Genomic DNA, 46,322 nt, shown 5'->3' on the forward strand with positions numbered 1-46,322 from the left:
AACGTGGTAGATCAGCACACCCAGGAGTGCGCCGACGAAGTGGGCACTGAGGCTGAGTCCGGCGACCGCGGGGCTGATCCCGTACTCCTCCCGAAGTGCCGGGATCGCCGGTCCGTACAGCGCCTGCAGGGCGCCGATCACCACGAACGCCACGCAGGAGGCGGTGATGGCGACGGTGGTGAGAAGAGGCCTTCCCGCTTCGGGCAGGCCGGCCTCACTGGTGGCGGACATCGCTCTCCTCATCACTCGTAGCAGAATGAACATAAATCACGTTCACAACAGGCTTAAGTTCACATCGAAGCGTGAACATTACGCACAATGGATGTTCATTTCAACAGATCATGTGTGCACATCGCCATCCAGGACCGCCTTCTGTGCTAAAAGCAGACACATGAACGTGATGGAGAGGCACAAGTTCGTCGTGAGCCTGCTCATGCAGCAGAACCGCGCGACCGTGGCCGAGCTGGCCCAGGCCACCGGTGCGTCCGAGATGACCATCCGCCGGGACCTGGAAGTACTGGAGTCGCGGGGAGCGCTGCGCAGGGTGCGCGGCGGCGCCGTGAGCAACCTGCCCGGCGGCGTCGAACCGCCCTACGCCATTCGGGCCATGTCCGGAGCACAGGCCAAGGAGCGGCTCGCGCGTACCGTGGTCGAACTGCTCACCGACGGCGAGACGGTCGCCCTGGACACCGGGACCACCGCCGTGGCCATCGCCAAGGCCATGGCAGACCGCCAGTTCACGGTGACCCCGCTCTCGCTGCACGCCGCGTTCGCCCTCTCCGCACACCCCGGCATCCACTTGCTGATGCCCGGTGGGCAGGTGCGCCCCGAGGAGCTCTCCTTCTACGGCCAGACTCCCGTCCAGACCTTCAAGGACCTGTGCTTCGACACGTTCATCCTGGGCTGCTGCGGTGTCGACCCGGTCCAGGGGGCAACGGCCTACAACCTCGAAGACGTGCAGGTGAAACGGGCGGCCGTGGCCGCGGCGCAGCGGGTGATCCTGGTCGCGACCGCCGACAAGCTCGGCCGTGCGGCGCTGGGCCGCATCTGCTCGATGGAGCAGATCGCCCTCATCGTCACGGACGCACCCGACGACTCCCCGGTGGTCAGGGAGCTGCGCGACCACGGGGTGGAGGTGGTGCACCCGGCGGGCGACTGACGGGGACGTTTTCGACTGCCCGGAACACGATCCGGACGGTTCGCGGCCGTCAACCCGGTTGACGTGTCGGGGCAGTTACTCAAACGCTGGGAGGACCGCGTCCAGGACGCCCAGCTCGACCTGCTGCAGGTACGCGGACAGCTGACGGAGCTCGCCCTCGTCCACGCCGCCCGGCAACGCACCCTCCAGGGGCCGCTGCTGGAACGGATCGAGTCGGCCGCCGAAGTTCACCAGATGCTCGCCCAGCAGGCCATCGCATGCAGCAAGGAAGTGCTCAGCGCCGAGCCGGCGGCCCCCAGCCAGCCGTCGAACTCGGCACGCTTCGACCCGGCGACGGTCCGGTACGCCGCGGAGCTGACGAACGGCCAGACCCCCGGAGCGCGGGCGCGGGCCCGGCGCTCCCGGCCTCCGCGCAGCACCCGCCCAGGCGTACCGCGCGGCCCGGGTGATGGAGTGGAGCGGCCGAGAGCGGCGCTCCTCCGTCGGCACCACCGGCCGCGCTGCCCGCACCGACCCCGTCGGCCTCTCGCGTCCCCCGCCTGCACTAATCTCCGACAATGCCAAGCACCGATCGATCCTTCATCCCACACCGGCGGGGCGCATCAATTGCAGGGGTTGTCCTCAGCATCGTCGCACTGGCCGGCTGCAGTCCGAGCGGTGCATCCACGCCTCCGGCCGGAGCGGCGTCGTCGACTTCCGCACCGGTCACGGCAAGCTCTGCAGCGAGCCCGGCGGTCACGCACCTGACCTTCGGCTACCACGCACACGGCAAGCAGGAGTTCATCGACCAGACGCTCTCCATCAACAACGACGGACAGGCCAGTGTGGTGCCGACGCTGGCGATCACAGCGGTGGACAACACGGGCAAGGATCTGCCTGACGTACGGGTCAGGACCGCCTACGGAAGCGACCGGGGCAGCCTCGTCGTGCAACACGGCGGCGGCTACGACATCCTGGCCTTCAGCGGAGCCGACGCGAGCCGGGTCGCCGATGTCCGGGTGACCGTCAAGGAGGTCGTCCCGGCAGAGCTTCCGGCCGGTTCTTCCGCCGTCGAGGCCAAGCCGGCAGACGCAGCCGGTCAGCCCCTGAGCAAGTTCGATGCCTTCGACCAGGTCGTCCTGAGGAACCCGAACAACACAGCGGTATCGGTCCGCGTCGTCTATCTCGTCTATGACCAGCCGAAATCCGGATCGTCTCAGCAGGCGGTCGAGGTGGTCCCGATAGGCGGGCTGACCACGATTCCGGCCGGGGGCACGTCGTCTGTCCCTGTGTCGGGAGACGCCAAGGCGGCCGTGCAGAAGTTCTCAGGTGGTCCGGCCGTCAGCGTCAAGACCTACTTCTCCCGATGACGGGTGCGGCGCGCGCCGCGGTCAGCAGGGTGGCGTAGTCCAGCGACGAGGAGCGCGACCAGTCGGCGGGCGTCGTAGCGGGGGTCGTTTTCGGCGCCGATGCAGAGGTTGCCGATGCCGCGCATGAGGGGGTAAGCGGTGAGGTCGGAGTGGATCTCGCCCGCGGCGGCGGCAGCGTCGAGGAGCTGCGTGCACACCGGCACGAGGCGGTCCAGGAAGTAGGCGTGCAGCGTCTCGAAGCCGGAATTGTCGGCGTGCATCGCGGCCGCGAGGCCGTGTTTGGTGACGAGGAAGTCGACGAACAGGCCGGCCCACCGTTCGAGGGCGGCGTACGGTGTCGGGCCGGCCGCCAGCAGGACCGGGCCGGCCTCGGCGCAGGCGTCGACCTGGTGGCGGTAGACGGCGATGACCAGGTCCGCCCGGGTGGGGAAGTGCCGGTAGATCGTCCCCATCCCGACCCCGGCCGCAGCCGCGATGTCACGTACCGGCGCCTCCACCCCCGAGGCGACGAACACCGCGGCTGCCGCCTCCAGCAGGGTCTGCTGATTACGCCGGGCATCCTTGCGCTTCGACCCGGCCGCGCTTCCCGCACCCTGTCCGCCGCCGTTCAACGCGACGCCCCTTCCATGACCGTCCTTGCAAAACGGAACAGCGCTCCGTATCTTTAGCGGAGCAAGGTTCCGGTTCGGCCAGGATGGCAGACCGGAGGACCGTCGACCGCGCCGTCTGCTGCCATCACCCCCGCCGGGCCCACCGAGCCAACGGTGCGAAGAACCCAGAACGGAAGGCATCTTCATGTCCGACTCGAACACCACGAACGCGCACGAGCCCGCGCATGCGCCCACCACGGTGATTTCCGCGAAGCCGGTCGTCCTGCCCGCCCCGGACCGCGGCGAGGACATCCAGGTCCGCGTGTCCGCCCCCGCGACCGGCGGCGATCTGCCCGTCGTCGTCTTCTCGCACGGCTTCGGCTGGTCGATGAACGGCTACGCGCCGCTCGCTGACTTCTGGGCCGCCCACGGCTTCGTGGTCATCCAGCCCACCCACCTCGACTCCCGGACGCTCGGCATCCCGCACGAGGACCCCCGTACACCGCGGATGTGGCGCATCCGTATCGAGGACCTCACCCGCGTACTGGACGAACTCGACGTACTGGAAGCCTCCGTGCCGGGCCTCGGCGGGCGGATCGACCGCAGCCGCATCGCGGTCGCCGGCCACTCCTGGGGAGCCCAGACTGCGAGCACGCTGCTGGGGGCACGCGTCCTCGACTCCGACGGCGTTCCCGGCGAGGACATGTCCGACCCCCGGGTCAGGGCCGGTGTACTGCTCGCCCTGACCGGCCTGGGCGACGAACTGACCCCGTTCGCCGCCGAGAACCTCCCCTTCTTGAAGCCTTCCTTCGACACCATGACCACGCCGGCCCTCGTCGTCGCCGGGGACAACGACCAGTCCATGCTGTCCACCCGCGGCCCGGACTGGTTCACCGACCCCTACACCTACAGCCCGGGCAACAAGAGCCTGCTCACGCTCTTCGGGGCAGAGCACTCGCTCGGCGGCATCCCCGGCTACGAGGTCGCCGAGACGACGGACGAGAGTCCCGCCCGCGTCGCACTGATCCAGCAGCTCACGACGGCCTTCCTCCGCAGCGCTCTCCACCCCGAGGACACCGGCTGGAAGACGGCGGTCACCGCACTGGAGAACGCCCCCGCCCCCCTGGGAAAGCTGCAGAGCAAGTAACGCGGAGGACAGGCCCTGATCCTCGTCGCCGGAGGTCCCGGCTTCATCGCGTCATGCACCGTGCGCGCGCTACGCCTGACCTCGGCGCTCCTCGGTCCCCACCCGCAGCCGGCCGAAGGACCACGCACCCAGACCCACCAGCAAGGCCACTCCGGCCGCGTAGGCCGGCAACCACAGGGTCGTGGTGGAGGACAGGCAGTCGGCGAAGGCGACATGGCCTTGGACGTCCTGTGCGTGAGCCAAGGCGGCAGGGTCGCGACCGGCCAGGTCCGCCAGCGCCGCCTCCGTCCGGATTCTCTCGTAAGCACGCAGTTCGGGACACCTGTCACGAGTGCCCGGCATTGGAAACAGCCACGGCCAGCGCTGCAGCATGGGGGCCAATGTGATCGCTGCACACAGGCCGACGACCAGCGAATACGCCGCCAGGTTCCCCATGTAGGCAGTTCGGAGGCCGGGCGTCCACGTCGGCAGCCGGTACAGGCAGAAGAGCACCGCGAGAAGCGTCACCCCGATGTACGTGGCGAACCACTGCCACGAACCCTGCGCGAGCACAGCCGTCAGCACGGCGCCGAGCGCGATGCCGATGACTCCCGGCTGGCCGGCAACACTGCGGCCCGCGCTGGTGGATGCCGAGCTCCGGGCTTCCTGGGGGCTGGGATCGTCCACGGTCTCTCCTGCTCGGGTCGGCCATCAGCATCCCGGAGCGTCGCGCCGTCGGCCTGTCGCCATGCCGGACCGGCCCGAAAGCCTGGCCCGATTGGCGGGTCTTCCCCGCTTCGGGGCCGGGCTGAGCGGGGCCCTGGTGCGACGGGGGCGGCGGTGTACGCGGAGGCGGGTACGAGAGGGCAAGGGCGGAGAGCCGCTCTCAATCGATCGTCGTTGGGAGGCCTCCTGCCCGCTTCACGCTGCTGTTGTGCTTGTTCAGTGACGAGAGCGCGTTCGCAGCCTCCGTCAACTCGTCGAGGGCCCGCTCGCAATCGCGTCCGGATCCGAGGCGCGGCTGATGGCGGGCGGCACCAGGTCCGTCACCGTGACCAGCGCCACCGCGACAGCCAGCACTCCTATCGTCAGCCGCCGTTGGACAAGCCCGTGCCGACGGGCATTCGACCGTGGGCGAGGTGCGGCCGCCTCCCCCGTGGGCCGCCGTCCGCGGACCACGGAGACGACGGCGGCTGCGGCGGCGAGGGCGGCAACGAGCACGGCAAGCACGAGTACGGGCCCGGCCATGAGGCGGAAGCCGAGCCACGCCGACGCGATGGGATGCGGCTGGCAGGACGCCCGCAGCGTGCTCAGCGGCGTGACACAACCCACACCGCAGGGCCGGCGCCTGCACGGTGCCCGGAGAGCTTCGAACACGCCGCGTATCACGCAAAAGCAGGCCGACACCCTGGAGGCGCCCTGCGGAAGGCTGCGTCGTGGGCGAACATGGTCCTAGGAAGCGCCGGCCGGCACATCCGGACGATCTTGAGCTCCGGGCCGTGCAGCGCTTGGTGATCCGGCACGCACCTGGCTGGAACGCGGGCGAAGGGGGGAGCCCCGGCGATTACCCGTGGTGAAGAGGAGCAGAAGATGTCCTTGCTCGTTTCAGCGCTCACAGCCTCCCTGGCTGTCGTCCTGCCCTTGGGCGTGGTCGCCGGCCAGGACGTGACGGTGGAGGACTCGTTCCGGGCAGCCGACGGCCGGCCCACACACCAGGCGGTCACCTTCGACACGAACGCGGTACCGGCCGGCAGCAAGGTGACCGTCACGGAGCGGGTCGAGGGCGACGGCACGCACGTGGAGCTGCGGCTCCACGGCGTGGCGGCGATGCGGACGTTCGGCGCCCACGTACACCAGAAGCCCTGCGGCAGCAAGCCAGGCGACTCCGGGCCGCATTACCAGAACGCCGTGGACCCCAAGCAGCCCTCGACGAACCCCGCGTACGCCAATCCCCGCAACGAGACGTGGCTCGACATCACCACCGACCGCCACGGCGATGGCGCCTCGGCGTCCACCCTGGCCTGGCAATACCGTGCCGGCGGAGCCCGCTCCGTAGTGATCCACGAGCACGCCACCCACACGGAGCCCGGCACGGCGGGCACGGCCGGGGCCCGGCTCGCCTGCATCAATGTGCCGTTCGAGTAGGAAACGAGGGACCGGGGTCGGGCAGGGCGCGGGCCGCGCCGGCCCCGGCGACCCCGTAGGCCGTCAGCCCGCGAGGTACCGCAGTGCCACGGCTGCATGGAGTGCCATACCGGTGGCCATGGCGTTCTCGTCGAACACGACGCGGTGGGAGTGGCAGTCCGGGGCACCGTCGGCCGGCATGGCGGCTGGGCGGGCTCCGAGCAGGGCCATGGCCCCCGGGACGCGTTCGAGGACGTAGGAGAAGTCTTCGGATGCCATGACCGGGTCGGCCAAGTCCTGTACCGGATCGGCGCCGAGGAGTTCGGTTGCGGCGTGGTGGACCGTGGTGGTGAAGGCCGGATCGTTGTGCACGGGAGGGTAGCCCCGGGCAGGGCAGATGTCGGCTTCGGCGCCGTACGCGGCGGCCACGTTGCCGGCAACCCGTTCGATCACGGTGCGCATCCGCTGACGGGATCCGGACGTCAACGTGCGGCAGGTGCCCTGCAGTTCCACGGTCTCGGGGATGATGTTGGCGGTCGTGCCGGCCTGGATCCGGGTGATGGTGACCACCACCGGCTCGAAGACGCTGACCGTGCGTGTCACGGCTGTCTGCAGGGCTTGGACGATTTCGCACGCGACGGGAACCGGGTCGAGGGCCAGGTGCGGTGCGGATGCGTGTCCGCCACGGCCCCGTACGGTGATGCGGATCAGGTCGGATGCGGCGAACATCGGGCCCGGCCGCACGTGCACGGTGCCGGTCTCGAAGCGGGTCATGACATGCAGCGCGAACGCCGCGTCCACGCCGCGGCCGTCCGGGGTGTCCAGGACGCCTTCCTCGATCATGTACCGGGCGCCGCCTCCGCGTTCCTCGGCGGGCTGGAACATGAACACCACGCGCCCGCGGATCTGCCCGCGGCGGGTGCAGAGCAGGCGGGCGGCGCCGATGAGCATGGCGGTGTGCAGGTCGTGGCCGCACGCGTGCATGGCATCTGGGATCTGGGAGGCGTAATCCAGGCCGGTGTCCTCCTGTTGGGGCAGGGCGTCCATGTCGCCACGGAGCAGAATGGTCCGGCCGGGTTGCGCGCCGTCCAGGGTGGCGACCACCGAACTGAGCCGCTCCCCCGCGGTGATGTGCAGGGGCAGGCCGGTCAGGGCCTCGATCACGGTCTGTTGGGTGAGCGGCAGGTGCAGACCGAGTTCCGGTGCCCGGTGGAGGGTACGGCGCACTTCGACGATGCCGGGCAGCAGGCGTTGCGCCTCGGGGAGGAGGGTGTGCAGGCCGGCCGGCGGTCCTGCGGAAGCTGTCATCCTTGCTCCTTCGTGCACGGGCACCGGCCGCGTTGACTCGCACTTCTGCGTGCAGGCCGCTACTCGGCGATTTCCGTGCGCTCCCACCACTCGTAGACGGGGAGCCGGCCTCCTGCGCCGTTCTGGAACCGCGACGTGGCTTTGAAGTGTTCGTATCCGCCACGATGCGCAATCTTCAGGTCCTCGCCCGGCGCGGTGACCGGTACGACCCGCTCCGGCAGATCTTCCGGCCCGCCCTCAAGTACCGCCATTGTCGTCATGGGTCCAGTCTCGTCAGCGGCCAAACCCCGCGCACCTCGACGCGCCGCCCCGCGCACCCGCCGCGTTGCCGTCCGGAGCCTGGCCTCCGCGCTTGCGAGGAGCATGTCCAGGGCGACCGGGTAGGCGCTGTGGTTCATCCGCGCGGCGAGCAGCCGGGTCGTGGCCGCGATGTGCGGATACTGCTCGGCCGGCAGCTGGGCGTACGTGGACTCCCACTGCTGCTCGTCGGACGTACGGGAGCTCTCGGCCAGGGCGAGGGCTCCGGCGTCGAGGGCCGCGAAGGCCAGGCTCTGGTCGATGAAGGCGTGGTAGATCAGGACGGCCTCCGGGTCGGGGAATCCGGCAGTGCGCAGGATGCCGAGGACGGCCTCGTCGGCGGCGATCTCGCGGGGCCGGCCGGTCACCCGGCTGGCGGTCAGTACGGCGGCCTGCGGGTGCGCGAGGTAAGCGCCATGGATGCGCAGGCCGAGTTCCCGCAGGTCACGGCGCCAGTCCCCGGTGGCCGCCCAGCCGTCGAGGGCCCGGCCGATCAGTTCCTCACCGATGGCGAGGGTGAGACCGTCCATGCCGTCGAAGTACCGGTAGAGCGTGCTGGGGTCCGCACCGAGGGCGGCGCCGAGCCGCCGGGCGGACAGCCCGGCGCTGCCGTGTTCGCGCAGCATGCGCAGGGCGGTGTCGACGATCAGCCGTTCGGACAGGACGGTGCCCTGCCGGGTGGGGCGCCGCCGCCTGCGGGCTTCCTCCGGGACCACCTGCTTCGCCATCGGGTGCCTTCCTCCGCCTCGGACGTACGGTCGCCGCTGGACCGGCAGCCGTACGAGGGGCCTTATGCCAACACCATTGACCTTATCTCGCCGGCCCGGCTTTCATCCCTCCCATGAGGCGCGGACCTGCGCGGACCTCACCGAGAGAGGGTTTCGTCATGCGTGTTCTGCTTGTGGGCGCCGGTGGCGTGGGTACCGCGATCACCCGGATCGCGGCCCGCCGGGACTTCTTCGACCACTTCGTGGTCGCCGACTACGACCTCGCGCGCGCCGAGGCGGCCGTTGCCGCGGTCGACGCCGGTGCAGGCACCGGCACCGGCCGGTTCGTGGCGCGCCGCATCGACGCCTCCGACGAGGCGGCGGTGGCCGCGCTCCTCGCCGAGGAGCGGTGCGACGTACTGCTGAACGCCACCGACCCGCGGTTCGTGATGCCGCTGTTCGAGGCGGCCCTCGCGGCGGACAGTCACTACGTGGACATGGCGATGTCGCTGTCCCGGCCGCACCCCGGCCGGCCGTACGCGGAGTGCGGGGTCAAGCTCGGCGACGAGCAATTCGCGCGGGCCGACGCGTGGGAGAAGTCGGGCCGGCTGGCGCTGGTCGGCATGGGTGTGGAACCCGGCCTGTCGGACGTCTTCGCCCGGTACGCGGCCGACGAGCTGTTCGACGAGATCGAGGAAATCGGCATCCGCGACGGGGCGAACCTGACCGTCGAGGGCTACGACTTCGCCCCGTCGTTCAACATCTGGACGACGATCGAGGAGTGCCTGAACCCGCCGGTGGTCTACGAGCGGGACCGCGGCTGGTACACCACCGAACCGTTCAGTGAGCCGGAGGTGTTCGACTTCCCGGAGGGCATCGGCGCGGTCGAGTGCGTCAACGTCGAACACGAGGAGGTGCTGCTGGTCCCGCGCTGGGTGGACGCCCGTCGTGTCACCTTCAAGTACGGACTGGGCGAGGACTTCATCGCCAAGCTGAAGACCCTGCACGCGCTGGGCCTGGACTCGACCGAGCCGGTCACGGTGCGCAGCGCGGACGGCGCCCCGGTGCGGGTCTCCCCGCGCGACGTGGTCGCCGCGTGCCTGCCCGACCCGGCGACGCTGGGCGAGCGGATGGCCGGCAAGACCTGCGCGGGCACCTGGGTGAAGGGCACCAAGGACGGCAGGCCACGTGAGGTGTACCTGTACCACGTGGTGGACAACCAGTGGTCGATGCGCGAGTACGGTTCCCAGGCCGTGGTGTGGCAGACCGCGGTCAACCCGGTCGTGGCGCTCGAGCTCCTGGCCGGCGGGGTGTGGGCACAGACCGGCGTGCTCGGCCCCGAGGCCCTTCCGCCGCGCCCGTTCCTGGACCTGCTGACCGCGTACGGCTCCCCGTGGGGCGTCCGGGAGCAGGGCTGAGCCGGACCCCTCCCTCCCTCCCTCCCGTTCCGCGAGGCGGGGCCCGGCCCCGAGGCAGGCGGGACCACCCGGCAGGATGGTCCCGTGCCCTCCACCCCCGAAATCCGTGACCGCGCTGCCACCGGCCCGTTGCGGACCCGCCTCGCGGCGGCCGCAGCCGCAGTGGTGACCGTAGGAACGGGGCTGGGGCTCAGGGCCGTGACGGCGGGGGACGTCGCCAAGTACGGCGGAGACGCGCTGTACACCGTCCTGCTCCTCACCCTCGTCGTGGTCCTGGCGCCGAGGGTGACGCCCTTGCGGGCTGCCACCGGCGCGCTGGCCGCGAGTTGGGCGATCGAGTTCCTGCAGCTCAGCGAGATCCCCGGGGAACTCTCCCGACGCAGCACCGTCGCCCGTCTCGTACTCGGCTCCACCTTCAATCCGCCCGACCTGTTCTGGTACGCGGTCGGCGCGGCGGCGGGCTACACCCTCCACACCGCGCTGGGCCCTGTGGTGCGACGCCGGGGGCGCCGAGCCGTACCGGACAACACCCCGGGCGGTCCTGGGCAAGTGCCCTGAAACCTACGCGTGGCGGGGATCTAGGCTCTGGGTCCACGGTCGAAGCTTCTCCGGGTTGCGGACCGCCCAGATACGAGTGACGCGGCGCCCGGTGAGGTCGAACGCCGCCACGGTCACGGTGACGCCCGAGTGTTGGGCGACGAGACCGGGCCGGCCGTTGACCGTCCGCTCCAGGAGCGTCAGCCCGGGGGCCTTGGCGGCGATGTGGATCAGGTACTCGGCGATGCGCTCGCTGCCCTCGACCGGGCGCAGGACGGTGCCGACCAGCCCGCCGCCATCGGCGACCATCGTGGCATCGGGGTCGAGGAGGTCGACGAGGGCCTCGATGTCCTTCGCCTCCCACGCCTCTTTGAAATTCCTTACCAGTGCGGCCTGTTCACCCGTCGCGGCCGCCGGAGCCCGCTCGGCGCGAATACGACGTCGGGCCGAGGACGCCAGCTGCCGGCAGGCCGCCGGCGTCCGGCCGACGATCTCGGCGACCTCCGCGAAGGGGTACCGGAAGACGTCGTGCAGGATGAACGCCACGCGTTCGGCCGGCGTCATCGCCTCCAGTACGACGAGGAAGGCCATGCTCACCGACTCGTCCAGGGTGACCCGGTCGGCCGGGTCGGCCGGCTCGGTGCTGCTGCCGCCGGCCGGCCCGCCGTGCCACTCCGTACGGTCGGGCAGCGGCTCGGGTATCCACGCACCGACGTAGCTCTCGCGCCTCGCCCGCGCCGAGCCGAGCTGGTCCAGGCAGATGCGGGTGGCCACCGTCGTCAGCCAGGCGCCGGGGGACTCGATGGCCTCCTGCCGTTCGCGTGACATCGCGTACCAGCGGGTGTAGGTCTCCTGCACGGCGTCCTCGGCCTCGCTCAGCGAACCGAGCAGCCGGTAGCCGAGGTTGATCAGATGCCGCCGCTCGCCGACGAGCGCGCTCAGGCTCGGCTCGGACCGGTCGTGCCCTGGCTCGGATGGGTTGTTCATGGCCTCGACCACTCCCTGGTTCTTCGGTTCTTCCCGTCCGCTTCCGCTCCCGCCACTTCGACGAAACACCGCGCCGGATGGTGAGGTCGGGGCTCCGCCTCACATTTCGCGGGCCCATTTCGTCGGACCGGCGAGACACTACCGATCCATCGCCGCAAGGCAGAAGAGGGGACCGACTCATGGCCGCAACGACGACGGTGCAACACCGCGGGCTCACGTTCGTGCAGGTGGCGATCGCCTTGCAGACCTTGGCCATCTTCTTCCAAGCCGCAACCGCCGGACTGCTGCTGTCCTCGTCCCACGGCGAGGTACTGCACGGCGTCGGTGCGCGTGTGATGTACGGCGCGTCGATGGTGTACGTGCTCGCCGCGGTCCTGGCGTGGCGGCCGGGCGGAGGCTCGCCCCGCCCCATCCTGTACGCGTCGGGCTTCCTCGTACTCGCCTCGGTGCAGGTGGTGTTGGGCATCGCGCACATAGCGTCGCTCCATGTGCCCCTGGGGGTCCTGATGTTCGGGCTGAGCGTGCTGGCGCTGGGCCGGGTGTTGTCCCTGCGCTGGTCGGGGCGCTCCGGCGCCGGCTCGTAACCGCCGCGGCGACTGCCCTCGCCGCTGCCGGCTCACATCGCGGGCGGGACGGCGCTGCATTGCAGCGGCGATGCTGGGGGGCGAGGGCGCGACGACGTGTCGTATTCATGTCGTGCATGACTGTCCGTCGCCTGGCGACGACGAGTCCTTAACGCAGGGGCTCGAGTCTTCAGCCGCCATGACCGCACACGTGTCTGACCAACCGTTGGAGACCCTGGTGGACCCTCATCGTCCCGCTCGCCCCGCCCGCCCCGCCGCTGCCGCCCTCGCCCTGACCGCGGCGCTCGCCGTCCTCGCCGGCCTCGCCGCGGCCGCCCCCGCCACGGCGCAGGCCCGCAAGAGCGGTCAGCTGCCCGCCGTCACCCCGGTGGCGGAGACCGCCACGCTGTTCGACGACGAGGAGGGCGGCAACGCCAACGCCGACGACCCCGCCATCTGGCGCAACAGCGCCGACCCCGACCGTAGTCTGGTCGTCGCCACGGCCAAGGAGGGCGGGCTGCGGGTCTACGACCTCGGCGCACGTCAGGTGCAGGCGCTGCCCGCGCCGAGCGGGCCGGGGCCCGACGACTCACCGGGGCGGTTCAACAACGTCGACCTGGTCCACCGGATGCGCCTGTCGGCCGGGCGGGCGGACCTCGCCGTCGTCACCGACCGCGGCAACGACCGGCTCCGCTTCTACCGCATCGACCGCGACCGCCCCGGCGGCCCGCTGACCGACGTCACCGCGCCGACCGTTCCTCCGGTCTTCTCCGCCTCGCAGGAGGAGATCAACGACCAGCGCACCGCGTACGGTCTGGCGACCTGGACGGACCAGGCCACCGGCCGCTCCTACGCGCTGGTCAGCCGCCGCCACGAGACGAGGCTCGCCCTGCTCGAACTGACCGCCGCCCCCGGCGGCACGGTCGGCTACCGCCTCGTGCGGACCCTGGACCTGCCCTCCACCTTCCGCCTGCCGAACGGCGCCTCCTGGAGCCCCTGCGGTGAACCGGGCGAGCGGCCCCAGGTCGAGGGCATGGTCGTCGACCCCGCCGACGGCACCCTCTACGCCGGTCAGGAGGACGTCGGCATCTGGCGGATGCGGGCCGATCTGACCTCGGCGCCGGTGCTGGTGGACCGGGTCCGCGAGTACGGTGTCCCGGCCACGTACGACGAGGGGACCGAGGAGTGCACGCCCGGCGCCGATCCGGGCTTCGGCGGCCACCACCTGACCGCGGACGTGGAGGGGCTGACCATCGTCGACGAAGGGGACGGTGACGGCTACCTCATGGCGTCGAGCCAGGGCGACAACACGTTCGCCTTCTACGACCGCGAGCGCAAGGACCACCACGAGTACGAGGGCGGCGTGCGGATCACCGCGCGCTCGCGGGACCTCGACGGCTCGGAGGAGTGCGACGGGGCCGCGGCCCTGAACCAGCCCCTCGGCCGTGCGTTCCCCCGCGGCCTCCTCGTGGTCCAGGACGGCCACGACGCCCCCGAGGACGGCCCGCGGACCGCCACGGGCTTCAAGTTCGTGGACCTGGGCAAGGTGCTGGACGCCGTGGACGACTGACCACGGGGCGGGGCCGGACCCGGCGGATCCGTTGGCACGGCCGGCGCGAAACTCCCGTATCCGAACCGGCCCGCATTCCTGCGGGCACCTCACCCGGAAAGTATGCTCAAACAATGTCTGACACGACCGAAACCACGCCCGGCTGGCTGACCACGGACGAGCTGGAAACGGCCCGGGCCCGGATGCCGATCCTGTACGTGGAGGCCGTGCCCGTACGCGTGGACGACAGCGGCGAAGTCACCAGCATCGGACTGCTGCTGCGCATCGGTCCGGACGGAACGGTAAGCCGGACCCTGGTGTCCGGCCGGGTCCTCCACCACGAGCGGGTCCGTGACGCGCTGCTGCGCCACCTGGAGAAGGACCTCGGGCCCGTGGCCCTGCCCCGTGTTCCCGCCTCCCTCCAGCCGTTCACGGTCGCGGAGTACTTCCCCACGGCGGGCGTCACCTCTTACCACGACCCCCGCCAGCATGCGGTGTCCCTCGCCTACATCGTGCCGGTGAGCGGCGACTGCCGCCCCCGCCAGGACGCACTCGACCTGGTCTGGTTCAGTCCGCAGGAGGCGGCATCCCAAGCCGTGCAGGGCGAAATGCCCGGCGGGCAGGGGGTACTGCTGAAGCAGGCACTTGCGCACGTGGGACATACGTACTGAGGGAACGACCACGACTGGGCACTGCGCGCTGCCGCGGTGCCCAGCCGGGGCGGGGGCCGGCGCCGGTCTCCGCCGGGCAGAACCTAGTGCGGGGTCCAGGTGAACTTGCCGCCTCCGACCCACCGCACGACTTCCATGTCGTCGAGGTCGTGGATCACGATCCCCATCTCCGCGGCGAGCAACAGCACGTCCGTCATCGACATCGCCCTGCCGATGAACTCTCCGTCGACCTCCACGATGCGAAAGGGTGGGTTGCCGGGTTGAACGCCCAGTACGGTGATCCGCGCCGGGGAGATGTGAGGTGTCGAGCCTTCGGTCATGCGGAGACGGTTCCATGCCGGGACCGGTGACGGGCGCGGCGACACGTTCCGAGGGGCCGATCGGTTTCCCTGAGGGCCTCGAGGTCCCTCAGGCGGTGACACGTGATCGGGAGATTCCCGTGGGGCTGCGGCGGCGCGACGTACATGCGTTCCGATCTCGATCTCCGGCTCGACGGATACGGCACACCAGTATCACCAGCCGATGAACGGCACCTCGGCAATTGGTCCACTCGTGGGCGCCGATGTGCAGCAGGCCGACCGGACCCGGTCGAGCTCAGGTCGTGTCAGCCGGTGAACCCCGGCACCACCAGCCCCGACTCGTACGCGATCACCACGGCGTGGGTCCGGTTCTGCGCACCCAGCTTGGTCAGTACGTTCCCGACGTGCGTCTTCACCGTCTCCAGGCTCACCGTCAGCGACTGCGCGATCTCCGGGTTGGACAGGCCGGTGGCCATCAACCGCAGCACCCCCTCCTCCCGCCCCGTCAGCGCCGCCTTCGGCAATGCCTTCGTGGAGTGCAGCGGGCGGGCAGCGACCATGCGGCGCAGTGCCGTCGGGAAGAGGATCGCCTCCCCCGCCGCCACCACCCGTACCGCTTCCGTGATCTGACGGACCGGAAGTCTCTTGAGTACGAACCCGCTGGCCCCCGCGCTGAGCGCGGCGGTGACGTAGTCGTCGTTCTCGAAGGTGGTGATCACCACGACCTTCGGCGGTTCATCCGACTCGGCAAGCAGCCGCCGGGTGGCCTCGATCCCGTTGCAGCGCGGCATCCGCACATCCATCAGGACCACGTCCGGCCGTAGCCGCCGCACCTGTTCGACCGCCTCGACGCCGTCGGCGGCCTCCCCGACCACCGTGATCCCCGGCTGCACCGCGAGCAACGTGCGCAGACCGCTGCGGGTCACCTCGTCGTCGTCCGCGATCAGGAGTGTGACGGGCGGGCTGGTGTGGCCGGCGGTGGAGGGGCCGGAGCCGGCGGCAGAGCCGGTCACGTCGGCGGTGCTCGCTTCAGGGCCGGGCGTGGCGGCCGCGCTCGTATCAGAGCCGATCATGCCGACCACCGTACCGGCAGCCGGACCGCCAACCGCCAGTGCTGCGGACCGTGCGGGCCGGCGTCGATCTCACCGTGCAGCAACCGCACGCGCTCGGCCAGCCCGGGCAGGCCGTGCCCGGATGTCGGGAAGGCATCCGGGCCCGGGCCCGCATCCCCGCTCGTGCCGGCACCGGTCCGGTTGACCACACTGAGCTCCAGTCCGTCCTCCGCGGCCGCCACCCGGACCACGATCGGTCCGCCCGCCCCGTGCCGCAACGCGTTCGTCAACCCCTCCTGCAGTATCCGGTACGCCGCCCGCGAGAGCGTCCCCTGCACCTGCGCCAACTCGCCCGACAGTTCCGGCTCCACCACCGCGCCCACGTGCCGCAACCGGTCGAGCAGCTCGGGCAGGTCGGCCAAGGTGCGGGTCGGCGCTGTCTCCGCCTTTTCCTCGCGCAGCACGCCGAGTACGTAGTCGAGGTCCTCCAGCGCTGCCCGGGCCGACTCCTCGATGCTGCGCAGGGCGGCCCGCGCCGCCATCGGGTCGGCTGAGAGCACCTCGCCCGCCACGGCGGCCTGGATCGTGGTCGCCGTCAGCGTGTGTCCTATGGAGTCGTGCAACTCGTGGGCGATCCGGTTGCGTTCGGCCAGGTGCAGTTCCCGCTCCGCCGCCAGGGCGAGCCGCTCGGCCGATGACGGCCCCAGCAGTCTGGGCGCCAACCACCGCAGGGCGTTCGTCACCACCGCGCACACGGCCGCTGCCAGCAGCAGGCACCCGAGCGCCACCACCCAGCTCTGCCAGCCGCCCTCCACGCGCACCGACCAGCCGAACAGACTCAGCCCCGCCTCTGCGCCGAGCCAACCCCCCGGGAGGACCAGGCCCGAAAGGAGCAGCAGACCGCTCACCAGGGCCCCGGCCCACCCCAGTGCCACGTGCAGCAGCAGCCAGAGAGGAGTGCGCCAACGGTCGGCGCCGGAGCCTGCGGGCCGACGTGCGGCCACAGGCTTCGGCAGCGGCACTCTCAACAGCCGTCGGGCGGACGCGATCAGCGCCCGCCGTGTGATGCGGGCCAGTCCGACCACGCCGATGAGTGCCGCCCAGACCAGCAGGACCAGAACGGTCTGCACGCCCTCGGGAGCGGATCGCCACGCCAGCAGGGGCAGCAGCGCGAAGGGCAGCAGTGGAAGGCTCGCCACCGCGCCGCAGTAGGCGAACACCATGCCCGAGTACGTGGAGCCGCGCAGCAGCGGCCGGATCCCCTTGATCATAGTCGGCCAGTATGGCCGGGCAGCTCGCCGGTGACCTCCCCCGATCGAGGGAGTACTTTCTCCCGCTTTCCCGTGATGCGCATCCGATACCCCGGAAGTCACGATCGTGCCCAACGGTTCTACGGTTCCATAGGAGTTGACTCGTGTCTCAGCAGGTAGCGCAGACGTTTCGTTCTTCCACGCGGCAGCAGCGCGGCCGGCGCCGAGCCCTGTCGGCCGCGGCCGCGGTGGCTGTCGGTGTCATGACGCTGGGCGCCCTGGCGCCGCCCGCGGCGTTCGCCGCCGCCCGGCCGGACACCGTCCAGCAGGGCCTGAACGCCCTGGTGCGCACTGATGGCCTGCCCGCCGCGCTGGCGAGCGTCAAGGATCGTGAGGGTCGTACCCGTTCCTACACCGCAGGGGTGGGTGACCTGGCCACCGGGTCGAAGGTGCCTGACGACGGGCAGGTGAGGATCGGCAGCAACACCAAGGTGTTCACCGCGGTGGTCGTGCTGCAACTGGTCGGTGAGGGGAAGGTCGGCCTGGACGCCACGGTCGACAGCTATCTGCCGGGCCTCGTACGCGGGGAAGGGTTCGACGGGCGGCACATCACCGTCCGTCAGCTCCTGCAGCACACCAGCGGACTTCCCGACTACGAAGCACTCGTCGACGACGATATCCGTGAGCACCGCTACCTTGACCCCCGCGACCTCCTTGACATCGCTTTCCAGCGCAAGGCCGAATTCGCCCCCGGGACGAGCTGGGGGTACAGCAACACGAACTACCTGCTGGCCGGCCTGATCATCCAGAAGGTCACGGGCCGCCCCCTCGCCGAGGGGATGGACAAGCGCGTCATCCAACGCATCGGGCTGCGCCACACCTATTTCCCCGCCCCTGGCGACATGGCCATCCGAGAGCCCCACCCCCGCGGCTACCACAAGGATTCAGCAGACGCGCCCCTGCGCGACGTCACGGAGATAGACCCTTCCGTGGGCTGGGCGGCGGGCCAGTTGATCTCCACCAACTCCGACCTCAACCGGTTCTTCGCGGCGCTCCTGGCCGGCCGCCTCCTCCCCGCGGCCCAGCTCGACCAGATGCGCACCACCGTCCCCATCGGGGACACCGGCGCCGGTTACGGACTGGGACTCATGAGCAGGCCGCTGTCGTGCGGCGGCGTCTACTGGGGCCACGGCGGCGACATCAACGGATACGAGACCCGGGGCGGGGTCACCGACGACGGCCGCGCCGCCAGCGTCGCGGTGACCATCATCCCGCCCGACCCCGCCACCACGACGCACGTCGAGAGTCTCGTGGACACGGCTCTGTGCCGCTGAACCACGCCGCTTCAGTCGATGGGCACTCCGGTCCGCAGGAACCAGCGGCGCGACGGGTGCCTGTCGCACGTGAACTGGACCAGCGGGAGGTTGTTCTCCCGGGAGACGCCGCCCGCTACGGTCGCACACTTGCCCGTCTGCGCGTTCACGAGCTGGACGGAGCCCGCGCTGTCCCGGTTGGTGATGCGCCAGCGGCGCGAGGGGTGTGTATCGCAGGTGAACTGGACGAGGCCGAGGTTGTTGTCGGTGGAGACCCCACCCGCGACGGTCGCGCACTTGCCGGTCTGCAAGTTGACGATCTGGTTGGAGGTGCTGCTCGAGGCAGGGATGCGCCAGCGGCGCGAGGGGTGGGTGTCGCAGGTGAACTGGACCAGTTGGAGGTTGTTGGCGGCGGATACGCCGCCCGCTACGGTCGCGCACTTGCCGGTCTGTGCGTTCACGAGCTGGAACGTTCCCGATACCCGTGCCGGGGAGGCGGGCGCGGTTGCCTGTGCGACCGCGGCATCGGGCAACAGGACGAGGCTTCCGGCGAGAAGAACGGTCGGCACCGTCAGAAGCCGACGCGCGCGCACGTGCTTGCGCATGGGAGTGCCCCTCTCATGAGGGTGTGAGGGAGGTGAAGACACCGGGTGGCCGGCCCGAGGACGGTTCCGTCCTCCTGGGCCCCATGAATGGCCTGCCGGTGGTCGAGTGCCACGGCGCGCAGGCCTCTCCCACTATCGAAGCCCGCCCCCAGTGCCGCAACCGGTGGCCGACCTCGGGCCGACGGATGCGGAACGGCAGTATCCGGTCAGCCTGGATGGCCGTTCGGTGAACCGCGCGCGGCCGACGGCAGGTCAACGGCCTGCAATCGGCACGCCACACCCGGTGTCACCCTCCGTCCGCACCCGGTCGCGAAGGGCACACGCCCCGCCTGAGCAGCCAGAACGACCATTCGGTCGCCTGTATTCGAACAAGGTGTCCGTAAATCGGTCATCGATGTGCACACACCCTTCGGACCAGAGAGACTCGGCAGCGTCAAGCCGACACACCGCAGCCAAATGCTGCACCCACCCTTTGAATTGAAAGTGAGTACTGTCGTGCGCTACCGCATCGCTGCTGTCTCCGCCGCCGCCCTCCTCTCCCTGACCGGCGCCACCGGCATCGCCGAGGCACAGCCCGCGAGCCTGTACGCCCCGTCCGCCGTGGTCCTCGCCGTCGCCAAGGGCGAGAACGCGGCCACCGTCGTACGGGCGTCCGCCCTCAGCTGCGCACCGACCGCCCAGGGCACGCACCCCGACCCCCAGGCCGCCTGTTCCGCCCTCGCCGCCACCGCCGGCAGCCTCGACACGCTCCTGGCCGCCCCGGACACGAACCGCGCCTGCCCGATGCACTACGACCCCGTCACCGTCACCGCGGACGGCGTCTGGAAGGGCAGCCGCATCTCCTGGAAGCACACGTTCTCCAACGCGTGCGCCATGTCCGCGACCTTCAACGGGAACGCCGTCTTCGCTTTCTGACCGGCGGATCCGACGTCGGCTCAAGGCTCCCGGACGGTCGGCGAGATCGGCACTCCTGGTTCGAGGAACCACAGACCAGCGAGACTTCCGTCCTTGTGGAAGGACACACGGAACTCCCCGGGCGCGCGTTCCATCCGCAGCGGCACACTGACCACCGTGTACTCGCCGACTGCAGTGTCCTTGGGATCCCCGTGTGACTGGTAGCGCCCGAACGTGGCCTGGTAGGTCTTCCAGGCCCCCGCGAGGGCCTCCGGGGTCAGCACCTTGCGCAGCGTCGGATCGGAGTGGGCCGTGGCCGCAGCGAAGTCGCCGCTCACGATGTCGTCGAGCGTCTGAGCGGCGGTCCGGTCATACGGAGTCCGAGCGGCCGGGGATGCTTCCGCGACCGGGCCCGCGACCGTCGTTGTGGCGGCGTGGGCATGCACCGCGGCCGATGCGATACCACTGGCCGGCAACAGCACGCAGGCGGCCAGCGAGACAGTGGCTGCGGCCCGAACGAGTTGCCTCTTGCCGCTCATGAATGTGGTGACGTTGCGCGGCATCAGCACCACTCCCCTCTCCGGCTCGGCGGGCGGGTCAGGACACGTCCATCCTGCGCTCCTCGCCCTCCGCTTGCATGCCAAGGCCCGCCAGGCGGACGGGCTCACGCCCGGCTCGGGGGTGTTCTGACCTCGTTGCGGCAGCAGGTCCTTGCAGGACTGGAAGGCCTGAGCCGACTGAGGGTCGGAGGTGGGCAGGCCCCGCATGGGCGACCCGTCTTCATGGCGCTGCTGTCGCCGCCGGGGCCACCGCCGCGCCCGTTGAACTGCGGGCGCAGATCGGCACACACCTGCGTCGCCTCCTGCCGCTGCGGGTCGGCCGAGGCTCCGCGACCGGAGCCCCCGGATGCTCCACCCCAGCCGCCGGCACCGGCACCGGGCCCTCGGGTGCCGCCGGGCGGGCGGCCGCTACCGCTGGGGCGCGGCGCCATGGTGACGCCGTCCTGGGCCAGGCACTGGCGGTACGCGTCCATCGCCTTGGCATTCGGTGACGCCGAGGCAGAGGCGGTGGCCGCCGCATGCACCGCCCCGGAACCGGACGAACAGCCCGCGAGGACCACGTCGGACAGGGCCGCCCGGGACGCGACGGCGCTGCGCGCGGCGCGCTCGGGCTGACGGTCACTCGCGGTCGACGCCCTGCACGACACCCGGGCGCTGGACCCGACGCGCGAGGTGACCCTGACCGGTCCGGGCGGCGTCGGCTTGCCAGGCCCGGCACCGGTGCACGGCGACGAGGCTCGGCTGCGCCAGGTGGTCGCGAACCTCGTCGGCAAGGCGGTCACCCACACGCCCGCGGGTTACCCGGTACGTATCGGGGTGGGCGGCGCAGGCGGCCATGAGGTGATCGAGGTGGCCGACTCCGGGCCGGGTCTCACACCCGAGCAGGCGGCCCGGGTGCTCGAACGGTTCTACCGGGTGGATGCCTCCCGCAGCCGGCAGGCGGGCGGTGGGGCGGGGCCCGGCCTGGCCATCGCCTCTGCGCTCGTCCAGGCCCATGGGGGCGAGCTGGAGCTGGAGACGTCACCGGGCGGGGGGGACGGTGTTCCGCGTCCGCCTCGAGTCGGCCGGACCCTGACCGTGCGGTGCTGCGGGCATCCGGGCAGGTGATGCCGGTGCGCCGGTCTCGCACCGGATGCACCGCAGCCGATCCGGAGTCCCGACGGATCCACGGGGCCCGGCCTCTGGAGCGCCCGTAGCGGGATCCGCCCCTCGCCACACCCGCCGACGTACGTCAAGCCCCGAGCATCAGGGGCATGACCCCTCGTGCGTGTCCGGGGCCCAATGGAGACACGGAGCCCGCCGCGGGCTCTGCCCGGGGGCCTCGTCCCCGAGGCCCTTTCGCCCCACAAGGAGCACCATCATGATCCGCACGACCCTGACCACGCGTCTCGCCCTCCTCGGCGCCTCCACCGCCCTCGCCGCAGGCGGCGCGCTGCTGCCCTCCAGCGCCCTCGCCGCACCGGCTGCGCCGCAGGTCGCAGCGGTGCAGACGGCACCCGACCACCAGACACACCATTCCGGTAACACGTCGACGGTCATCGAGACGAAAACCGTCAACCGCACACTGCCCGACGGCAGGGTCAGGGTCACCACGACCACGACGGTCACCAAGACGACCACGCGCCACGGCAAGGTCGTCAAGCAGACCGTCACGACGACCGTGTCCAAGAAGACCCTCCCGGCGCCGCAGGACGACTGAGGCAGCCGCACGGACACGTGGAACGGCCCGCAATCCCGTCCGGGGTTGCGGGCCGTTCGTGGCTGGTCCCGGGCACCAGGGACTACTGCTGTGATCAGCAAGGCAGCCATCAGTTCTGTCAAGCCACGAATATTCGAGCGAAGACGTACGGCCCTTCGATCATGCCTAGTGGAATCCAGGGCCCCGCTCGGAAGCGTGAGGCTCACCACCGGAAAGAGAACGGTTCGCCGCCACTCACGGCAGCCGTGGTCCAAGAAAGAGATGAGCCACATGACTTCCGACTGCCGAACACGATGCATTCGGGCAATATCCCAAGTCGGATGCCCCGGAGCAGATGCCGGGAAGAGTCCCGAGTTTCCGGCCCGCGGGACGTGCGATTCGCGCGTGGCCGCCTTCCGGGAGGTCAACCGCTGGGCGACCGGAGACGGCCTGACGGCTGAACTCGACGGGATCTCCCTGGCGCGGGCCGTAACGGAACAGGCGCGGCGCAGAGGAAAGCACTTCCTGCCGAGGAGGACTCTTGTCCAGATGGGTGAGGTCCGCAGCCGGAACACTTCAGGGCGTCCGTTCCTCGAGGCATTTCTCCACTGCATGCTCGACAAGCACGAGGGCCGCTTCTGGAACCGGAGCTATCTCGCGCTGCCGCTCCTCGAGCTCCTGTTGGACGAACGGCACTGCGCGCTGAGTCCTGACCGGCTGGCCACGCTCCTCATGTCCGACGTCATACGGTTCGAGATCGAAGCGGCCGGCGCGTCACCCGGGGAGCCGGGCCGGGGACGGCCGGATCCGGCGACGCTGCGGAAGCGGCTGCGCCACGCCCTGCGGTTCGTGGGCGACCACCTCGGCGCGACGGATACCGATGACCCGGCGTCCCGGCTGCCCCGGATGCCCGAATCGCGCATGGAAGACCTTCTCCCCCACCTGCCGCGGCCACCGGCGACGGACGCGGGCCGCTGGTTCGACGTATCCGTCCAGCCGGTGTACGTGCTGCATGACGAATATTTCTTCATCCGCGCCCTTCAGACCCACGAAATGGTCTTCACCACGATCTCGGCGGACACACAGGCGGCCGTGAGGTCATTGCGTGACGGGAGCCTCGAATCCGCCGTGGAGCGAGTGGATCACGTGACCGCGATGTTCGACCGTGCCTCAGCGCTCTTCCGGGTCGTCGCCACGATGCGGGCGGAGCAATTCTTCACATTCCGGCAGTTCACCCAGGGCGCCAGCGCCATCCAGTCCGAACAGTACAAGCGCTTCGAGACAGCGTGCGGCCCACCGACCACCGCACGGCTGCGGTCGGCTGCCTTCACGAATGTGCCGGCCGTGCGCGCCGAGGCGGAAGACGCTGACCACGACAGTCTCACTCGGGCCTATCTCGACATCCGCCGCGAGGGCGGATTCGGCCAGGCGGAATGGACCGCTCTCGACGCGGCACTCGGTCGGCTGGAAAGCAGGCACCAGCGCTGGAAGTCCACCCATCGCAGGCTCGCCATGCGGATGCTCGGGGACGCCCACGGGTCGGGTTACACCAGCGGCGTTCCCTACCTCACCGAATGCCTGGACAACCGCCTGTTCCGACAGCTCGGGGAGGTCGGCTCGAAGGCTTCCTCGACCGACTGACGAAGAGGACGCGGACGCCGTAGCTCAGCACCCAGTCGTGCGGGACCGTTCGGCCGGTCGTCCGTCGCCCCGTGACGCGGCCCCGAAGGGGCGTGCACGGCCGGGCACATGGGGTGGGGAGCGGCTGCCGGGCCCCTGACGAGGTGGGATACGTTGTGGCTCCATTCGGGGGACGATCTACGGAGCTTGTACATGACGCAGAACACAGGGTGGGGCGGCCAGGGAGGCGGCTGGGGTGCCACCCCACCGTGGGGCGGCTGGGCGCCGGCGCCGGCGCCGCAGCCGGGCGTGATCCCCCTACGGCCGTTGGCCCTCGGGGAGATACTCGGCGGATCGTTCTCGACCATCCGCCGCCACTGGAAGCAGCTGGCCGGCGTCGTGCTGGCCGTCCAGGCCATCGTCCTGCCGGTCATGGCCCTCGAGGTGGGCGTCGCCGTCGCCGCGGTGTACCGGCACATCGAGCCCGTCTTCGATCCGCCCTTCGGGACGGAGCCCACGGCCGAGCACGTCGTGCCGGTGATCGTCGCCGGCAGCGCGCTGTTCCTGCTGCTTCTGGTGACGGGCGGGCTGGGTATCGCGGTCCTCACCGCGCTCTGTCCGGCGGTCCTCAAGGAGGCGGTCATGGGCCGCCCCACCACCTTCCGCGCGATGTGGCGCGCCACCCTCCGGCGCACACCCGCGGCGGCCGGCACGATGCTGCTCACCACGCTGATCGCCGGCTCTCCGATGTTCGCCGTCCTGGCGGTGTGGCTGCCGCTGATGTTCTCTGCGGCCTCCGGTGACATCTCCCCGGCGATGGTCGCCCTCCTGCCGGTGCTCCTGCTGGTCGCCGTCCCCCTGACCGTGTGGCTCAGCACCCGGCTCGCCCTGGCCCCGGCCGCCCTGGTCATGGAGGGCGTCGGCCCGGTCACCGCGCTGCGCCGCTCGGCCAAGCTGGTCCGGGGCGCGTGGTGGCGGATCTTCGGCATCACCATGCTCGCCGGGCTGATTGCGGGTGCGATCTCGTACCTGATCCAGTTGCCGTTCAACCTCGTCGGCATGTTCACGGTGATTCCCGCCGCGGCGGACCAGCCCGAGGGGAGCGACCCGTCGTCCGGCATGATCACCGCGCTGGTGGTGGCCTTCCTCGCGATGCTCCTCGGTGTCGCCGTCAGCCAGATGTTCCAGATCGGATTCACCCAGCTGGTGAGCGGGGTGCTGTACGTCGACCAGCGGATCCGCCGCGAGGGCCTCGCCGACGCGATCCTCGCCGAGCTCGGCGCCACGGCGCCGGCCACCGGCCCCGCGCCCGCGGCCCCGTCGACGCCCCCGGCCCCGTCCGCGCCGCCGCAGTCCGAAGGGCCGACCGGCATCTGACGGGTGTCCGCAGGTCCCTCCCGACGGGTCCGACTGCCCGCCTACGCCGTCGGCTTGCCGGTCTCGCGACCGTCGGCGTACGTCGCCACCACCTCGATCGCGCCGATGCGCGAGACCTCGACGCGCCGCGGGTCGTCCCCGAGGACGACCAGGTCGGCGCGTTTGCCCGGGGTGAGGGTGCCCGCGCTGTGCTCCCAGTGGCATGCGTAGGCGCCGGCGACGGTGTAGGCGTGCAGGGCCTCGTCCACGGTGATGCCCTCGTCCGGGCCGATCAGCTGCCCGGACTCGGAGGCGCGCTCGGCCATGAACTGGACGGCCCGCAGCGGGAAGCCGTCCGCCACCGGCCGGTCGGAACTGCCGACCAGCGTGATGCCGTGGTCGAGGAACCCCCTGCCCCGGTACAGCCACGGCGCCCGCTCCACGCCCGTGATCGCCGCGTGGTCGTCGCCGAAACAGCGCAGGAAGTTGGGCTGGACGACCGCGCTGACGCCCAGTCGCGCGAAGCGCGGGAGCTGGTCGGGGCGGATCAGGCCGGCGTGCTCGATGCGGTGCCGGGCGCCGGGGCGGGGCCGCGGCCGCTGGGCCCGTTCCAGGGCGGCCAGGGCCACGTCGGCCGCGCGAGCGCCTCGGGGTCGTACTGCAACTGGCCGGTGTGCTCGAGTCCTTCGTACGGCGCGCTCAGCGCTGCGGTACGGGCCATCATGCCGCCGTCGGTGTAGATCTTGAGCGCGCCCACGGAGAGCCGGCCGTCGCCGAAGCCGGTGCGCAGGCCGAGGTCGAGGGCCTTGGGGATGCCGTCCGCGTCGTGCGCGGCGACCGGACGCAGCCGGTCCGCGGAGACCATGAGCTGCACCCGCAGCGGCAGCAGCCCCTTCTCCCGGGCGAGTTGGCAGGCGCCCAGCTCGACCGGGCTGTGGCCGAAGAGGGTGCCGCCGATGCCCGCCTCGGCGCAGGCGGTGACGCCCTCGACCAGGCAGGTCCGGGCGGCGCGCCCGATCGCCTCGGCCAGCTCCTCCTGGGAGTACGGCAACCGCAGCGCGCGGGCGGCGCCCATCGCGCCCTCCGAGACGGACTGCTGGTACGCCGAGGTCCGCATGCCGCTACGGCTGCGCGTGACCTACCAGTTCCTCGCGGACGGCACGGCGTACGCCGACCCCTTCAACCCGGCCGGTGCGGGCGGCGACCGGTCCGTCGCCGCGACCCCGGACGCCCCGGCCCAGTCGCACTGGCCCGTCATCGCCTCCGGAGCCGACTGCGTACTGCCTCTCCCCCGGACCAGGATCCGCTGGACCGGCGAACGGCTCGGCGGGCGGCGCACCGTACGGGTCCACGCGGCGGGCGGTGGCGGCCGGTGGTCCTGCTGCTCGACGGGGACGACTGGCTGTACCTTCACCCGGCCATGACCGAGTTCGACTCGGCCGTCGCCGGTGGCGACATGCCCCCGTCACCCTCGTCTTCCTGCCGACCCGCGACCGGGAGGCCGAGTTCGGTTGCCGGCCCACGCTGTGGGAGGCCGTCCGGGACGAACTGCTGCCGCTGTTGAGGGAATCCGGCCTGCCCGTGGCCCCGGACCGGCTGGTGGCCGCCGGGCAGAGCCTCGGCGGGCTGAGTGCGCTGTCCGCCGCGCTGGAGTTCCCGGACCTGGTGTCCCGGGTCGCCTGCCAGTCGGGGTCGTTCTGGTGGACCCCCGGCGCCCCGGAACTCGCGGACCGCATGGGCGGCCCGGTCGGCGGGGCCATCGCCGCACGCCTGCGGGAGCGCCCCGGCCTGTCCGGTCTGCGGGTCGCCTTCGACGTGGGGGAACACGAAACGCGGATGCTGCCCCACTGTGAACTGGTCGAGACCCTGGCCCAACAGGCCCGCGCGACCGTACGGGTGTCACGCTCGGCGTCGGGACACGACCGGGCCGGCTGGCGCCACGCCCTCCTCAGGGATGCCGCCTGGGCGCTCCTCTGGGGTCTGCGCCCACTAGGGAGTGTCGTCAAAGTGGCGTCGGCCGCCCGGAAGGGCGGGGCTGGCGGGGTCTGGTGCGTGCGATCGCAAGGCGGAGGAGGGAAGCGACGCGGTGGGGGCACCTCCCAGCGGTAGCTGGGGGACGTCGGTGACCGACGACAACGCGGCGAGCGTGCGTGCCAGCCCCCGCCAGCCTGGGGGCACCTCCCAGCGGTAGCTGGGGGAGGGACTTTGACGACACGACCTAGGGAGCCGCGCTGCAGGCGGTCACCGCGGTCCCGTTGGTCACGCTGGCCTTGGTCAGGGCGGTCACGCACTGGTCGTGGTAGCCGGTCGACCCGGCCGTACACGCCGCCCGGATGGCAGCCGGGACCTCGCCACCCTGCAGCTCCCGCTCCACCTGGTTGATACAGGCCGAGACGTCCGCGTGGGCGGCGGGAGCGGTGAAGGCCGCACCACCGAATACGAGGGTCAGGCCGGTGAGGACACCTGCGAGACGGGTTGACGTGCGCATGGGACGCACCTGCTCTCCGGGATGGTCGCGCGGCCCGGGATCTGCATGTGCCGGATCCGCGTGGGAACGGCGCCGAGCGCTCACGGCCGACGTGCCGCGTATGGACCGGGCCCCGCACCGGACCGGCTCGGCAGGGCTTCCCCTCCTCGTTCGACGCTAGAGCAGCCCGCTGCCGTACGCACCCGCTGGGGTGGGTCAGCGGGCCACCGCCAGGCAGTAGTGCGGCCCCGGCGCAGCTCCGCGCGGTTGCGTGCGATGAGTTGCTCGGTGACCGCTTCGACGGCCGTCGTCGGGTCGTGCAGGACGAGGATGTCGCTGTCGGCGGCGCGGGCGCGGGCCGGGGACAGCCGCTGGCGCTGCCCGCCGGAGAGGTTCGCGCCGCGGTCGCGGACCCCGTAGTCGAGTCCGTCACGGTGCAGGGCGACGACGTCGGTCAGCATCGACGCCTCGACGGCCCCGGGGACCGTCCTGCTGGTGCCCGACGGGCCGATGTTCGTGCGGAGCACGACTCCGTCGCGGAGTATCTGGACCATGTCGTCGACCTGGTCCGCGGCCCACTCGAAGCAGTCGTGGAACTCGACCCGCAGGGGGAAGAAGTTCTTGTGGTTGATCGTGCGAGGGCAGCCGTCGTGCAGGGCAGGCAGGCGGCCGTCGGTCGAGCATCGGGAAGCGCGGAAGTCGGGGACGCCGGCGACATCGTGCGGCAGGAGGCCGTGCCGGTGGGTCCGACGGAGGGCCTGGACCGCCTGGTCCGTGCCCAGTCCGAGCCGTATCCCAGCGCCTTCACGTTCCACAAGGGCAAGCGGCTCGAGGTCCTGTCCGCATACGTGTCCCGGGGCCGGTACGGCGGCGCGCCCGGCCGTATCATCTACCGCGAGGCCGACGGCGTGGTTGTCGTCGCCGGCGCGGACGCCCGCACCGGCCGCAACCACGGACCGGCCATCACGCGCGTACGGACGGCGGACGGCCGGGAGCTTCCCGCGACCGAGTACTTCACGTCCATGGGCGGCCACCTGACCCACCGCCCCTGAGGCCCCGGCCAGCGGCACCCGGCGGTCTCAGGCCCGGGCAAGTCGAGGGAGAAGCACCTCCGCGTTGCCGCGGTTGATCGCGTGCAACTGTCCGTCCTCCCAGTGGGGGTACGTGTCCAGCCCCGCGTCGAACCCGGTGGCCCACTCCTCGGGGAGCATGGGGAAGTCGCTGCCGTACAGAACGTGTCCGGGCGCCGCGAAGGCGATCAGTGAGGGCAGCGATGCGGGGCCGGCCGAGATGGCGGTGTCGAAGTAGAAGCGCCGCAGGTCGGCCAGCAGGCCCTCGGGGGTGGTGTCGGGGTGGAGGCGGGCGGCGACCGCGAAGCGGTGGGCGGCGTACGGCAGGAAGCCGCCCGCGTGGGGCAGGATCATCTTGATCCCGGGGTACCGGCGCGGAACACCGTGCACGGCCATGTGCAGGGCGGTGCGCGCGGTGTCGTATGGGAAGTCCACCAGGGGGCCGGGCAGGCCCGGGACCATCGCACCGGGCGGTGCGGTGGGGTGGACGAGGACGACGGCGGCGCGCGCGTCCAGCTCCGCCCACAGCGGATCGAACTCCGGGTCGCCGAGGTAGCGGCCGTTGGCGTTGGACAGCAGCATCACACCGTCGGCGTGCAGTTCGTCCAGGGCGTGGGCGACCTCGGCGAGCGCGCCGTCCACGTCGGGCAGGGGCAGGGCGGCGAAGTGACCGAAACGGTCGGGGCGGTCCTTGACCACCTCGGCGGTGTACTCGTTCACGCGCCTGGCCCCGGCGCGAGCCCCGGCGGGGTCGTCGGGGGCGGCGAGCGGTGCGGGGTACGACAGGACGCCGGTGGCGATTGACCTGCGGTCCATCATGGCGATCGCGCTCGGCCTGTCCCATGCGGGTGCGGGCCAGCCGAGCGCCTCGGCGCGCTCGGCCATCCCACGGCTGCGGTCCGGGGGGATCAGGTGCTGGTGGACGTCAATGCGCGCGGGATCCGTCATTCCTGCCCGTGCCTCCTCGAATGCGGGTGCCTACGTCTTGACAGCCTGACCACATGAGAAGGGACGGCGGGTGACCGACAGACCGGCCCCGCCCGGAACAGGGGCGAGACCGCCCGGAACTCACCGGAAACCACCGCACCCCCTCCCCCGCCCCGTCACGAAGCGGACGGCCCACATCGGCGGACCTTTACCAAGATCGGCACCTGGCGTCAAGCCACGTATTCGAGTGGCGTGACGCACACACCGCCACACGGTTTATTGGAAGTACGCCCCCACCAGGGAAACCCCGGAAAACAAAAGGGCCAAAGAAACACCCCGGCCCATTCCACCGGGCGATACACAAAACCTATTTCGTTGCCGAATGGAGAATTACCATGTTCGAGCGTTTCCCGACCCGCCGCATCGTCCTCGCCGGAGCCTCCCTCGCCCTCCTCGGCGGTGGCATCGCCCTCCCCGCGACCGCCATGGCCGCACCCACCACCGCCCCCCAGGCCATCACCCTCCCCCAGGACAGCGCCGACGGCATCGGCACCGGCGGAGGCGCCAACGCAGAGAACACCACCGTCGGCGGGACCGCCACCGGCGGCAACGCCAGCACCGGAGTCGGCAGCTGCAAGGGCAAGTGCATCATCAACACCGGCAACGCCACCGGCGGCAACGCCAGCGCCGACGCCGTCAACACCGGCGACGCCACCGCCGTAGGCGGCAACGGCACCGGCACCGGCGGCCAGGTCAACAAGCAGAACATCAAGAACCAGGTCAAGAAGGACCTCAAGGCCAAGCTCGGCAAGTGAGACCCCACACCACACCCCGCACACCCCACACCGCAGACGCCGGAGAGGCCCACAGCCCCTCCGGCATCCGCATGCCCGTCCGCGCCCTCACCGCCACCGCCGGCCCCCCGGCGATCCGAACCGGGATGCGCCGCCCGTGGTCAGGGTGCAGGGTGCGGGAGGCCCGTTCCGATTCCGCGCCGTACGCGGAGCAGGTCCGGCGGTATCTCGCCCTCGAGGGCGAGGCCCGCGTCCGCGAGCTCCGCGCCGAGTGCCTGCCGGGTCAGCGGCCAGAGCAGGAACGACTCCTGCGCCCGGCGCAGGACCCGGCCCTGACGGCACACCAGGTAGGCGTAGTCGCAGCGGATCCGGTCACCCTCGGCGCGGGCGGTGACCTGCCCCCGGTAGGTGTCCAGGCCCAGCTGCACCTCGCCCAGGGAACGCCTGGTCGGACGGGCGGGCAGCCGGGCCGGCGGGCGGTCGAGGAAGAGCAGTCCGCCCGGCACCAGCAGATCGGCCAGTGTCCGCCACAGCGCACGCCGCTCGTCGGGAGGCAGACAGGAGGCCATCCGCAGGCAGACCGCCAGATCGGCCTGCCCGCTGAGCGACAGCTCGACGGCGGAACAGGAGTGCACGGTCACCCGGTCTCCGACGGATCCGCCGGCGGGCGGGTGCAGCCGGGACAGCAGGACGGCCCGCATCGCCGCCGCCGGCTCGACGGCATGGACCGGCACGCACGAGGCGCCGATCAGTACGTCGGTGACCAGCCCGGTCCCCGCTCCGACCTCGACGATCCCCACGCGCGCCGCGGCGGCCGGTCCGGCCAGCGCCAGCGCGTGCCGGTGGTACGAACGGGCGTGCAACAGATCGTAGAACTCGGCCGACACGGCGTACGCCTGCCCGCGCGCTCCGCTGTCCGGGCGAGCCTCCGGCAGTTCCGCGTACGAGGCCCGTCGCGCGTCCACCCGTCTGTCCATCGGGCCATCATCGCCGTACGGGCGCCGTCCCACGACCCAGGATTCGGCCACCAAGACGAAGGCGGCGCCCGACGCGCTCCCGCTTCGCCCAGTGGGCGAGCGCGCGGAGTTCAACGCCTCGCAGACCGGGGTGCCCGGGTGCCCGGTGTCAGCGCAGGGCGGGCTCGCCTGTCCGGACGGCGCTCATCACGCGCTCGACGGTCTCCCGCTGCTCTCCGACCGGGGCCGCGTAGCCGATGGAGCCGCGCGCGGCGTCCTCGCCGAGCACCCGGGTCATCACCCATGCGGCGAGGTACTGCGAAGCCAGGCAGCCGCCGGCCGACGCGATGTTGCCCTCGGCGTGGAACGGCGCGTCCAGCACGGTGACACCGAAGTCCTCGACGAACGGGCGGCTCGTCATGTCCGCGCAAACCGGCATGCCGCCCAGCAGCCCGAGCCGCGCGAGCACCAATGCGCCGGAGCACTGCGAACCGATCAGCTGACGGGCGGGGTCCAGGGGCAGCATGGCGAGCAGCCGGTCATCGGCGATCACGTCACGCGTCTTCACCCCGCTCCCGATCAGCACGACGTCGGCCTCGGGAATGAACTCCATCGGGCGCTGCCCGCTCACCTCGACGCCGTTCATCGAGGTGACCACGGGCGTCGGTGTGGTGATGAAGGCCTCCAGGCCGTCCTTGCGGCAGCGGTTGATCAGTGCGGAGGCGATGAAACTGTCGAGCTCGTTGAATCCGTCGAAGGTCACCACGGCTACCTGCATCGGAACTCCTCGGTTGCGGCGTCGGAGATCCATTCTTCCACCCACCGCGCGGCCGGCCCCCGGGCCAATTGGCGCCAGGTGGCCTGCTGCTCCCGGGCCGCCGGAACGTCGGGGTCACCCACACGGAAAACGTTTGGACGGCGCGGACGCGCTCGCGGGACACTGCGAATTCCGTTCTGGCACGAGATCACAGGGTTGCGATGGAATCGTCTGCATCACCAGCGCTACCGCCACGCAAGGGCCCCGTGGTCCTCGCACTTCGCTACTACGGACGGGAGTTGATCCGGCTGCGCCGGCTGACGGCGCCCGCCATGCTGATGCCGGCCCTGGGCAACATCGGCGTCAACTACATCGCCCCGCTGGTCGTCGCAAAGCTGGTCGGTCGCATCGCCGATGACGCCACCGCCCCCGCCCTCGGCTCGATGCTCCCGTACGTCCTCGCGTTCGCGGGGGTCCTGCTGCTCTCCGAGGCGGCGTGGCGCGTCGGCCTGCACTGCCTGAACCGCCTCGACGCCCTCGGCATCGAGCGCCTGTACGTGATCGGCATGGACGAGCTGTTCGCGAAGGACGCCGCGTTCTTCCACGACAACTTCGCCGGATCACTGACCAAGCGGGTCCTGAGCTTCGCCTCCCGCTTCGAGGAGTTCGTCGACACGCTGACCTTCTCGGTCGTGGGCCGGTTCGTACCGCTGCTGTTCGGGTCGGTGGTGCTCTGGCACTACGAACCGCTGCTCGTCGTGGCGCTCCTGGCCATGATCGCGGTGACGGGCGTGTGCGTGCTGCCCCTCATCCGGCGCCGTCAGGCGCTCGTCAACCGGCGCGAGGAGGCGATGGCCCGGGTGTCGGGGCACGTCTCCGACAGCCTGATGAACATGGACACGGTCCGCGCGTTCGCCGCGGAGGAGCGGGAAGCCGCCGAGCACCGGTCCCGGGTGGCGCACTCGCGCGGGCTGATGCTGCGGTCGTGGGACTACGGCAACCTGCGCATCGACACCTTCGTCGCGCCGATGTCCGTGGTGACCAATGCTCTGGGCCTGCTGCTCGCCGTCACGATCGCCGGGGAGGGGCACGGGGTGGAGGCGGTCGTGGTCGCCTTCACGTACTACTCCAATGCCACGCGGATCATGTTCGAGTTCAACCAGATCTACCGTCGCCTGGAGAGCTCGATGACGGAGGCCTCGCAGTTCACGGCACTGCTCCTGACGCCGCCGACGGTACTCGACCCGCAGTCGCCGGAGCCGGCGCCATCGCCGACCCGGGCCGCCGACGTGCGATTCGAGAAGGTGACCTTCGCCCACGCGGGCGCGCAGCCGCTCTTCGAGGGACTGGACCTGGCCGTGCCCGGCGGGGCCAAGATCGGGCTCGTGGGCCGGTCCGGCGGCGGCAAGACCACACTCACCCGGCTGCTGCTGCGGATGACGGACATCGACGCCGGCCGGATCCTGATCGGCGGCCAGGACATCAGCAGGCTGCGCCAACGCGACCTGCGCGGCCTGATGGCCTACGTGCCGCAGGACCCGGCGATGTTCCACCGGACCTTGCGGGAGAACATCGCGTTCGCCCGGCCTGACGCCACCGACGCCGAGATCCGCCGCGCGGCCGAGGCAGCGCACGTCACGGAGTTCGCCGATGCACTGCCGGACGGCCTCGACACCATGGTCGGCGAGCGCGGCGTCAAGCTCTCCGGCGGGCAGCGCCAGCGGGTCGCGCTCGCCCGGGCGATCCTGCGCGACGCTCCGATCCTGCTGCTCGACGAGGCGACCAGCGCCCTGGACTCCGAGAGCGAGATCCTCGTCCAGGAGGCGTTGTGGCGCCTCATGGAGGGGCGGACCGCCCTCGTGGTGGCGCACCGGCTGAGCACGGTGGCCCACATGGACCGGCTCGTCGTCCTCGACCACGGACGCATCGTCGAACAGGGCACGCACCAGGAGCTGCTCGCCACCGAGGGCGCCTACGCGAAGCTGTGGCAGCACCAGTCGGGCGGCTTCCTCGACGACAGCCCCGCACGCACACACGGCGAACGGCCTGCCGACCGTCAATGACCGTGCCGACCGTCCATGACCCGGGCCGGTCGCTACGGGGAACCGAAGTCCGGGATGGTCAGCGAGCCGTCCTCGGCCAAGGGGAAGCCCGGGTTGTGGGCGATCTCCCACAGGTACCCGTCGGGGTCGGCGAAGCACCCCGCGTAGCCGCCGTAGGCCGTTGCCCCGGCCTGCTTGGTCACGGTGGCTCCGGCCTGCCGTGCAGCCGTGAGGAGCGCGTCCACATCCTCCGGTGAGCGCATGTTGTGAGCCAGGACGATGCCGCCGAAGCCCGTCCCGTGCGCGCTGTCGAGGCCACAGTCCAGTGCGAGCTCGTCGCGGCCCCACAGGACGAGCCCGAGGCCGCCCGCCTGCACGCGCTTCAGCGCATTCCCAGCCCGCCGGCTCACACCGGCCAGACTTTTACCAAGATCGAATCCCGGCGTCAAGCCACGTATTCGAGTGTCGTGACGCACGCGCCGCCACAGGGTTTATTTGAAGTACGCCCTCACCGGGGAAACCCCCGGAGGACAAAGGGCCGGAATGCAATCAACCGGCCTTTCTGCGGGGCGGAATACAAACCTTTTTACACCGAATGGAGAATTACCATGTTCGAGCTCTTCACGACCCGTCGTATCGTTCTGGCCGGAGCTTCCCTGGCGCTGGTCGGTGGTGGCATCGCCCTGCCGGCGACCGCCATGGCCGCGCCCACCGCCGCCCCGCAGCAGGCCGTCACCCTCCTCCCCCAGGACAGCGCCGACGGTATCGGCACCGGCGGCGACGCCAACGCCGAGAACACCACGGTCGGCGGCGAGGCCACCGGCGGCAACGCCAGCAGCGGCGTCGGCAACTGCGAGGGCGGATGCGACATCAAGACCGGCAACGCCACCGGCGGCAGCGCCCGAGCCGACGCCGTCAACCTCGGCGACGCCACGGCCGTAGGCGGCGACGGCACCGGCACGGGCGGCCAGGTGAACAAGCAGGACATCAAGCTGCAGCTGAAGGAGAACCTGAAGCAGAAGCTCGGCAATTGAGGGCAGGAAATCACCCCCACACCGCAGACGCCGGAGAGGCCCACCGCCTCTCCGGCGTCCGCATGCCGCTGACCGTGGAACGAGGCCGGGAGGCCGCCCTTGCTTCCGCTACCTGGCCAGCGCGGGGACACCCACCGGCGCGCTGAGCGCGACGACCCGGCCGACGAGTTCCCGATAGGACCAACCTGCGCCGGCGGCTGCCGCGCCGAGGCCGCTGAGGGGTCGCAATCCGGGGCAGGCGTTGACCTCGAGGCAATGGGGTACGCCCCGGCCGTCGCAGCGGAAGTCGACTCTTGAATAGTCCTTCGCTCCCAGCCCCAGGGCGTAATGAGCGCGCAGTGCCTGCTCACGCAGGCCTGCCTCGAGATCGTACGGAAGGTCTGCGGGGCAGTGGCAGCGCGCGGTTTCCGGGCGGGACTTCGTCTCGTAGTCGAAGAGCCGTCCCGCGTACTCGATCTCGACCACCGGCAGCACGCTGTCTTCGATCACGCTCACGGTGAACTCCCGCCCTGGCAGGAACGGCGTGGCGATCAGCTCCTCGCCTGCCGGCGCGGCCCAGCAGGCGTGAGCGAGCTCGTCGGCGTCATCGGCCACGCACAGTTCCAGGTGGGAGGTGCCCGTGTTGGACTTGACCACCACCGGCCCCTGGGCCAGCCACTTCGACACCTGTTGCGGCATCGGCTGATCCGACCCCGCCGTGAGGCGGACGCTGTCGGTGACGGTGACGCCCGACTCCCGCATGAGCGCCAATGTGCGCTGCTTGTCCCATGCCAGGCTGCACTGGGTGCTGGGCGCGCCGGTGAAGGGGACCCCTGCCATCTCCAGCAGCGCCTGGACGTGACCGTCACCGCCCCACCCGCCGTGCAGAGCCGGAAAGACCAGATCGGCGTCGCGGAGCAACGGGAGCACCGGCCCCGTGGTGAGCGCGGCCAGCATGAGTTCCCGCCTCTCGCCCTCGTCCGGCTCCGAACCTCGAAGATCCGTGGCGGTACGGGGCAGCGCGCCATCGATCGCCGTGGGCCCGGCCAGTACGGGTTCCGCTGCGGCAGGATCAACCACCTGGACCTCGTGCCCGAGCTCCACCAGTGCCCCGGCCACCGCCAGACCGGATTCCAGCGAGACGTCCCGCTCCAGGCTCTCCCCGCCACAGAGGACAACGATCTTCATGCGCCCATGATGAACGGCCCCGCCCCCGGCTCTCCGTATTCAGTCGACGGCGGCGTGCCGCGACGGCCTCGGGCCCCGCCGGCACCGAGGGGGCCGCAGAACTGTCCGCCTTCCGTCGCGGGCGGGGTCAGTCGCGGGCCGTCAGGGCCTTCGTCAGCACGCCGCCGCCCACGATCAGTGCCACGCCCAGCCACCAGACGTTGTCGTCGAAGATCAGGACGGCGATCCCGACGGGCACCAGCAGTCCGGCCAGCGGCAGGAACATCCCGGCCAGGTGCGGCGGCTCCGGCCCCGGCCGGCCCGCCGCGCGGAGCGCCCGGGCGCGGGCGACGTCCGGATACCAGGCGGTGAAACGCAGCGCCGCCACGATGGCGAGGATCTGGATGATCCATCCGGTCCAGATGTTGTTCGGATCGTGCAGCACGAGGTCGCCGTACGCACCCGCCACGGCGGCGACCAGGAACGCCAGCCCCCACGCCCCGGTGATGTAGTAGTTGGTCCGCAGGAACGTGGGCGTGTGCCAGTACGCCGGATCGACCTGTTCCCGGGCGTACTGAAGGGTGAACGGAACACGCGCCGCCATCGACCCGAAGGCGATCAGGAAGAGGGCGATGTTGGAGACCTCCCCGGCGTACGTCTCCAGCCAGCGCCGGGTGCCGTCGCTGGCGAGGGCGCCGATGACGGCCATGACGGTGAAGAAGACCAGGTCGGCGATTTCCAGCAGCTTCCAGCTGCTGCCCTTGTTGATGATCCGACCGGCCGCGACCAGCACGATCGTCGCCGCCAAGGCGAGCACGACGGCGATCTCGAACCTGCCGGGACCGACCAGGAGCGAGAAGATGATCCACGGTGCCATGCCGACGACGGGATTCTCGAGGAATCCGGCGACAGCACGGCGGACCGTGGCGGGCGCCTCGGTCTTCACATCTCCAGGGTGCGCGTGGGAGGCCGCTCGGGCCATTCGGCTGGACTCGGCGGGCCGCCGATGAGTTTCGCGGTTGCGGTCCGTCTACCTCATGAGAAAGCGAACCGAACCCCCGCTCGGCTACCCAGGGAGCCCCTCATGCGCAAGATCACCGCAGGCCTGTTCATCTCCCTCGACGGCGTCGTCGCCGAGCCCCAGACCTGGCACTTCCCGTACTACAACGACGAGATGGGCGCCGCCGTCATGGGCGACATCCAGTCCAGCGACACCTTCCTGTTCGGCCGCACGACGTACGACGTCTTCGCCGAGGCATGGCCCGAGCGCGAGCGCGCCGGCGGCGAGGACGCGGGGCTGGCCAAGGACTTCGGCGACACGCGCAAGGTCGTCGTCTCGAGCCATGCCCTCGACTTCACGTGGCGCAACTCCGAGCAGCTCACAGGCGGCTTCCTCGAAGGCGTGAAGGCGCTGAAGGCCGAGGACAGCGACAAGCCCATCGCCGTCACCGGCTCCGTCTCCCTCGTACGCCAGCTCCTCGCCGCCGGCCTGCTCGACGAGCTGCGGCTGCTGGTGCACCCCATCGTCCTCGGCGAGGGCCTGCGGCTGTTCGCGGACGGAGAGGGCCCGTACCCGCTGAAGCTGCTCAAGTCCGAGACCTTCACGACCGGCGTGATGCACCTGCTCTACGCACCGGCCGACGCCCCCCGGACCCCGGCAGCCGGCTGACTCCGCGCGGCAGCAGCCCCGGCCGGTGGCTCGGCGGGCCACCCAGGCCCCGGCGGTCAGGGCGACTCCTGGAGGTAGGCGGCGATCAGGGCGAGGTCGTTGGCGATGGCCAGGACACCGGCGGGGTCGGCCGTCGGCGTGGACGCGCCGTTGACGCCCGCGTAGAAGGTGTCGAAGCGGCCACCGCCCTTGTCGAGGTAGCCGGCGATGGTGATGGCGCCGACGGCGAGCCGGTCGTTGAGCGCGTCGCCTCCGACGGCCGCGCCGGTCTTCCCGAACACCTTCCCGCGCGCCGGACAGCTGCGGCAGTTCTCGGCCAGCAGACCGTCGACGCCCAGGATCGGCAGGGCCTCCCGGAAGCGCTGCGCGTCCGGGGTGCGCTGCCAGTACGCCAGCATCTGTACGAGCGCCTGCGGCGTGGCCCGGTCGGCGGGGTTGCCGCCGCGGCCGTCCATGAGTTCCGCCTGCTTGCGGTCGACGCCCGCCCGGTCCAGGAAGGCGGCGAGAACCGGGAAGCCGTCCTCGCACTGGTTGCTGCCGGTCGTGACGGCCATCAGGCAGATCCCGAGGTTCGCGCCCAGGTTGTGGCTGACCTTGAGGATGAGCTTGGCGTACTGGTCGTACGGCGGTGAGGTGTACGCGGCCACCCGCGGGCGGCCGTCATAGTCGTGCGGCAGCCGGGCGACCGGGTTGGGGGCGGTCGCGCCGGCGGAGACTTCCACCCCGGCCCGCGCGAGTGCCTCGATCAGCGCGGTACGGCCGAACGCGGCCGGGTCCGTGATGGGCGAGGTCCGCAGCAGTGGCTCGGAGTCCGCCGCGATCGTGCCGGACAACCGGATCCGGGTGCCGCCGTCGGTGGCCGTCACCGTGACGTTCGTCGGTTTCCCGGCCGCTACGGTCTTCACCGTGGAGGTGACCTGGTACGGCGCGACCTTCGGCCGCCAGTCCAGCCGGGCGTCGGCGCCCGCCCGGTCGCCGGGCTCGGTCAGCAGGTCGATCAGGTTGTCGTTGATGATCAGGGGGGTCGGGGTGGGGTCGAGGACCGGGTCGGGGGCGAAGAGCCGGCTGTCGACGATCACGTCGCCGACGACGCGGGTGATGCCGGAGTCGCGGACCTGCCGGGCGAGCTGGTCGATCCCGGCGAGGGGGTTCTCCGGGGTGAGGGTCGCGCCGGGGAAGTCGTTGGCGTAGGTGTGGTCGAGGTCGGTGTAGGCGACCGTGCCGTCGGGGCGCGTCCTGCCGCCCATGGTGAGATCGCCCTGGGCGACGAGATCGAGGTCGCCGGTCAGCGTGGCCCCGGTCCGTTCCCCGACCGCGTAGACGGGGGTCACGAAGCGGTGGTCCGTGCCGAGGGTGCGCCACGTGCCGGAGACGGCGAACAGTTTCGCGGTGGAGCCGGGGATGAAGAACTGCCCGGGGAACAGGCTGTGCAGCACCCGCCCGTCGGCCGGTTCGGTCTGCAGGAGTCCCCACTGGGCATGGCGGTACTCCGGCTTGCGCATGATCTCCGTGATGCGCGGGTCGAGCCGGCCCGGATCTCCCACACCGGTGGGCCACGGCGACGGGACCGGGGAGGGCGCCGGGGAGGGTGACGGGGCCGCTCGGGCACCAGTACCCGAGGCGAGGGCCACCAACAACAGGGCGGCGAAGCCGGCGGCCGCTCGGCGCCGCAGCGCCCTGATGCGGATCGGATTTCCCACAGCGCGCTCCGTTCGTCGCGGCTGTCATCTACCCCCGGGGCCTGGGAACAGGGTGGCACGGCACGATTCGGCTCGCATGTCACCCCGAGCGCCGCCGACCGGTGGATGGGTGCGACCATCCTCGGGTGCGAGAGATCGACGAGTTGGTCAGTGTGGACGATCCGGCGTGGCCGGAGCTTCAGGAGATGCTCGAGGCGAGCTCCGTGCCGGTTCAGGTGCTGCCCGCCGACGCCCGCGAGGGACTCCGGTGCGTGCTGCAGATGCAGGTCAGTGCGCGGTCGACGCTGGGCGCTCTGGCACTGAACACCGGCGGACTGCTCGTGGACAACGGGTGGGTGCGCGTGTTCGGCGGAGGTTCGGTCGCGAGTGGGGGGCTGCGGAGTCTGGGGCAGGTCAACCGTTTCCCCGGGGACTTCGATCCCGTCTGGCATCCCGACGCCGGCCTCGTTGTCGGCCACGACGTCGTCGGTGGGGTGTTCGCGCTGAACGGTGGCGATCCTTCCGCCGCGGGCCGTCCGGGGGCGCCGGGACAGATGACGTACTTCGCGCCCGACACCCTGGCGTGGGAGGCCATGGAAATCGGCCACTCCGCATGGGTCTCCTGGCTGCTCTCGGGCCGGTCGGAGGCGTTCTACGACGGGCTGCGATGGCCCGGCTGGCGTGAGGAAGCCTCGGCCCTGACCCTCTCGGAGGGCCTTTCCGTGTATCCGTTCCTGTGGTCCGACGAGGCCCACGCCGATCTCGCGGCGACGAGCCGACGGCCCGTGCCGATGCACGAGGTCATCGGGGTTGCGGCGGATTTCGCCCGGCAGATGGGGCCGTCCGATCCCGGGTTCCTCGGCGAAGCGTGACAGCGGCGTCTTCCTGGGCTTTCGTACCGCTGAGGCGCCATGGAGTCCGCGAACTCCGTGCGCGTGACCCCTGGCGAGACGACGGTGACGCGCACACCGTCCCCGGCCTCCTGCCGCAGGCCCTCGGAGATGGTACGTACGGCGTTCTTGGTGCCGGCGTACACCGCCTGGAGCGGAACGATGCACAGTCCGGCCGTGGAGACGGTGTTGGCGAAGTGCCCGAACCCCTGCTCCCGGAAGACCGGCAGCGCCGCGGCGATCCCGTACAGGACGCCCTTGAGGTTGACGTCGATCATCTCCTCCCAGTCCTCGACGCGAAGGTCGTCCAGCGGGGAGATCAGTCCGATCCCGGCGTTGCCGACCAGGACGTCGAGCTTGCCGTAGCGGTCGCGTGCCAGCCCGACCAGGCTGGTCAGGTCCTCGCGGCGCTTGACGTCCGTGCGCGTGTAGACGGCTTGGCCGCCGGCCTTCTCGATGCGGGCGACCAGCGCCTGGAGGCGTTCCGGGCGGCGCGCCCCGAGCACCACTTTCGCGCCGCGCTCGGCGAGGAGCAGCGCGGTCGCCTCGCCGATCCCGCTGCTGGCGCCCGTGATCGCGACCGACGTGTTCGCCATCCTGGCGTCGCGCAGGCATGCTGTCCTCGCGGTGCGACCAGGCCCGGGCCGCCCCGTCGGAGCGGTCCCCGGCCGCTGCCCGCCCTACCGGGTGAGCAGGGCCGACGCCTCTCGACGCGCCTCGGCCAACCAGGCGGCGCGCTCGTCGGCCGTGGAGTCGGTGACGGTCCGGAACACCGTGCGGCGCACGTCGGTCACCCCCACGTACGGCAGGACACAGGCGGCCCAGACCCGCGCAAGCGGGTCACCGAACTCGCCCGCCTCCCGCTCCGCGGGGGTGTCCGAGGTGTTCAGCACCAGCGCCCGGCCCACCCGGAGCAGACCCGCCGGCTCGCCGTTGGCCCGCCCCAGCTTGTACGCCACCCCGGGCACCAGCACCCGCTGCACCCAGCCGGTCAGTACGGCAGGCGGCATGCCCCACCAGTTGGGATGGACGAAGACGAGCGCGTCGAGCATCGCGACCTCGGCGCGGTGCTGCGCCACCAGCGGATCGGCCGACGCCCCCGCCACGTCGACCGTCTCGGTCTCCTCGGCGGTCAGCACTGGGGGGAAGCCCTGGGCACACAGGTCGTGCGCGGACACCTCGCACCCCTCGGGTGCGCCAGGTAGACCGCGACCTTCATGCCCGCCAACTCCCCTCATCCGTACGGCGATCCATCGTGCGGCTCCAGTTCGGCTCCAGTGCGGAACGGTATCCGCACCGCGGGCGAATCACCGTCGGGCCTGCGGCCGCTGGTCCCCGCGAGCCGGTGGAGCCCGACCAACCCTCCGGGAAGGCGGCTGGAACACCGCGAGGGGACCGCACCGGCTGGACTTTTACCAAGATCGGCACCTGGCGTCAAGCCACGTAATCGAGTGGCGTGACGCACACACCGCCACACGGTTTATTGGAAGTACGCCCCCACCAGGGAAACCCCGGAAAACAAAAGGGCCAAAGAAACACCCCGGCCCATTCCACCGGGCGATACACAAAACCTATTTCGTTGCCGAATGGAGAATTACCATGTTCGAGCGTTTCCCGACCCGCCGCATCGTCCTCGCCGGAGCCTCCCTCGCCCTCCTCGGCGGTGGCATCGCCCTCCCCGCGACCGCCATGGCCGCACCCACCACCGCCCCCCAGGCCATCACCCTCCCCCAGGACAGCGCCGACGGCATCGGCACCGGCGGCAACGCCAACGCAGAGAACACCACCGTCGGCGGGACCGCCACCGGCGGCAACGCCAGCACCGGAGTCGGCAGCTGCAAGGGCAAGTGCATCATCAACACCGGCAACGCCACCGGCGGCAACGCCAGCGCCGACGCCGTCAACACCGGCGACGCCACCGCCGTAGGCGGCAACGGCACCGGCACCGGCGGCCAGGTCAACAAGCAGAACATCAAGAACCAGGTCAAGAAGGACCTCAAGGCCAAGCTCGGCAAGTGAGACCCCACACCACACCCCGCACACCCCACACCGCAGACGCCGGAGAGGCCCACAGCCCCTCCGGCATCCGCATGCGCTGTGGCAACTCCCCCACCGACACACGCCGCCAGGACGTGCGACCACCAGCCAACGGTCCACAGCTCCGCCGACAGCCTCCACCCGGCACAGGTCCACACCACCGCGCCCCGACGAGGGCCCGGCCCGGGCGGGCGCAGGGTGCCCGGTGTCGCGGGCGGGCGCATGCTGGTTGGGGTGGGGTGGTGGGGGCTCCGGACGGGAAGTGTCGATGAGCGTGGGCAAGGCGGAAACCGTGTCGCCCGGCCGCCGGCTGTTCTCCGGCCGCGATCGCGCGGTCATCGCGGCCGCCTCGCTGTCCATGCTCCTGGTCCAGATGGACTGGTTCGCCCTCAACCTGATGCTGCCGGTGATCGCCCGCGAATTCTCCACGCCGACCACGAACCTGCAGTGGCTGGTCAGCGGCTACATGCTGACCCTGGGCGCGCTGATGATCACGGGCGGAAGGGCCGCCGATGTCCACGGGCGACGCACGGTCATCGTGTGGGGCCTGGTCGGCTTCGCCGTGGTGTCCGTCGTGTGCAGCGCCGCGCAGAACGAGGCCTGGCTCGTCGTGGCGCGGGTGGTGCAGGGCGCCACGGCCGCGTTGATCTTCCCCGTCGCCGTGGCGGTCGTCAGCGCCTACTTCCGCGATGACCGGCAGGGCCGCGCGGTGGGCACGGTGCTGGCCTTCAGCGCGATCGGCGTCGCCCTCGGCCCGTTCGTGGGCGGCGTATTCGCCGAGCACGTCAGCTGGCGGGCGGTGTTCCTGCTGAACGTGCCGGTCTGCGCCGTCGCGGCTTTCCTGATGCTGCGGTTCGTCACCGACACCCGCGATGAAGAGGCCGGCCACGGCCTGGACCTGCCCGGAGCCGTCACCGTGGCGGGCGGTCTCAGCGCGGTCATGGTCGCGGTCGACCAGGGTGGCCACTGGGGCTGGGCCTCAGCGGCGACGCTGGCCTGCCTCGCCGCCGGAGCCCTGCTGCTGATCCTGTTCGTGGCGATCGAACGCCGGACCGCCGAACCGCTGCTGGACCTGACCCTGCTGCGTAACGTGCCGTTCGTGACGGTCACCCTGGCCGGTTGCGTGTCCAACATCGGGTACTGCCTCGTGGCGGTCCTCTCCGCGCTCTACCTCCAGCAGGTCCGCGGCCTCTCCCCGCTCGATGCGGGGCTGGTCTTCCTCGCGCTGTCCGTCGGCGCCGGGGCCGCCAGCTACTGGTCCGGCCGCCTCGCCCAGCATCGGCGGCCGGAGTCGCTGATGGCGGCCGGGCTCCTGCTGAGCGGAGCCAGCATCCTGGCGCTGACCTGGGCGGGTCCGCTGGCCCTCTACACGGCCGTGTTCGCGGTCGTGGGCATCGGGCTCGGACTCGGCTGGGCGCTGACGAACGTGGCCACCCAGTCGTACGTTCCCTCGAGCCGCCTCGCCGCCGCCTCCGGACTGGTGCTGACCTCCCTCGTCCTGATGGGCGCGGTGGCCGTGGCGGTGGCGGCGACCGTACTGGAGGTTCTGAGCGGCTCGGAGCAGCAGGCGGCTTCGGACGGATCAGCCATCGAAAGCGTGCTGAGGGTCGCGGCGCTGCTGTCACTCGTGGGCGCGGCCTCCCTGCTCCCGCTGATCCGCGCGCCGCGAAAACCCGGCCCGGCACCGAGGGGCAACCTGCCCTCGCTCTGACGCCCCGCCGACGAGCGGTGCGGCGACGCACTGCCACTGCGCAGAGGCCGTCTTAGAACACCAGAACCGTTCACGTGAACAGGTACGAAGAAACGGTAGGAGCAGCTGTTACACGACCCTGAACCCATTCGGCGCAGGATCGAAGGGCACCCCGAGGAAAGGGCATTCACCAGCGAAGGCCTCCGTCCCCAAGCCTCCCACGGCCCGCTCCGCACGCTCCCGCAGTCCGCGTCAGCGCAGCCATGACACATGTCCGCTACAAGCAAGAGTCACTGGTATATCCGCATTGGGCAACACGCTCCGAATTAGTGGCTTTTGGTGGTGCTTCGGGGCCAGAGTGTGGCTCCTCGGCAGGACGCCGGGAACTGTTCGGAGCCCCCCGCCTCGTACGAGCCGGGACGGGCCGCTGTCTGTTGAAGGGGTCATCTTCATGTCTGCTTCTCTCGCCACCCGCCGCGTCGTCGCGACGTTCCTGGCCACGGGCGCCCTGGTCGGCGCCGCCGCCCTCCCGGCAGCCGCCGCCGACGACCACAGGCGTGACCACCGGGCCCCGCACTCCTCGATCGTCATCGGCGACGTCCAGTACGACAGCCCCGGCCGCAACGACCGCTCCGCTCGTGCCCTGAACGGGGAATGGGTCGAGGTGAAGAACACCGGCCGCCACAGCGTCAACCTGCGCGGCTTCACCCTCTCCGACCGGCAGGGCAACCGCTACCGCTTCAACGACTTCCGCCTGGACGGCCGTTCCAGCGTCAAGGTCCACACGGGCAAGGGTCGCGACACCCGCCACGACGTCTACCAGGGCCGCCACGACCAGGTGTGGGACGAGCGTGACAGCGCCACGCTCCGCGACAACCGCGGCAACGTCGTCGACAGCAATTCCTGGAACGGCCGTCGGCACCACCGCAACGGCTGACGCGGACCTGCTGCCCCTGACGGGCTGACCGGGCCGGCAGCCACGCCGAAGGGACTGTGAGCTGTCGGCCTAGCGCAAACGGCGTGTCACGGCGATCCAGCCGTGGCACGCCGCCTGCGCGTGTGCACATCCTGCGGCCGCACTCCCTCCGGGGCCGGGGCCGGGGCCGGAGCCGGGGCCTGCGCCGGCGCCGGCGCCGGCGCCGCCCGTACCGTCAGCCGCACCGACCCCGCACGAGCTTCGTGGGCCGACGCGGGTCCGGCCACCAGTACACGGGGAGCGCCTCGCGACGGTACCGGCATACCCGTCATCCGCATCGGAACGCAGTATGTCCCTCCACCACGACGACGTCGTGGGCCGAGTCCGTTGGTCCGCCGCACGCCATGCCGGTCCTCAACTCGCGTTCGCACTCACAGCCCCGCTGCTGCGGCGTGCTTCGTAGGAGCCGTGGCGGATGCGGCCAAGGTGACGATCAGCGGCGACGGGTTCAAGAAGGGCAAGGTGTTCCTCGACCAGACCGACGGTGCGGGTGGCGGCAACACCACGGTGCAGGACGACGGCACGTTCAAGTCCGTAGAGGTGGCGGCCGGCAAGTGGAGGGCCTTCCGGGGGAAGACGGTCTCAAGGCCAACTGCCGGGGCGGCCGGGGCGCACAGGACACGGTCAACCAGCGTCTCATCGACTCGGAACCGCAGCCGCAAAAGCCGAACCTAGGGAAGTTGCAGCGCGTGAAGCCGGTCTCGGCGGAAGCGGGTTGAACGGCTGAGGGCCCTTCGCGGGTTCGGTGTGGACTGCGACATCACACCACCGACCGGCCCAAGGCCCTCACGTGCGCCGCTATGCACTTCTGACCACGGGTTGCCGTTCCGAGTTGACGGTTTGGGCCCATGCATCCCCAGGCGCCTGGACCGCCGGCTCATCCGGACTGCTCCCCGTTTCCCTGCTGGTTTCCCTGCTGGTTTCCCTCCTGGTTGTTGCCCTGCTCGCTGTTGCCCTGCTCGTTGCCGGGATTCTGGCCCGACCCCTTCTCGGAGTTCTGGCCGGTCCCGTTCTCTGAGTTCTGGCCGGTCCCGTTATCAGGGTTCTGGTCCGTCTTCTTGTCCGGGACCTCGTTCGTGCTCTTGCCCGGAACCTCCTTCGTCACCTCACCCGGAACCTTCTCCGTGTCCTTGCCCGGAACCTCCTTCGTCACCTCACCCGGAACCTTCTCCGTGT

The 46,322-nt window shown here is 70.9% G+C and carries 47 protein-coding genes and 7 pseudogenes (1 of these 54 running past the window's edge); 27 read left to right on the plus strand and 27 right to left on the minus strand.

The window, feature by feature from the left end; translation table 11 throughout:
• Window positions 1-231 carry the beginning of an MFS transporter gene (locus ACZ5WG_RS21675; protein ID WP_468725183.1) on the minus strand. Its footprint begins 999 nt before the window's first position, so the window shows 231 of its 1,230 coding nt (coding positions 1-231); its start codon is at window positions 229-231; the stop codon falls past the left edge of the window.
• Window positions 232-391: 160 nt separating this feature from the next.
• On the opposite strand from ACZ5WG_RS21675, the gene ACZ5WG_RS21680 reads away from it, so the two are divergent.
• A complete protein-coding gene (locus tag ACZ5WG_RS21680) occupies window positions 392-1,159 on the plus strand; it encodes a DeoR/GlpR family DNA-binding transcription regulator (RefSeq protein WP_468725184.1) in 768 nt (255 codons plus the stop codon).
• A 75-nt stretch (window positions 1,160-1,234) separates the two neighbouring features.
• On the opposite strand, the gene ACZ5WG_RS21685 is transcribed toward ACZ5WG_RS21680, so the two are convergent.
• Together ACZ5WG_RS21685 and ACZ5WG_RS21690 are read right to left on the minus strand one after the other, a co-directional pair.
• The gene (locus ACZ5WG_RS21685) at window positions 1,235-1,390 is read right to left on the minus strand and encodes a hypothetical protein (protein WP_468725185.1); all 156 of its coding nucleotides are present in this window, start codon (window positions 1,388-1,390) and stop codon (window positions 1,235-1,237) included.
• Window positions 1,387-1,578, minus strand: a complete 192-nt coding sequence (locus ACZ5WG_RS21690) for a hypothetical protein (protein ID WP_468725187.1) — start codon at window positions 1,576-1,578, stop codon at window positions 1,387-1,389. The genes ACZ5WG_RS21685 and ACZ5WG_RS21690 overlap by 4 nt, the downstream gene beginning before the upstream one ends.
• 138 nt (window positions 1,579-1,716) lie before the next feature.
• Between ACZ5WG_RS21690 and ACZ5WG_RS21695 the strand changes: the two genes are divergently transcribed.
• On the plus strand, window positions 1,717-2,508 hold the full coding sequence (locus tag ACZ5WG_RS21695; RefSeq protein ID WP_468725188.1) for a hypothetical protein: 792 nt from the start codon (window positions 1,717-1,719) through the stop codon (window positions 2,506-2,508).
• Here the strand turns inward: ACZ5WG_RS21695 and ACZ5WG_RS21700 are convergent.
• A complete protein-coding gene (locus ACZ5WG_RS21700) occupies window positions 2,493-3,119 on the minus strand; it encodes a TetR/AcrR family transcriptional regulator (protein ID WP_468725189.1) in 627 nt (208 codons plus the stop codon). The two genes, ACZ5WG_RS21695 and ACZ5WG_RS21700, sit on opposite strands and share 16 nt — an antisense overlap.
• A gap of 184 nt (window positions 3,120-3,303) precedes the next feature.
• Between ACZ5WG_RS21700 and ACZ5WG_RS21705 the strand changes: the two genes are divergently transcribed.
• Complete coding sequence (locus ACZ5WG_RS21705; protein ID WP_468725190.1) at window positions 3,304-4,245, plus strand: alpha/beta hydrolase family protein; 942 nt, start codon at window positions 3,304-3,306, stop codon at window positions 4,243-4,245.
• A gap of 69 nt (window positions 4,246-4,314) precedes the next feature.
• Here the strand turns inward: ACZ5WG_RS21705 and ACZ5WG_RS21710 are convergent, their stop codons facing one another.
• Window positions 4,315-4,911: a hypothetical protein gene (locus ACZ5WG_RS21710; RefSeq protein WP_468725191.1), complete on the minus strand. Its 597-nt coding sequence runs from the start codon at window positions 4,909-4,911 to the stop codon at window positions 4,315-4,317.
• Window positions 4,912-5,814: 903 nt separating this feature from the next.
• On the opposite strand from ACZ5WG_RS21710, the gene ACZ5WG_RS21715 reads away from it, so the two are divergent.
• Window positions 5,815-6,369 carry a superoxide dismutase family protein gene (locus ACZ5WG_RS21715; protein WP_468725192.1) on the plus strand — a complete coding sequence of 185 codons (555 nt, stop codon included), beginning with the start codon at window positions 5,815-5,817 and terminating at the stop codon, window positions 6,367-6,369.
• Between the two features lie 63 nt (window positions 6,370-6,432).
• Here ACZ5WG_RS21715 and ACZ5WG_RS21720 read toward each other — a convergent pair whose 3' ends face one another.
• From ACZ5WG_RS21720 to ACZ5WG_RS21730, 3 genes and pseudogenes are all read right to left on the minus strand, one after another.
• Window positions 6,433-7,656, minus strand: coding sequence for a M20 metallopeptidase family protein (locus ACZ5WG_RS21720; RefSeq protein WP_468725193.1), 1,224 nt, complete (start codon window positions 7,654-7,656; stop codon window positions 6,433-6,435).
• Between the two features lie 59 nt (window positions 7,657-7,715).
• Window positions 7,716-7,916, minus strand: a complete 201-nt coding sequence (locus ACZ5WG_RS21725; protein WP_468725522.1) for a DUF5988 family protein — start codon at window positions 7,914-7,916, stop codon at window positions 7,716-7,718.
• A gap of 75 nt (window positions 7,917-7,991) precedes the next feature.
• Window positions 7,992-8,681 (minus strand): annotated as a pseudogene (locus ACZ5WG_RS21730) (TetR/AcrR family transcriptional regulator); the annotation flags it as partial.
• Window positions 8,682-8,839: 158 nt separating this feature from the next.
• Here ACZ5WG_RS21730 and ACZ5WG_RS21735 point away from each other — a divergent pair.
• Together ACZ5WG_RS21735 and ACZ5WG_RS21740 are read left to right on the plus strand one after the other, a co-directional pair.
• Window positions 8,840-10,078 (plus strand): saccharopine dehydrogenase family protein, encoded by a 1,239-nt coding sequence (locus ACZ5WG_RS21735; protein WP_468725194.1) that lies wholly within the window; start codon window positions 8,840-8,842, stop codon window positions 10,076-10,078.
• 102 nt (window positions 10,079-10,180) lie between these two features.
• Window positions 10,181-10,636, plus strand: coding sequence for a ribosomal maturation YjgA family protein (locus tag ACZ5WG_RS21740; protein ID WP_468725524.1), 456 nt, complete (start codon window positions 10,181-10,183; stop codon window positions 10,634-10,636).
• A 3-nt stretch (window positions 10,637-10,639) separates the two neighbouring features.
• Here ACZ5WG_RS21740 and sigJ read toward each other — a convergent pair whose 3' ends face one another.
• Window positions 10,640-11,602 carry an RNA polymerase sigma factor SigJ gene (sigJ, locus tag ACZ5WG_RS21745; RefSeq protein ID WP_468725195.1) on the minus strand — a complete coding sequence of 321 codons (963 nt, stop codon included), beginning with the start codon at window positions 11,600-11,602 and terminating at the stop codon, window positions 10,640-10,642.
• A 179-nt stretch (window positions 11,603-11,781) separates the two neighbouring features.
• On the opposite strand from sigJ, the gene ACZ5WG_RS21750 reads away from it, so the two are divergent.
• The 3 genes from ACZ5WG_RS21750 (at window position 11,782) to ACZ5WG_RS21760 (ending at window position 14,385) form a co-directional block, all read left to right on the plus strand.
• On the plus strand, window positions 11,782-12,186 hold the full coding sequence (locus ACZ5WG_RS21750; RefSeq protein ID WP_468725197.1) for a hypothetical protein: 405 nt from the start codon (window positions 11,782-11,784) through the stop codon (window positions 12,184-12,186).
• A gap of 217 nt (window positions 12,187-12,403) precedes the next feature.
• Window positions 12,404-13,735 carry a phytase gene (locus tag ACZ5WG_RS21755; RefSeq protein WP_468725199.1) on the plus strand — a complete coding sequence of 444 codons (1,332 nt, stop codon included), beginning with the start codon at window positions 12,404-12,406 and terminating at the stop codon, window positions 13,733-13,735.
• Window positions 13,736-13,848: 113 nt separating this feature from the next.
• Window positions 13,849-14,385, plus strand: a complete 537-nt coding sequence (locus ACZ5WG_RS21760; RefSeq protein ID WP_468725201.1) for an NUDIX hydrolase family protein — start codon at window positions 13,849-13,851, stop codon at window positions 14,383-14,385.
• A gap of 83 nt (window positions 14,386-14,468) precedes the next feature.
• On the opposite strand, the gene ACZ5WG_RS21765 is transcribed toward ACZ5WG_RS21760, so the two are convergent.
• The 3 genes from ACZ5WG_RS21765 to ACZ5WG_RS21775 form a co-directional block, all read right to left on the minus strand.
• The gene (locus ACZ5WG_RS21765; RefSeq protein ID WP_468725202.1) at window positions 14,469-14,705 is read right to left on the minus strand and encodes a hypothetical protein; all 237 of its coding nucleotides are present in this window, start codon (window positions 14,703-14,705) and stop codon (window positions 14,469-14,471) included.
• Window positions 14,706-14,989: 284 nt separating this feature from the next.
• Complete coding sequence (locus tag ACZ5WG_RS21770; protein WP_468725203.1) at window positions 14,990-15,757, minus strand: response regulator transcription factor; 768 nt, start codon at window positions 15,755-15,757, stop codon at window positions 14,990-14,992.
• Window positions 15,754-17,007, minus strand: a complete 1,254-nt coding sequence (locus ACZ5WG_RS21775) for a sensor histidine kinase (protein WP_468725205.1) — start codon at window positions 17,005-17,007, stop codon at window positions 15,754-15,756. Before ACZ5WG_RS21775 ends, ACZ5WG_RS21770 begins: the two co-directional genes overlap by 4 nt.
• A 209-nt stretch (window positions 17,008-17,216) precedes the next feature.
• Between ACZ5WG_RS21775 and ACZ5WG_RS21780 the strand changes: the two genes are divergently transcribed.
• The gene (locus ACZ5WG_RS21780) at window positions 17,217-18,320 is read left to right on the plus strand and encodes a serine hydrolase domain-containing protein (protein ID WP_468725525.1); all 1,104 of its coding nucleotides are present in this window, start codon (window positions 17,217-17,219) and stop codon (window positions 18,318-18,320) included.
• A gap of 11 nt (window positions 18,321-18,331) precedes the next feature.
• Here the strand turns inward: ACZ5WG_RS21780 and ACZ5WG_RS21785 are convergent, their stop codons facing one another.
• On the minus strand, window positions 18,332-18,904 hold the full coding sequence (locus ACZ5WG_RS21785; RefSeq protein ID WP_468725206.1) for an RICIN domain-containing protein: 573 nt from the start codon (window positions 18,902-18,904) through the stop codon (window positions 18,332-18,334).
• 483 nt (window positions 18,905-19,387) lie between these two features.
• On the opposite strand from ACZ5WG_RS21785, the gene ACZ5WG_RS21790 reads away from it, so the two are divergent.
• Window positions 19,388-19,819: an SSI family serine proteinase inhibitor gene (locus ACZ5WG_RS21790; protein WP_468725208.1), complete on the plus strand. Its 432-nt coding sequence runs from the start codon at window positions 19,388-19,390 to the stop codon at window positions 19,817-19,819.
• A gap of 20 nt (window positions 19,820-19,839) precedes the next feature.
• Here the strand turns inward: ACZ5WG_RS21790 and ACZ5WG_RS21795 are convergent, their stop codons facing one another.
• The gene (locus ACZ5WG_RS21795) at window positions 19,840-20,361 is read right to left on the minus strand and encodes a DUF3887 domain-containing protein (RefSeq protein WP_468725209.1); all 522 of its coding nucleotides are present in this window, start codon (window positions 20,359-20,361) and stop codon (window positions 19,840-19,842) included.
• 426 nt (window positions 20,362-20,787) lie between these two features.
• On the opposite strand from ACZ5WG_RS21795, the gene ACZ5WG_RS21800 reads away from it, so the two are divergent.
• The 5 genes from ACZ5WG_RS21800 to ACZ5WG_RS21820 all read left to right on the plus strand — a co-directional run bounded on the left by ACZ5WG_RS21800 (window position 20,788) and on the right by ACZ5WG_RS21820 (window position 25,033).
• Window positions 20,788-20,973, plus strand: a complete 186-nt coding sequence (locus tag ACZ5WG_RS21800) for a hypothetical protein (protein WP_468725211.1) — start codon at window positions 20,788-20,790, stop codon at window positions 20,971-20,973.
• Between the two features lie 105 nt (window positions 20,974-21,078).
• Window positions 21,079-21,465 (plus strand): ATP-binding protein, encoded by a 387-nt coding sequence (locus tag ACZ5WG_RS21805; RefSeq protein ID WP_468725212.1) that lies wholly within the window; start codon window positions 21,079-21,081, stop codon window positions 21,463-21,465.
• A gap of 253 nt (window positions 21,466-21,718) precedes the next feature.
• A complete protein-coding gene (locus ACZ5WG_RS21810; RefSeq protein WP_468725213.1) occupies window positions 21,719-22,057 on the plus strand; it encodes a hypothetical protein in 339 nt (112 codons plus the stop codon).
• A 384-nt stretch (window positions 22,058-22,441) separates the two neighbouring features.
• Window positions 22,442-23,677, plus strand: a complete 1,236-nt coding sequence (locus ACZ5WG_RS21815) for a tryptophan 2,3-dioxygenase family protein (protein ID WP_468725214.1) — start codon at window positions 22,442-22,444, stop codon at window positions 23,675-23,677.
• A gap of 192 nt (window positions 23,678-23,869) precedes the next feature.
• Window positions 23,870-25,033: a DUF7847 domain-containing protein gene (locus ACZ5WG_RS21820; RefSeq protein WP_468725215.1), complete on the plus strand. Its 1,164-nt coding sequence runs from the start codon at window positions 23,870-23,872 to the stop codon at window positions 25,031-25,033.
• A gap of 41 nt (window positions 25,034-25,074) precedes the next feature.
• On the opposite strand, the pseudogene ACZ5WG_RS21825 reads toward ACZ5WG_RS21820, so the two are convergent.
• Window positions 25,075-26,102 (minus strand): annotated as a pseudogene (locus ACZ5WG_RS21825) (amidohydrolase); the annotation flags it as partial.
• On the opposite strand from ACZ5WG_RS21825, the pseudogene ACZ5WG_RS21830 reads away from it, so the two are divergent.
• Window positions 26,098-26,983: pseudogene (locus ACZ5WG_RS21830) on the plus strand (alpha/beta hydrolase-fold protein); the annotation flags it as partial. The pseudogenes ACZ5WG_RS21825 and ACZ5WG_RS21830 overlap by 5 nt on opposite strands.
• A gap of 247 nt (window positions 26,984-27,230) precedes the next feature.
• On the opposite strand, the gene ACZ5WG_RS21835 reads toward ACZ5WG_RS21830, so the two are convergent.
• The gene (locus ACZ5WG_RS21835) at window positions 27,231-27,500 is read right to left on the minus strand and encodes a hypothetical protein (protein ID WP_468725216.1); all 270 of its coding nucleotides are present in this window, start codon (window positions 27,498-27,500) and stop codon (window positions 27,231-27,233) included.
• 215 nt (window positions 27,501-27,715) lie between these two features.
• Window positions 27,716-28,003, minus strand: a pseudogene (locus ACZ5WG_RS21840) (ABC transporter ATP-binding protein); the annotation flags it as partial.
• A 222-nt stretch (window positions 28,004-28,225) separates the two neighbouring features.
• Between ACZ5WG_RS21840 and ACZ5WG_RS21845 the strand changes: the two are divergent.
• Window positions 28,226-28,531: pseudogene (locus ACZ5WG_RS21845) on the plus strand (methionyl-tRNA formyltransferase); the annotation flags it as partial.
• 27 nt (window positions 28,532-28,558) lie between these two features.
• Here ACZ5WG_RS21845 and ACZ5WG_RS21850 read toward each other — a convergent pair.
• On the minus strand, window positions 28,559-29,497 hold the full coding sequence (locus ACZ5WG_RS21850) for an amidohydrolase family protein (RefSeq protein WP_468725217.1): 939 nt from the start codon (window positions 29,495-29,497) through the stop codon (window positions 28,559-28,561).
• Between the two features lie 374 nt (window positions 29,498-29,871).
• Here ACZ5WG_RS21850 and ACZ5WG_RS21855 point away from each other — a divergent pair, with 374 nt between their 5' ends.
• Window positions 29,872-30,291, plus strand: coding sequence for a hypothetical protein (locus ACZ5WG_RS21855; RefSeq protein ID WP_468725218.1), 420 nt, complete (start codon window positions 29,872-29,874; stop codon window positions 30,289-30,291).
• Window positions 30,292-30,431: 140 nt separating this feature from the next.
• On the opposite strand, the gene ACZ5WG_RS21860 is transcribed toward ACZ5WG_RS21855, so the two are convergent.
• Both ACZ5WG_RS21860 and ACZ5WG_RS21865 read right to left on the minus strand, forming a co-directional pair.
• Complete coding sequence (locus ACZ5WG_RS21860) at window positions 30,432-31,247, minus strand: class I SAM-dependent methyltransferase (protein ID WP_468725220.1); 816 nt, start codon at window positions 31,245-31,247, stop codon at window positions 30,432-30,434.
• A gap of 148 nt (window positions 31,248-31,395) precedes the next feature.
• Window positions 31,396-32,004 carry a type 1 glutamine amidotransferase family protein gene (locus tag ACZ5WG_RS21865; protein WP_468725221.1) on the minus strand — a complete coding sequence of 203 codons (609 nt, stop codon included), beginning with the start codon at window positions 32,002-32,004 and terminating at the stop codon, window positions 31,396-31,398.
• 200 nt (window positions 32,005-32,204) lie between these two features.
• Between ACZ5WG_RS21865 and ACZ5WG_RS21870 the strand changes: the two genes are divergently transcribed.
• The gene (locus tag ACZ5WG_RS21870) at window positions 32,205-34,046 is read left to right on the plus strand and encodes an ABC transporter ATP-binding protein (protein ID WP_468725222.1); all 1,842 of its coding nucleotides are present in this window, start codon (window positions 32,205-32,207) and stop codon (window positions 34,044-34,046) included.
• Window positions 34,047-34,078: 32 nt separating this feature from the next.
• Here ACZ5WG_RS21870 and ACZ5WG_RS21875 read toward each other — a convergent pair whose 3' ends face one another.
• Window positions 34,079-34,435, minus strand: coding sequence for a VOC family protein (locus ACZ5WG_RS21875; protein WP_468725223.1), 357 nt, complete (start codon window positions 34,433-34,435; stop codon window positions 34,079-34,081).
• A gap of 198 nt (window positions 34,436-34,633) precedes the next feature.
• Here ACZ5WG_RS21875 and ACZ5WG_RS21880 point away from each other — a divergent pair, with 198 nt between their 5' ends.
• Window positions 34,634-35,059 carry a hypothetical protein gene (locus ACZ5WG_RS21880; RefSeq protein ID WP_468725225.1) on the plus strand — a complete coding sequence of 142 codons (426 nt, stop codon included), beginning with the start codon at window positions 34,634-34,636 and terminating at the stop codon, window positions 35,057-35,059.
• A 108-nt stretch (window positions 35,060-35,167) separates the two neighbouring features.
• On the opposite strand, the gene ACZ5WG_RS21885 is transcribed toward ACZ5WG_RS21880, so the two are convergent.
• The gene (locus ACZ5WG_RS21885) at window positions 35,168-36,226 is read right to left on the minus strand and encodes a D-alanine--D-alanine ligase family protein (protein WP_468725226.1); all 1,059 of its coding nucleotides are present in this window, start codon (window positions 36,224-36,226) and stop codon (window positions 35,168-35,170) included.
• 127 nt (window positions 36,227-36,353) lie between these two features.
• Complete coding sequence (locus tag ACZ5WG_RS21890; protein ID WP_468725227.1) at window positions 36,354-37,151, minus strand: hypothetical protein; 798 nt, start codon at window positions 37,149-37,151, stop codon at window positions 36,354-36,356.
• A gap of 138 nt (window positions 37,152-37,289) precedes the next feature.
• On the opposite strand from ACZ5WG_RS21890, the gene ACZ5WG_RS21895 reads away from it, so the two are divergent.
• Entirely contained in the window at window positions 37,290-37,874 is a 585-nt protein-coding gene (locus tag ACZ5WG_RS21895) for a dihydrofolate reductase family protein (protein WP_468725228.1), read from the plus strand.
• A 56-nt stretch (window positions 37,875-37,930) separates the two neighbouring features.
• Here ACZ5WG_RS21895 and dacB read toward each other — a convergent pair whose 3' ends face one another.
• Window positions 37,931-39,574, minus strand: coding sequence for a D-alanyl-D-alanine carboxypeptidase/D-alanyl-D-alanine endopeptidase (gene dacB / locus ACZ5WG_RS21900; protein WP_468725229.1), 1,644 nt, complete (start codon window positions 39,572-39,574; stop codon window positions 37,931-37,933).
• A gap of 185 nt (window positions 39,575-39,759) precedes the next feature.
• On the opposite strand from dacB, the gene ACZ5WG_RS21905 reads away from it, so the two are divergent.
• A complete protein-coding gene (locus tag ACZ5WG_RS21905) occupies window positions 39,760-40,425 on the plus strand; it encodes a DUF2625 family protein (RefSeq protein WP_468725526.1) in 666 nt (221 codons plus the stop codon).
• Between the two features lie 38 nt (window positions 40,426-40,463).
• On the opposite strand, the pseudogene ACZ5WG_RS21910 reads toward ACZ5WG_RS21905, so the two are convergent.
• Window positions 40,464-41,039, minus strand: a pseudogene (locus ACZ5WG_RS21910) (SDR family oxidoreductase); the annotation flags it as partial.
• Between the two features lie 84 nt (window positions 41,040-41,123).
• A complete protein-coding gene (locus ACZ5WG_RS21915) occupies window positions 41,124-41,621 on the minus strand; it encodes an NAD(P)H-dependent oxidoreductase (protein ID WP_468725231.1) in 498 nt (165 codons plus the stop codon).
• Between the two features lie 421 nt (window positions 41,622-42,042).
• Here ACZ5WG_RS21915 and ACZ5WG_RS21920 point away from each other — a divergent pair, with 421 nt between their 5' ends.
• From ACZ5WG_RS21920 to ACZ5WG_RS21935, 4 genes are all read left to right on the plus strand, one after another.
• A complete protein-coding gene (locus ACZ5WG_RS21920; RefSeq protein WP_468725233.1) occupies window positions 42,043-42,462 on the plus strand; it encodes a hypothetical protein in 420 nt (139 codons plus the stop codon).
• Window positions 42,463-42,748: 286 nt separating this feature from the next.
• A complete protein-coding gene (locus ACZ5WG_RS21925) occupies window positions 42,749-44,191 on the plus strand; it encodes an MFS transporter (protein WP_468725235.1) in 1,443 nt (480 codons plus the stop codon).
• A 430-nt stretch (window positions 44,192-44,621) separates the two neighbouring features.
• Complete coding sequence (locus tag ACZ5WG_RS21930; protein WP_468725237.1) at window positions 44,622-45,107, plus strand: lamin tail domain-containing protein; 486 nt, start codon at window positions 44,622-44,624, stop codon at window positions 45,105-45,107.
• Window positions 45,108-45,554: 447 nt separating this feature from the next.
• On the plus strand, window positions 45,555-45,821 hold the full coding sequence (locus ACZ5WG_RS21935) for a hypothetical protein (RefSeq protein WP_468725238.1): 267 nt from the start codon (window positions 45,555-45,557) through the stop codon (window positions 45,819-45,821).
• Window positions 45,822-46,023: 202 nt separating this feature from the next.
• Here the strand turns inward: ACZ5WG_RS21935 and ACZ5WG_RS21940 are convergent.
• Window positions 46,024-46,322, minus strand: a pseudogene (locus tag ACZ5WG_RS21940) (hypothetical protein); the annotation flags it as partial.

The sequence above is a fragment of the Streptomyces sp. NPDC032745 genome (assembly GCF_055579465.1).

Excerpts from the sequence above, each read along its gene's own strand:
- ACZ5WG_RS21850 (WP_468725217.1), bottom strand. The coding sequence starts at position 29,497 with ATGACGGATCCCGCGCGCATTGACGTCCACCAGCACCTGATCCCCCCG.
- ACZ5WG_RS21930 (WP_468725237.1), top strand. The coding sequence starts at position 44,622 with ATGTCTGCTTCTCTCGCCACCCGCCGCGTCGTCGCGACGTTCCTGGCC.
- ACZ5WG_RS21680 (WP_468725184.1), top strand. The coding sequence starts at position 392 with ATGAACGTGATGGAGAGGCACAAGTTCGTCGTGAGCCTGCTCATGCAG.
- ACZ5WG_RS21720 (WP_468725193.1), bottom strand. The coding sequence starts at position 7,656 with ATGACAGCTTCCGCAGGACCGCCGGCCGGCCTGCACACCCTCCTCCCC.
- ACZ5WG_RS21810 (WP_468725213.1), top strand. The coding sequence starts at position 21,719 with ATGATCCGCACGACCCTGACCACGCGTCTCGCCCTCCTCGGCGCCTCC.
- ACZ5WG_RS21760 (WP_468725201.1), top strand. The coding sequence starts at position 13,849 with ATGTCTGACACGACCGAAACCACGCCCGGCTGGCTGACCACGGACGAG.
- ACZ5WG_RS21800 (WP_468725211.1), top strand. The coding sequence starts at position 20,788 with ATGGTGACGCCGTCCTGGGCCAGGCACTGGCGGTACGCGTCCATCGCC.
- sigJ (WP_468725195.1), bottom strand. The coding sequence starts at position 11,602 with ATGAACAACCCATCCGAGCCAGGGCACGACCGGTCCGAGCCGAGCCTG.
- ACZ5WG_RS21855 (WP_468725218.1), top strand. The coding sequence starts at position 29,872 with ATGTTCGAGCGTTTCCCGACCCGCCGCATCGTCCTCGCCGGAGCCTCC.
- ACZ5WG_RS21885 (WP_468725226.1), bottom strand. The coding sequence starts at position 36,226 with ATGAAGATCGTTGTCCTCTGTGGCGGGGAGAGCCTGGAGCGGGACGTC.
- ACZ5WG_RS21765 (WP_468725202.1), bottom strand. The coding sequence starts at position 14,705 with ATGACCGAAGGCTCGACACCTCACATCTCCCCGGCGCGGATCACCGTA.
- ACZ5WG_RS21725 (WP_468725522.1), bottom strand. The coding sequence starts at position 7,916 with ATGACGACAATGGCGGTACTTGAGGGCGGGCCGGAAGATCTGCCGGAG.
- ACZ5WG_RS21925 (WP_468725235.1), top strand. The coding sequence starts at position 42,749 with ATGAGCGTGGGCAAGGCGGAAACCGTGTCGCCCGGCCGCCGGCTGTTC.
- ACZ5WG_RS21880 (WP_468725225.1), top strand. The coding sequence starts at position 34,634 with ATGTTCGAGCTCTTCACGACCCGTCGTATCGTTCTGGCCGGAGCTTCC.
- ACZ5WG_RS21870 (WP_468725222.1), top strand. The coding sequence starts at position 32,205 with ATGGAATCGTCTGCATCACCAGCGCTACCGCCACGCAAGGGCCCCGTG.
- ACZ5WG_RS21860 (WP_468725220.1), bottom strand. The coding sequence starts at position 31,247 with ATGGACAGACGGGTGGACGCGCGACGGGCCTCGTACGCGGAACTGCCG.
- ACZ5WG_RS21705 (WP_468725190.1), top strand. The coding sequence starts at position 3,304 with ATGTCCGACTCGAACACCACGAACGCGCACGAGCCCGCGCATGCGCCC.
- ACZ5WG_RS21695 (WP_468725188.1), top strand. The coding sequence starts at position 1,717 with ATGCCAAGCACCGATCGATCCTTCATCCCACACCGGCGGGGCGCATCA.
- ACZ5WG_RS21770 (WP_468725203.1), bottom strand. The coding sequence starts at position 15,757 with ATGATCGGCTCTGATACGAGCGCGGCCGCCACGCCCGGCCCTGAAGCG.
- ACZ5WG_RS21920 (WP_468725233.1), top strand. The coding sequence starts at position 42,043 with ATGTTCGAGCGTTTCCCGACCCGCCGCATCGTCCTCGCCGGAGCCTCC.
- ACZ5WG_RS21775 (WP_468725205.1), bottom strand. The coding sequence starts at position 17,007 with ATGATCAAGGGGATCCGGCCGCTGCTGCGCGGCTCCACGTACTCGGGC.
- ACZ5WG_RS21835 (WP_468725216.1), bottom strand. The coding sequence starts at position 27,500 with ATGCGCACGTCAACCCGTCTCGCAGGTGTCCTCACCGGCCTGACCCTC.
- ACZ5WG_RS21750 (WP_468725197.1), top strand. The coding sequence starts at position 11,782 with ATGGCCGCAACGACGACGGTGCAACACCGCGGGCTCACGTTCGTGCAG.
- ACZ5WG_RS21795 (WP_468725209.1), bottom strand. The coding sequence starts at position 20,361 with ATGCCGCGCAACGTCACCACATTCATGAGCGGCAAGAGGCAACTCGTT.
- ACZ5WG_RS21820 (WP_468725215.1), top strand. The coding sequence starts at position 23,870 with ATGACGCAGAACACAGGGTGGGGCGGCCAGGGAGGCGGCTGGGGTGCC.
- ACZ5WG_RS21715 (WP_468725192.1), top strand. The coding sequence starts at position 5,815 with ATGTCCTTGCTCGTTTCAGCGCTCACAGCCTCCCTGGCTGTCGTCCTG.
- ACZ5WG_RS21735 (WP_468725194.1), top strand. The coding sequence starts at position 8,840 with ATGCGTGTTCTGCTTGTGGGCGCCGGTGGCGTGGGTACCGCGATCACC.
- ACZ5WG_RS21785 (WP_468725206.1), bottom strand. The coding sequence starts at position 18,904 with ATGCGCAAGCACGTGCGCGCGCGTCGGCTTCTGACGGTGCCGACCGTT.
- ACZ5WG_RS21865 (WP_468725221.1), bottom strand. The coding sequence starts at position 32,004 with ATGCAGGTAGCCGTGGTGACCTTCGACGGATTCAACGAGCTCGACAGT.
- ACZ5WG_RS21895 (WP_468725228.1), top strand. The coding sequence starts at position 37,290 with ATGCGCAAGATCACCGCAGGCCTGTTCATCTCCCTCGACGGCGTCGTC.
- ACZ5WG_RS21905 (WP_468725526.1), top strand. The coding sequence starts at position 39,760 with ATGCTCGAGGCGAGCTCCGTGCCGGTTCAGGTGCTGCCCGCCGACGCC.